At 39.7% G+C, this 57,671-nt stretch carries 64 protein-coding genes and 1 pseudogene (2 of these 65 cut by a window edge); 5 read left to right on the top strand and 60 right to left on the bottom strand.

Annotated elements, in window-relative coordinates:
• The 5 genes in view from AC1ECF_RS11600 to dinG are tightly spaced (at most 29 nt apart) and all read right to left on the bottom strand, a layout consistent with a single transcriptional unit that may run on beyond the window.
• On the bottom strand, positions 1-310 hold the 5' end (the start) of the coding sequence (locus AC1ECF_RS11600) for a DnaD domain protein (protein ID WP_480389579.1). It extends 398 nt beyond the left edge of the window; 310 of the gene's 708 nt are visible here — the first part of the coding sequence; the start codon lies at positions 308-310; its stop codon lies off the left edge, out of view.
• Between the two features lie 29 nt (positions 311-339).
• A complete protein-coding gene (gene asnS / locus AC1ECF_RS11595) occupies positions 340-1,635 on the bottom strand; it encodes an asparagine--tRNA ligase (RefSeq protein WP_480389578.1) in 1,296 nt (431 codons plus the stop codon).
• A gap of 20 nt (positions 1,636-1,655) precedes the next feature.
• Positions 1,656-2,144: a cell wall elongation regulator TseB-like domain-containing protein gene (locus AC1ECF_RS11590; RefSeq protein WP_480389577.1), complete on the bottom strand. Its 489-nt coding sequence runs from the start codon at positions 2,142-2,144 to the stop codon at positions 1,656-1,658.
• Between the two features lie 2 nt (positions 2,145-2,146).
• A complete protein-coding gene (locus tag AC1ECF_RS11585; RefSeq protein ID WP_480389576.1) occupies positions 2,147-2,317 on the bottom strand; it encodes a YpmA family protein in 171 nt (56 codons plus the stop codon).
• A gap of 27 nt (positions 2,318-2,344) precedes the next feature.
• The gene (dinG, locus tag AC1ECF_RS11580) at positions 2,345-5,095 is read right to left on the bottom strand and encodes an ATP-dependent DNA helicase DinG (RefSeq protein WP_480389575.1); all 2,751 of its coding nucleotides are present in this window, start codon (positions 5,093-5,095) and stop codon (positions 2,345-2,347) included.
• A gap of 468 nt (positions 5,096-5,563) precedes the next feature.
• Here dinG and AC1ECF_RS11575 point away from each other — a divergent pair, with 468 nt between their 5' ends.
• Entirely contained in the window at positions 5,564-6,031 is a 468-nt protein-coding gene (locus AC1ECF_RS11575) for a hypothetical protein (RefSeq protein WP_480389574.1), read from the top strand.
• On the opposite strand, the gene panD is transcribed toward AC1ECF_RS11575, so the two are convergent.
• The 9 genes from panD to AC1ECF_RS11530 all read right to left on the bottom strand — a co-directional run bounded on the left by panD (position 6,018) and on the right by AC1ECF_RS11530 (position 13,126).
• Positions 6,018-6,401: an aspartate 1-decarboxylase gene (gene panD, locus AC1ECF_RS11570; protein WP_480389573.1), complete on the bottom strand. Its 384-nt coding sequence runs from the start codon at positions 6,399-6,401 to the stop codon at positions 6,018-6,020. The genes AC1ECF_RS11575 and panD overlap by 14 nt on opposite strands.
• Positions 6,402-6,403: 2 nt before the next feature.
• The gene (panC, locus tag AC1ECF_RS11565; RefSeq protein ID WP_480389572.1) at positions 6,404-7,249 is read right to left on the bottom strand and encodes a pantoate--beta-alanine ligase; all 846 of its coding nucleotides are present in this window, start codon (positions 7,247-7,249) and stop codon (positions 6,404-6,406) included.
• Complete coding sequence (gene panB / locus AC1ECF_RS11560; protein ID WP_480389571.1) at positions 7,227-8,081, bottom strand: 3-methyl-2-oxobutanoate hydroxymethyltransferase; 855 nt, start codon at positions 8,079-8,081, stop codon at positions 7,227-7,229. The genes panC and panB overlap by 23 nt, the downstream gene beginning before the upstream one ends.
• Before the next feature lie 226 nt (positions 8,082-8,307).
• On the bottom strand, positions 8,308-9,294 hold the full coding sequence (locus tag AC1ECF_RS11555; RefSeq protein WP_480389570.1) for a biotin--[acetyl-CoA-carboxylase] ligase: 987 nt from the start codon (positions 9,292-9,294) through the stop codon (positions 8,308-8,310).
• Positions 9,260-10,444: a CCA tRNA nucleotidyltransferase gene (locus tag AC1ECF_RS11550; protein WP_480389569.1), complete on the bottom strand. Its 1,185-nt coding sequence runs from the start codon at positions 10,442-10,444 to the stop codon at positions 9,260-9,262. Before AC1ECF_RS11550 ends, AC1ECF_RS11555 begins: the two co-directional genes overlap by 35 nt.
• Before the next feature lie 4 nt (positions 10,445-10,448).
• Positions 10,449-11,579: an N-acetyl-alpha-D-glucosaminyl L-malate synthase BshA gene (gene bshA / locus AC1ECF_RS11545; RefSeq protein WP_480389568.1), complete on the bottom strand. Its 1,131-nt coding sequence runs from the start codon at positions 11,577-11,579 to the stop codon at positions 10,449-10,451.
• An 18-nt stretch (positions 11,580-11,597) separates the two neighbouring features.
• The gene (gene mgsA, locus AC1ECF_RS11540; RefSeq protein WP_480389567.1) at positions 11,598-12,005 is read right to left on the bottom strand and encodes a methylglyoxal synthase; all 408 of its coding nucleotides are present in this window, start codon (positions 12,003-12,005) and stop codon (positions 11,598-11,600) included.
• A 12-nt stretch (positions 12,006-12,017) separates the two neighbouring features.
• Positions 12,018-12,791 carry a 4-hydroxy-tetrahydrodipicolinate reductase gene (dapB, locus tag AC1ECF_RS11535; protein WP_480389566.1) on the bottom strand — a complete coding sequence of 258 codons (774 nt, stop codon included), beginning with the start codon at positions 12,789-12,791 and terminating at the stop codon, positions 12,018-12,020.
• Between the two features lie 2 nt (positions 12,792-12,793).
• Positions 12,794-13,126 (bottom strand): nucleotide pyrophosphohydrolase, encoded by a 333-nt coding sequence (locus tag AC1ECF_RS11530; protein WP_480389565.1) that lies wholly within the window; start codon positions 13,124-13,126, stop codon positions 12,794-12,796.
• A 102-nt stretch (positions 13,127-13,228) separates the two neighbouring features.
• Here AC1ECF_RS11530 and AC1ECF_RS11525 point away from each other — a divergent pair, with 102 nt between their 5' ends.
• The gene (locus AC1ECF_RS11525; RefSeq protein WP_480389564.1) at positions 13,229-14,098 is read left to right on the top strand and encodes a YitT family protein; all 870 of its coding nucleotides are present in this window, start codon (positions 13,229-13,231) and stop codon (positions 14,096-14,098) included.
• 257 nt (positions 14,099-14,355) lie between these two features.
• Positions 14,356-14,787: a hypothetical protein gene (locus tag AC1ECF_RS11520; protein ID WP_480389563.1), complete on the top strand. Its 432-nt coding sequence runs from the start codon at positions 14,356-14,358 to the stop codon at positions 14,785-14,787.
• Between the two features lie 49 nt (positions 14,788-14,836).
• Here AC1ECF_RS11520 and AC1ECF_RS11515 read toward each other — a convergent pair whose 3' ends face one another.
• From AC1ECF_RS11515 to prsW, 35 genes are all read right to left on the bottom strand, one after another.
• On the bottom strand, positions 14,837-15,523 hold the full coding sequence (locus AC1ECF_RS11515; RefSeq protein ID WP_480389562.1) for a zinc metallopeptidase: 687 nt from the start codon (positions 15,521-15,523) through the stop codon (positions 14,837-14,839).
• Positions 15,524-15,562: 39 nt separating this feature from the next.
• The gene (gene lhaT, locus AC1ECF_RS11510; RefSeq protein ID WP_480389561.1) at positions 15,563-16,171 is read right to left on the bottom strand and encodes a lipoprotein heptaprenylglyceryl N-acetyltransferase LhaT; all 609 of its coding nucleotides are present in this window, start codon (positions 16,169-16,171) and stop codon (positions 15,563-15,565) included.
• Between the two features lie 106 nt (positions 16,172-16,277).
• A complete protein-coding gene (locus AC1ECF_RS11505; protein WP_480389560.1) occupies positions 16,278-17,060 on the bottom strand; it encodes a c-type cytochrome in 783 nt (260 codons plus the stop codon).
• A gap of 41 nt (positions 17,061-17,101) precedes the next feature.
• Complete coding sequence (gene qcrB / locus AC1ECF_RS11500) at positions 17,102-17,776, bottom strand: menaquinol-cytochrome c reductase cytochrome b subunit (RefSeq protein ID WP_480389559.1); 675 nt, start codon at positions 17,774-17,776, stop codon at positions 17,102-17,104.
• Between the two features lie 19 nt (positions 17,777-17,795).
• Positions 17,796-18,299, bottom strand: coding sequence for a QcrA and Rieske domain-containing protein (locus AC1ECF_RS11495; protein WP_480389558.1), 504 nt, complete (start codon positions 18,297-18,299; stop codon positions 17,796-17,798).
• A gap of 153 nt (positions 18,300-18,452) precedes the next feature.
• Positions 18,453-18,899, bottom strand: coding sequence for a DUF2487 family protein (locus AC1ECF_RS11490; protein ID WP_480389557.1), 447 nt, complete (start codon positions 18,897-18,899; stop codon positions 18,453-18,455).
• Positions 18,900-18,910: 11 nt separating this feature from the next.
• Complete coding sequence (locus AC1ECF_RS11485) at positions 18,911-19,462, bottom strand: ReoY family proteolytic degradation factor (RefSeq protein ID WP_480389556.1); 552 nt, start codon at positions 19,460-19,462, stop codon at positions 18,911-18,913.
• A 78-nt stretch (positions 19,463-19,540) separates the two neighbouring features.
• Positions 19,541-20,755 carry a tetratricopeptide repeat protein gene (locus AC1ECF_RS11480; protein ID WP_480389632.1) on the bottom strand — a complete coding sequence of 405 codons (1,215 nt, stop codon included), beginning with the start codon at positions 20,753-20,755 and terminating at the stop codon, positions 19,541-19,543.
• 131 nt (positions 20,756-20,886) lie between these two features.
• Complete coding sequence (aroA, locus tag AC1ECF_RS11475; RefSeq protein ID WP_480389555.1) at positions 20,887-22,185, bottom strand: 3-phosphoshikimate 1-carboxyvinyltransferase; 1,299 nt, start codon at positions 22,183-22,185, stop codon at positions 20,887-20,889.
• Between the two features lie 12 nt (positions 22,186-22,197).
• A complete protein-coding gene (locus AC1ECF_RS11470) occupies positions 22,198-23,298 on the bottom strand; it encodes a prephenate dehydrogenase (RefSeq protein ID WP_480389554.1) in 1,101 nt (366 codons plus the stop codon).
• Positions 23,299-24,399 (bottom strand): histidinol-phosphate transaminase, encoded by a 1,101-nt coding sequence (hisC, locus tag AC1ECF_RS11465; protein ID WP_480389553.1) that lies wholly within the window; start codon positions 24,397-24,399, stop codon positions 23,299-23,301. It abuts the gene before it with no gap.
• Positions 24,400-24,413: 14 nt separating this feature from the next.
• On the bottom strand, positions 24,414-24,779 hold the full coding sequence (gene aroH, locus AC1ECF_RS11460) for a chorismate mutase (protein ID WP_480389552.1): 366 nt from the start codon (positions 24,777-24,779) through the stop codon (positions 24,414-24,416).
• Positions 24,772-25,866 (bottom strand): 3-dehydroquinate synthase, encoded by a 1,095-nt coding sequence (gene aroB / locus AC1ECF_RS11455; RefSeq protein ID WP_480389551.1) that lies wholly within the window; start codon positions 25,864-25,866, stop codon positions 24,772-24,774. The genes aroH and aroB overlap by 8 nt, the downstream gene beginning before the upstream one ends.
• Position 25,867: 1 nt before the next feature.
• Positions 25,868-27,046, bottom strand: coding sequence for a chorismate synthase (aroC, locus tag AC1ECF_RS11450; protein ID WP_480389550.1), 1,179 nt, complete (start codon positions 27,044-27,046; stop codon positions 25,868-25,870).
• A 92-nt stretch (positions 27,047-27,138) separates the two neighbouring features.
• The gene (locus AC1ECF_RS11445) at positions 27,139-27,912 is read right to left on the bottom strand and encodes a CheR family methyltransferase (RefSeq protein WP_480389549.1); all 774 of its coding nucleotides are present in this window, start codon (positions 27,910-27,912) and stop codon (positions 27,139-27,141) included.
• A gap of 1,127 nt (positions 27,913-29,039) precedes the next feature.
• Positions 29,040-29,486, bottom strand: a complete 447-nt coding sequence (ndk, locus tag AC1ECF_RS11440) for a nucleoside-diphosphate kinase (RefSeq protein WP_480389548.1) — start codon at positions 29,484-29,486, stop codon at positions 29,040-29,042.
• An 80-nt stretch (positions 29,487-29,566) separates the two neighbouring features.
• Positions 29,567-30,541, bottom strand: coding sequence for a heptaprenyl diphosphate synthase component II (gene hepT / locus AC1ECF_RS11435; protein WP_480389547.1), 975 nt, complete (start codon positions 30,539-30,541; stop codon positions 29,567-29,569).
• A gap of 21 nt (positions 30,542-30,562) precedes the next feature.
• Entirely contained in the window at positions 30,563-31,267 is a 705-nt protein-coding gene (locus AC1ECF_RS11430; RefSeq protein ID WP_480389546.1) for a demethylmenaquinone methyltransferase, read from the bottom strand.
• 1 nt (position 31,268) lies between these two features.
• Positions 31,269-32,030 carry a heptaprenyl diphosphate synthase component 1 gene (locus tag AC1ECF_RS11425; protein ID WP_480389545.1) on the bottom strand — a complete coding sequence of 254 codons (762 nt, stop codon included), beginning with the start codon at positions 32,028-32,030 and terminating at the stop codon, positions 31,269-31,271.
• A gap of 58 nt (positions 32,031-32,088) precedes the next feature.
• Entirely contained in the window at positions 32,089-32,310 is a 222-nt protein-coding gene (gene mtrB / locus AC1ECF_RS11420) for a trp RNA-binding attenuation protein MtrB (RefSeq protein WP_480389544.1), read from the bottom strand.
• A 70-nt stretch (positions 32,311-32,380) separates the two neighbouring features.
• The gene (gene folE / locus AC1ECF_RS11415; RefSeq protein ID WP_480389543.1) at positions 32,381-32,950 is read right to left on the bottom strand and encodes a GTP cyclohydrolase I FolE; all 570 of its coding nucleotides are present in this window, start codon (positions 32,948-32,950) and stop codon (positions 32,381-32,383) included.
• A 169-nt stretch (positions 32,951-33,119) separates the two neighbouring features.
• Positions 33,120-33,392, bottom strand: coding sequence for an HU family DNA-binding protein (locus AC1ECF_RS11410; protein ID WP_480389542.1), 273 nt, complete (start codon positions 33,390-33,392; stop codon positions 33,120-33,122).
• A gap of 419 nt (positions 33,393-33,811) precedes the next feature.
• Positions 33,812-34,210, bottom strand: coding sequence for a hypothetical protein (locus tag AC1ECF_RS11405; protein ID WP_480389541.1), 399 nt, complete (start codon positions 34,208-34,210; stop codon positions 33,812-33,814).
• Between the two features lie 98 nt (positions 34,211-34,308).
• The gene (gene spoIVA / locus AC1ECF_RS11400) at positions 34,309-35,787 is read right to left on the bottom strand and encodes a stage IV sporulation protein A (protein WP_480389540.1); all 1,479 of its coding nucleotides are present in this window, start codon (positions 35,785-35,787) and stop codon (positions 34,309-34,311) included.
• A 76-nt stretch (positions 35,788-35,863) separates the two neighbouring features.
• Positions 35,864-36,571 carry a hypothetical protein gene (locus tag AC1ECF_RS11395; protein ID WP_480389539.1) on the bottom strand — a complete coding sequence of 236 codons (708 nt, stop codon included), beginning with the start codon at positions 36,569-36,571 and terminating at the stop codon, positions 35,864-35,866.
• 13 nt (positions 36,572-36,584) lie between these two features.
• Positions 36,585-36,791: a DUF2768 domain-containing protein gene (locus AC1ECF_RS11390; protein WP_480389538.1), complete on the bottom strand. Its 207-nt coding sequence runs from the start codon at positions 36,789-36,791 to the stop codon at positions 36,585-36,587.
• Positions 36,792-36,871: 80 nt separating this feature from the next.
• Positions 36,872-37,891: an NAD(P)H-dependent glycerol-3-phosphate dehydrogenase gene (locus AC1ECF_RS11385; protein WP_480389537.1), complete on the bottom strand. Its 1,020-nt coding sequence runs from the start codon at positions 37,889-37,891 to the stop codon at positions 36,872-36,874.
• 47 nt (positions 37,892-37,938) lie between these two features.
• Positions 37,939-39,249, bottom strand: a complete 1,311-nt coding sequence (der, locus tag AC1ECF_RS11380; RefSeq protein ID WP_480389536.1) for a ribosome biogenesis GTPase Der — start codon at positions 39,247-39,249, stop codon at positions 37,939-37,941.
• Between the two features lie 594 nt (positions 39,250-39,843).
• Entirely contained in the window at positions 39,844-40,986 is a 1,143-nt protein-coding gene (gene rpsA, locus AC1ECF_RS11375; RefSeq protein ID WP_480389535.1) for a 30S ribosomal protein S1, read from the bottom strand.
• An 88-nt stretch (positions 40,987-41,074) separates the two neighbouring features.
• On the bottom strand, positions 41,075-41,665 hold the full coding sequence (locus AC1ECF_RS11370; RefSeq protein WP_480389534.1) for a lysophospholipid acyltransferase family protein: 591 nt from the start codon (positions 41,663-41,665) through the stop codon (positions 41,075-41,077).
• A 1-nt stretch (position 41,666) separates the two neighbouring features.
• A complete protein-coding gene (gene cmk, locus AC1ECF_RS11365) occupies positions 41,667-42,341 on the bottom strand; it encodes a (d)CMP kinase (protein WP_480389533.1) in 675 nt (224 codons plus the stop codon).
• A 78-nt stretch (positions 42,342-42,419) separates the two neighbouring features.
• Positions 42,420-43,067, bottom strand: a complete 648-nt coding sequence (locus tag AC1ECF_RS11360) for a flagellar brake protein (RefSeq protein WP_480389532.1) — start codon at positions 43,065-43,067, stop codon at positions 42,420-42,422.
• 148 nt (positions 43,068-43,215) lie between these two features.
• A complete protein-coding gene (locus tag AC1ECF_RS11355) occupies positions 43,216-44,499 on the bottom strand; it encodes a PepSY1/2 domain-containing protein (RefSeq protein WP_480389531.1) in 1,284 nt (427 codons plus the stop codon).
• Between the two features lie 9 nt (positions 44,500-44,508).
• Positions 44,509-45,318 (bottom strand): spore cortex-lytic enzyme, encoded by an 810-nt coding sequence (gene sleB / locus AC1ECF_RS11350; protein WP_480389530.1) that lies wholly within the window; start codon positions 45,316-45,318, stop codon positions 44,509-44,511.
• Positions 45,319-45,389: 71 nt separating this feature from the next.
• Complete coding sequence (prsW, locus tag AC1ECF_RS11345) at positions 45,390-46,082, bottom strand: glutamic-type intramembrane protease PrsW (protein WP_480389529.1); 693 nt, start codon at positions 46,080-46,082, stop codon at positions 45,390-45,392.
• A gap of 76 nt (positions 46,083-46,158) precedes the next feature.
• Here prsW and AC1ECF_RS11340 point away from each other — a divergent pair, with 76 nt between their 5' ends.
• Positions 46,159-47,133 carry an asparaginase gene (locus AC1ECF_RS11340; RefSeq protein WP_480389528.1) on the top strand — a complete coding sequence of 325 codons (975 nt, stop codon included), beginning with the start codon at positions 46,159-46,161 and terminating at the stop codon, positions 47,131-47,133.
• A gap of 528 nt (positions 47,134-47,661) precedes the next feature.
• On the opposite strand, the gene AC1ECF_RS11335 is transcribed toward AC1ECF_RS11340, so the two are convergent.
• The 6 genes from AC1ECF_RS11335 to AC1ECF_RS11310 all read right to left on the bottom strand — a co-directional run bounded on the left by AC1ECF_RS11335 (position 47,662) and on the right by AC1ECF_RS11310 (position 53,467).
• Entirely contained in the window at positions 47,662-48,627 is a 966-nt protein-coding gene (locus AC1ECF_RS11335) for a YpdA family putative bacillithiol disulfide reductase (RefSeq protein WP_480389527.1), read from the bottom strand.
• 177 nt (positions 48,628-48,804) lie between these two features.
• The gene (locus tag AC1ECF_RS11330; protein WP_480389526.1) at positions 48,805-49,560 is read right to left on the bottom strand and encodes a metallophosphoesterase; all 756 of its coding nucleotides are present in this window, start codon (positions 49,558-49,560) and stop codon (positions 48,805-48,807) included.
• A 73-nt stretch (positions 49,561-49,633) separates the two neighbouring features.
• Positions 49,634-50,266 carry a CBS domain-containing protein gene (locus AC1ECF_RS11325; RefSeq protein WP_480389525.1) on the bottom strand — a complete coding sequence of 211 codons (633 nt, stop codon included), beginning with the start codon at positions 50,264-50,266 and terminating at the stop codon, positions 49,634-49,636.
• A 73-nt stretch (positions 50,267-50,339) separates the two neighbouring features.
• Positions 50,340-50,957 carry a LysM peptidoglycan-binding domain-containing protein gene (locus AC1ECF_RS11320; RefSeq protein WP_480389524.1) on the bottom strand — a complete coding sequence of 206 codons (618 nt, stop codon included), beginning with the start codon at positions 50,955-50,957 and terminating at the stop codon, positions 50,340-50,342.
• A 76-nt stretch (positions 50,958-51,033) separates the two neighbouring features.
• Entirely contained in the window at positions 51,034-52,440 is a 1,407-nt protein-coding gene (locus AC1ECF_RS11315; protein WP_480389523.1) for a RecQ family ATP-dependent DNA helicase, read from the bottom strand.
• The gene (locus AC1ECF_RS11310; RefSeq protein WP_480389522.1) at positions 52,433-53,467 is read right to left on the bottom strand and encodes a YpbB family protein; all 1,035 of its coding nucleotides are present in this window, start codon (positions 53,465-53,467) and stop codon (positions 52,433-52,435) included. Before AC1ECF_RS11310 ends, AC1ECF_RS11315 begins: the two co-directional genes overlap by 8 nt.
• 112 nt (positions 53,468-53,579) lie before the next feature.
• Between AC1ECF_RS11310 and AC1ECF_RS11305 the strand changes: the two genes are divergently transcribed.
• Positions 53,580-53,828, top strand: a complete 249-nt coding sequence (locus tag AC1ECF_RS11305; protein ID WP_480389521.1) for a ferredoxin — start codon at positions 53,580-53,582, stop codon at positions 53,826-53,828.
• Positions 53,829-54,463: 635 nt separating this feature from the next.
• Here AC1ECF_RS11305 and AC1ECF_RS11300 read toward each other — a convergent pair.
• From AC1ECF_RS11300 to AC1ECF_RS11280, 5 genes and pseudogenes are all read right to left on the bottom strand, one after another.
• Positions 54,464-54,904 (bottom strand): GNAT family N-acetyltransferase, encoded by a 441-nt coding sequence (locus tag AC1ECF_RS11300; RefSeq protein ID WP_480389520.1) that lies wholly within the window; start codon positions 54,902-54,904, stop codon positions 54,464-54,466.
• Positions 54,905-55,388: 484 nt separating this feature from the next.
• Positions 55,389-56,198: a hypothetical protein gene (locus AC1ECF_RS11295; protein ID WP_480389519.1), complete on the bottom strand. Its 810-nt coding sequence runs from the start codon at positions 56,196-56,198 to the stop codon at positions 55,389-55,391.
• 207 nt (positions 56,199-56,405) lie between these two features.
• Positions 56,406-56,702: a hypothetical protein gene (locus AC1ECF_RS11290; RefSeq protein WP_480389518.1), complete on the bottom strand. Its 297-nt coding sequence runs from the start codon at positions 56,700-56,702 to the stop codon at positions 56,406-56,408.
• 168 nt (positions 56,703-56,870) lie between these two features.
• A pseudogene (locus AC1ECF_RS11285) lies at positions 56,871-57,043 on the bottom strand (IS1595 family transposase); the annotation flags it as partial.
• Positions 57,044-57,158: 115 nt separating this feature from the next.
• Positions 57,159-57,671 carry the 3' portion of a DUF4184 family protein gene (locus tag AC1ECF_RS11280; protein ID WP_480389517.1) on the bottom strand. 249 nt of this gene lie beyond the right edge of the window, so 513 of the gene's 762 nt are visible here — the last part of the coding sequence; the start codon falls outside the window, past its right edge; its stop codon occupies positions 57,159-57,161.

Below are 57,671 nucleotides of genomic sequence, written 5' to 3'. Positions count from 1 at the left end.
ATAGCTGATGGAATGCGTAATATTCATAATGGACACCATTTTCGTCCGTATGCTGCTCTATTTGAATTAAACCCTTTTGTACAAGGCGTTGAAGGATGGAGGTCACCCGGTCCTCTGAAAAATGGGTGCGCTCCACTAAATTTTGTGGGGTCGGAAAATGGTTTCCTGCTTCCCCATATGCTATTAGATGTAGAAGGATAATTGCTTCCTCATCTTTCATATTTATTGCTTTATAATGGCTAAAAAAAAGCTGGGAAATGTTCACATTTCCCTGCTCAATCCAGATACGGAGTCGGTCTTTTTTAGACATAATCGCACTCCCTTTCTAACATCTATCTATTATGGATACAGTCTGTTCAATAGTCTTGGGAATGGGATAGACTCACGAACATGCTCAGCACCGCTGATCCAAGCAACTGTTCTTTCTAGTCCTAAACCAAATCCTGAGTGAGGCACAGATCCTTGTTTACGAAGCTCTAAGTACCATGCATAAGCAGCTTCATCAAGACCGTGTTCTTGAATACGTTGTTTTAGTAGATCATAATCATGGATACGCTCTGAGCCACCAATGATTTCTCCATAGCCTTCTGGAGCTATTAAGTCCGCACATAGCACTACATCGTCGCGCTCTGGGTGTGGCTGCATGTAGAATGGCTTAATGCCTACTGGGTAGTGTGTAATGAATACTGGCTTATCAAAGCTTTCCGCAATAGCCGTTTCATGCGGAGCCCCAAAGTCGTCTCCCCATTGAATATCATCGAAGCCTTTTTCATGCAAGAACTTGATTGCATCATCATATGTAATTCTTGGGAAAGGAGCTTTGATGTTTTCTAGTTTAGATGTGTCACGGTCTAGACGCTCTAACTCCAATTTGCAGTTAGCTAGTACAGATTGAGTAATATGCTCCACATATTGCTCTTGCACTTCTAAGCTCTCTTCAAATTCTACGAATGCCATCTCCGGTTCAATCATCCAGAACTCGATTAAGTGACGACGTGTTTTTGATTTCTCTGCGCGGAATGTTGGTCCAAATGAGAACACTTTTCCAAGAGCCATTGCAGCTGCTTCCATATATAATTGACCAGATTGTGAAAGGAATGCATCCTCGTCAAAATATTTTGTATGGAAAAGCTCAGATGTTCCTTCTGGAGCTGAACCAGTTAGGATTGGTGGATCCATCTTCACAAAGCCTTCTTTATTAAAGAACTCATAAGTTGCACGAATGATTTCGTTTCTGATTTTCATGATGGCATGCTGTTTACGAGAACGAAGCCATAGATGACGGTTGTCCATTAAGAATTCTGTTCCATGCTCTTTTGGTGTGATTGGATAATCAACCGCAGCATGAATGACTTGGATGTCCTTCACTTGTAGCTCATAGCCAAAGGAAGATCTTTCATCCTTCGTTACTTCTCCAATTACATACATAGAAGTTTCTTGTGTTAATCCTTTTGCAGTTTGGAAAACTTCCTCTTCCACATCTGCCTTTACTACGACACCTTGTACGAATCCAGAGCCATCGCGTAATTGTAAGAAAGCAATTTTACCGCTTGAACGCTTATTTGCAAGCCAAGCTCCAAGTTTTACTGTTTCACCGACATGGTTTGCCATGTCTTTAATCATAATTTTTTTCATTGTATCCTCCGTAGCTATTATTATAGGTTTGATATTCTCTTCCACCATTCTCCGTTTTCAAAAAGAAGATAAATGTAGTTTAAGGTATCAGATTGCGTGACAAATGTTATTTCCCATACTGGGCCGACCTCTTCTACCCCTAGCTTTGCATGCAGCAGCTTACCGTTTGGTGCATTCTTCATGACGGCAGAAATGGCATCCTCCTTTGATATTCCATCAGCAAGGTTGATTTCCATGATGGTTTCTTCGCTTCCCTTTTTAGGAATAAAGAATGCTTTTTCTTCACCCTTATCAGTAATTCCAACCACAGTATGATAACTAGTTGTGCTGTTATATGGATAGGATTCCACTACCTCTTCAATCAGGTTATTTTGAATCAAGTAAGATTCAGCAGTCTCACTCGCTTCCTCGAACGGAGATTTTGCTTGAAAATAGATTAGCAGGGTAATGATGACGGCGAGACTCAATGTAAATACAGATAAAAATATTATCCATCTTTTTAGAGCCATGCTTACGTCCTATAGATCGTAAAGACTGCTTTTTCTTGGTCTTCTTTGTCTAATGCCAAGCCAAACATCAAATCCTGCTCTTTAAGAGAACGATTTAATACATCCACAATCTTATAAAGATCTGATTGATACTTAATCGTTACAGTTGAAATAACTTCGATTTTATTTTCCATATTTCTACCTGCTTTCTGAAACTCATCCTAATTATTATACCAATTTTCGAGCTCTAAGACTATATTTTCTAGAGATACTTTCTTAACCGGAATATTAGGTATTGCTCGCAAGAAATTACTTCCATATGATTTCGTTTCAATTCGTCTATCTAGCACAATAAAGACCCCTTTATCCGTCGCTGAGCGAATCAATCGTCCAAAGCCCTGTCTAAAACGTAAAATCGCCTCGGGAAGTGAATATGCGGTAAAAGCATTTTCCCCACTCTTCGTAATCAACTCGGCTCTACGTCTGAAAAGTGGGTCATCTGGGGAAGAAAACGGCAGTCGAACCATGATGACCACTGAAAGGGCTTCTCCCGGAACATCTACCCCTTCCCAAAAGCTATTAGTACCAAATAAAATCGACTTGGAAAATCGTTGGAAGGATTTCAACAGCTTCATCCTACTCCCAGAGGTAATGCCTTGTGCAAATAGCATGTAATCCTCTAAAAGCTCGGTTTCTTGTATCAGCTCTACTGTCCTACGCAACATTTCCTGTGATGTGAATAAAACAAAGCATCTTCCTTCAGTTACAAGGACCGTTTGTACAATTGCCTCCGCAACCGATTGAATGAACTCTCCTTGGGAAACCTGTTGGATATCCGGCATATCGTCTATAATCAGAAGCTCGGCTCCTTGATAAAAATCGGGAGACGAGGAAAACTTGTAAATAGGAATATCCTCTGACAAGCCAAGCTGACTGGTTATAAAGTGCTGATTGGTCGGGACTGTTAGTGTTCCTGAAGTCCATACGATTCCACCATTTTGTCGGAATCCCTCGACTGCATCCTTTATTGTCTGCTGGTAATTCAACGGCTTTTTAATCACGGTGATGCTTCCTGGTATGCTTCTCGTATCCAATTCAAGCCATTTCGCTTCTAAAGGCACATCTACTAGGAATATTTCATCCCATTCGCTCACCTTGATCTCTAGCTCTCGTAACCAAAATTCCCACTCATGCTTCAAGATGCCCACTTCTTTATCGTCTGAAAAGCTGCTATGTGTAGCAAGAATAGACTTCGCCAAGTCAATAAAATCCTGCATACAGACAGAAACCTGCTCGAAAGTCGACTTGTTCAGCATTAACTCTTCTAATGTTAAGGACCTTTTCGTTACTTTATTCGAAGAAGGAATTGCCTGCACAACGTTTAATAAATAAGAAATCGATGAATCAAAGGCCTCTATCACATAGAATAATGCCTTCTCCAGCTTGATCCGATTGGTCAAGGAAACGTTCAACAGAGTTAGTCTGCTTAACAACTGCTCCGTATCCAAGGAGCCAAACTGACCAAGTACATACTTCCAATTCGTATAGGAGAAAATACGTTCATTTTTGGACATACTTGCCGTAATCATTTGATGGGCTTCATCAATAATGGTGCCACAGCCATGAGCAAGCAGCTTATAATCTCTATCCTTGTCAGTCATAATCATCGCATGATTCGTGATAAGCAGGTGACAAGCTCTGCTTTTTTGGATAGCGCGGAGATAGAAGTCTAGCTCTCTTCCCTCTACCGGTAATTGATCAGCCGTTCTTCTAATCTTCTCGAGAAAAAGCTGCCCACCACCTGAGGCATTTAACTCAGATAGGTCCCCCTCTTCCGTAAAAGTCAGCCAAACAAGAATTTGCATGATGGTAAAGGTTTCATCATAAGATTCGTCCTCTCCATGAAGCTGCTCATAGAACCTATTTAAATCGATATAATGCTGGATTCCCTGTAGCTTGGCAACCTGAAGGTCGACCCCCAATATACGCTTAAGCTTTGGAATCTCATCCACGATCAATTGATCAATTAAGTTTGACGTATGCGTACTAATAATGACCGGCTTCTGCTCCTTCAGTGCATGTATGAGTGCGGGTATCAGATAACCAAGCGTCTTGCCAATCCCCGTTTCCGCTTCACATACGATTTCTTCTTTATTGACAAAGGATTGGTACACTCTGTCCATTAGCTCAAACTGTCCTGCTCTCTCTTCAAAGGAGGAGAAGCCTCTTTTCAAAAGCTTCTTCTTTTCTAACATATCAGTTGGATAGCTAATATCCTCATAAGTCACTAGTGGAAGAGAAGGTGCTTTTCTAATGGGAATACCTTTGAATAAATCGTATTCCTTGCTAACTGTCTCTTTTCGCTTTTCATTCAACATATCATAAAAGAGAAGAGATACATTCGATTTCAACTGAAAGGATCGTTTATGCAGTAACTCGAGCGTCTTAAGTGGAAGCTGCCTAGCCCTTTCACAGCATTTTAATAATAAATGAGCAGTTGCAAGAGCATCATCATCCGCTCGATGTGCTGATTCTAACTCGATCCCCAGCTCCACTGCGATATCCTGAAGCTTAAAGCTATAAAGGTTCGGATACATAAGCTTCACAAATTCCACTGTATCTATCGTTTTACAGACCAGCTTTGGCAATCCAACTCTCTTCAGCTCCTTCTGTAAAAAAGAAAGGTCGAACAGCACGTTATGCGCTACAAAAATCGTATCCTGCAGCATATCAAGCACGTTCGGCGCTACCATTTCAAATATAGGAGCATCCGCTACATCCTCATCCTGTATATGGGTTAAATCTTGTATAAAAGCAGGAATTTTTCGCTCTGGATTAATAAATGTTGTGAATGTATTCGTCACTTGTTGATTCTCTATAAACACAATGGCAAGTTGAATAATCCGATCGCCACCAGAAGATGAATGACCTGTTGTTTCAATATCCACAACAGCATATTTGTGATTTTTCAATTTTCTCAACTCACCGTCATAATTTCATTTTTTTACTTCTCAAGGTTAACGGGTGTCCTTCTCTAGCCTAAAGCTAGAGCAACGTAACCCTTCATTTATATAGCTTATTCCTTCACAAAGAAGGTAGATGTACAATTTTGCCTCAAAAAAATTGTACCATATTCTTTCATGGGATAGGAAATGTTGAGAAAGGAAACATGATGATGTTTTTATGTATAGGACTGCTCGTTATTCTGGAGTATTGGGATGGAATTCCGTTAGATAGAGCATGAGCTATATAGCGAAAAGATTCTTGTTGTAGAAATGAGCTCTAGTATCGGGGAAATGTATCCCCAGGCATTTGAAAGTTGGAATGTTGTAAAATGATACTTAATGTTGAAAAAATGGGCTTGTATGTTGTAAAAATTACGCTTAATGTTGTAAAAACAAAGCCGCCGAATAACGGAAACTTGGAATGGTGTAAAAATGATGCTTAATGTTGTAAAAATGGGCTTGTATGTTGTAAAAATTACGCTTAATGTTGTAAAAACTATTCCTAATGACTTAAAAATGACCCTGCTGGACTTGAGAAAAATGATTGTTGCAAAAATGAACTTGATTGTAGCAAAAACCACTTCCATTGTCGCAAAAATAGCGATCATTGTAGCAAAAACGCTCCAGCAGATCTCCCGAGAAATTGATTGTAGCAAAAATGAGCTTGATTGTAGCAAAAACCATGTCCATTGTCGTAAAAATAGCGACCATTGTAGCAAAAGCGCTCCAGCAGAGCACCTAGAAATTCATCGTCGCAAAAACCACCTCAATTACCGCAACTTCTCACTGCCAGTTGTCTTTACTAACCTCAAGCACCTTCACCAACCCCTCCACCTCAAACTAAAAAGACTGTATACAAGCGATAGGACGCTTGTATACAGTCTCTCGTTTACATTACTGTAGCTTCTGGCTCGTAGTGAATGATTTGATTAATTGTATTATCTGGATTCATAATTGCTACTGTTGGTTGGTGGTCATTCGCTTCTTCATTCATGACATAAGCATATGAAATGATGATTACTACGTCTCCACGTTGTACAAGTCGAGCAGCTGCGCCGTTAACGCAGATAACTCCTGAGCCTCTTTCTCCAGCAATGATGTATGTTTCAAAGCGTGCACCATTATTGTTGTTGACGATGTGCACTTTTTCGTTTGGCAGCATGCCTACTGCGTCAAGAATATTTTGATCGATTGTAATGCTTCCCACATAGTTTAGATCCGCTTCTGTTACTACTGCACGGTGAATTTTCCCGTTTAGCATCATACGTAACATCATTACACTTCCTTTACTTCTACTATTATATTATCTATTAAACGAGCTTTTTCAAAAAATACGGCAGTTGCAAATAAAACCTGTGTTGCATATTCAGTGACTGGCTGCAAAGTTGGATAGGTTAGGACTTCAAAGTAGTCGATTTTACCTGAGGTATTTTGGGAGATATACTCCTTACCACTTTCAACCGCTTTATCGATGTCCTTTGTTTCGGACCATACCTGTTCTGCTAGCTGTAATGCTTTATATAAATGTGTAGCCTCTTGTCTTTCCTTATCGCTCAAAAACACATTACGAGAGCTTTTCGCTAGGCCATCTGCTTCTCTCACAGTTGGTACGCCGATAACCTCCACCGGGAAGTTATATGCGACAGAGAATAGCTTCACAATGGCAAGCTGCTGTGCATCCTTTTGACCGAAGTAAGCTCTTGTCGGTTGCACAAGATGGAAAAGCTTGGTGATTACCTTTAGCACGCCATCGAAATGACCGGGTCTGCTTGCACCACACAGCTTGGTGGAAATATCGCCCACGTGAATGCTGATGCCACTTTCAAAGGGATACATTTCCTCCGGAGTCGGAGTGAATAGTACATCAACGCCTGCTGCAGTGGCTATTTTTTTATCACGCTCTAAATCTCTTGGATAACGGTCCAGGTCCTCGTTTGGACCAAACTGAGCCGGATTTACAAAGATGCTGGCAACTACAAGGTCATTTTCCTCGCGTGCCTTGTTCATTAAGGATTGGTGACCCTCATGTAAGTATCCCATGGTTGGGACAAAACCGATAGTTTTTTGCTTATTGGCTTCAATGATTGTACGAAGCTCCTCAATTGTTTTCGCTATTTGCATGACTACCTCCGTAGAGTTGAAGAAGTTGATCTTCCTTCATTGTAAAAGAATGTTCCTTCGCTGGGAATACTTCTGCTTTCACTTCTGCGATATATTGCTCGATGCCTGCTTTGATTGGCTCTCCCACATTGGCAAATTCCTTTACAAATTTCGGAATATGGTGGGAACCGAATTTGACCATGTCATGGAATACAAGTACTTGCCCATCCGCTGTGACACCTGCTCCGATTCCAATGGTTGGAATGGTCAGTCTCTTAGATACTTGCTCTGTCAATTGGAAAGGAATACATTCTAATACCAAGGCAAAAGCTCCCGCTTCTTGACATTTTAAGGCATCTTGGATTAATTTCTCAGCAGCCTCTACTGTTTTACCTTGCACTTTGAAGCCACCAAGCACTCCAGCAGATTGCGGAGTCAAGCCTAGATGAGCAACAACTGGAATTCCAGCACTTGTCAGTTTTTTAATAACAGGAATGACATCATCTGCACCCTCTACCTTTAAAGCCTGTGCTCCTGTCTCTTGCATTAAGCGAACCGCGTGATGCAATGTCTCATTCAGTGAGCCGTGGTATGTTCCAAAAGGCATATCTACCACAAGGAAGGTGTTTGGCGCTCCTCTTCGAACGGCTTTCCCGTGATGAACCATATCGTCCAATGTCACTAGAACCGTAGAATCGTAGCCTAGTACGACCATTCCCAAAGAATCTCCGACTAAAATCATATCGATGCCTGCATATTCGGCAAGCTTCGCAGTCGGATAATCATACGCTGTCATCATCGTAATTTTTTCATTGTTTTGCTTCATTGTTAAAAAGTTGCTAGTTGTTTTCAACTTTTTCCCTCCTTAATTGTTTGAAGAAGAGAAAACCATATAGAAAGCCCTTCATATCCAAATGGACATAAGGGCAGAAAAGTCATAATCAGGTTTTCTCCGTCCCTGTCAATAAAAGATCAAGGCAGAACTATTCATTTATGAATTACTGTTTTCATTGGTGCAGTTCTTTAAAAGATACTACCCATCGCTTACAGAATAACAGAAATTTCTTCTTACGTCCAAATTATCTTTTTCCAAGAAGAGAGATATCTGCAGAAATTATTTCTTTTATTTCCCCAGTGTCGAGCTGAAGTAGTAGAATGCCCTCGTCAGTAATAGCAGTAGCCACTCCTTCAAACGTGTCCCGTATGGTAGTGGCTCTAATACGGGAGCCGATTGTGCAATTATAGCTCTCCCATAACAGTTTGATAGGCTTGAATCCATGTTCTTCGTATAGCTTTGTGTACTTTTCTAGATATTGCATTACTTTAGCTGCGAGAAGAGCACGGTCGACTGTCTTTCCAGTTGAAAGCCTGATAGAGGTCGCTATGGACTGGAGCTCCTCTGGAAAGGCAGCTGCCTCATGGTTTACATTTATCCCTATCCCAATGATGATGCTATGCACTCGGTCCATGTCCGCTTGTAGCTCCGTTAAGATGCCGGTTACCTTTTTCCCGCCTATTAGTAAATCATTTGGCCATTTAATGCGAGGCAAGCCGTCAGTAACCTCTTCTATTGCTTTTGCTACCGCAACGGCAGCGACAAGCGTATAGGCGGAGGCATATTGAGGGCTGATGTCCGGTCTTAGAATCACGCTCATCCAAATTCCTTTGTTTGGAGCAGAACTCCAGCTGCGATCTAGTCGACCTCTCCCTGCTGTTTGCTCATCGGATATGACGACCGTTCCATGAGGTACTCCTTCTCTTGCCTCGATTGCTGCGATTCGTTGGGTAGAATCACATGTTGGATAATAAAGAAGAGTGCATCCAATATGCTCCGTTTGAAGAAGAGGCTCAATTCTTTCCGGGCTTACCAAATCAGGGGTACTTTTTAATAAATAGCCCTTTTTCTTGATTGCCTCAATTTCATAGCCCTCTTCCTCGAGGATTTTTAGATATTTCCAAATCATCGTCCTAGAAATTTGAAGCTCATCGGCTAGCATCTGGCCGGAAATCGGCTCTTTCGCTGAACCCAGCTTATCCAGAATGATTTTCTTTGTTTGGATATTCATGAATGAACCATTCCTTTATGGTAGCAACGTCGTTTGCTACTTGGTTTGTTAGCACCTCTTGGACTAAGTGCTGTAATACTTCCTTAATCCATGGACCTCTTTTCTTTCCAGACCAATTCATCAAGTCATTCCCGTTGACCGCAAGCTCCTTGACCGAACGGATAGGCAGCCCTTCCTTTATTGCACAAAGCTCGTCCATCGTATAGAGCGTACCAGTTTCCGAGCTGTATGCTTGAGCGGCTTGTAAGACCTCTGTGGAATACAGAAAAAAATGATTTACTGTCCATGGTCCCTTCTTTCGCTCTTCTATAGCTTGTAATACCTGTCTTACATGCTTTTTTTCCTCGTTGGAGCATTTGTAATAGGAAAGAAGTTGTTCGACATTTTCTTTTTCTTGGCATGAAAAGAAGTATGCCCAACCATTTTTCTTTATTCCAAAGCTATGAAACTCGTTCCAAACAGTTTCTGTCCATTTTCCTTGAAAGCAGTTAGCTAGTCCGGTTTCCACAAAAAGTTGCATCCCTTGAGTTGGATAGGGACTCATCCAGATTTTCTCGAGCTCTACCTTTACCCGTTCCATGGATACGTGAGATAACAAGGGAGCAAGCTCTTTTATCGCCTCATAAGTAGCCGCATCCAGCTGGTAGCCAAGCTGAGAGGAGAACCGAACTGCTCGGAGCATACGAAGGGCGTCCTCAGAGAAACGCTTAAGAGGCTCTCCGACCGCTCGGATGATTTGCGCATCTATATCTTTTCTTCCGCCAAAGAAATCAATAAGCTCATCCTGTTTAGAAAGTGCCATAGCGTTCATCGTAAAATCGCGCCTCATTAAATCCTCTTGGAGAGAGCGTACAAAGGTCACCTCATCGGGTCTCCTATGATCGGTATAGGTAGACTCGCTTCGATAAGTGGTTACTTCGATTGGCGTGTCCAAGACCACTATGACCGTTCCATGCTCAATTCCCACGTCAATCGTATTGGGGAAAAGCGACTGAATTTCATGAGGGAGAGCATTGGTCGTGATATCCACGTCATTTGCTGCCACTCCCCGCACATAATCTCGAACAGCACCACCAACCACATATGCTTCAAAGCCCGCTTCTTCTAGTACCTCGATGATTTTGTAAGCATCTGGCCAGCGTGTTCTCATCATTTTACCTTTTCGCCACTCTTTCATATAGCGCTTCATACTGCTGAACAATTTTTGCAGAATTAAATTTTTCTTGCACTGTTTTTAATGCATTTTCCTTTAAGGTGTTATGTAAGTGATCATCCATTAGAATTTGGATTCCATAATCCGATACTCTTCCTATATCACCAAGGGGAACAAGGAAACCATTCTCTCCATGGGTAATTACCTCTGGAATCCCACCTACTTCAGTACCTATGCATGGTACTCCACAAGCCATCGCCTCCAGTAGCACGAGACCGAATGATTCTTTCTCCGACAATAAAAGCATTAAATCAGCTATAGAGTACAGCTCTGAAACATTCTCTTGCTTTCCAAGGAAAAGGATGTCCTGCTCAAAGGGAGATCCCTTGATATATTCCATAATCGGGTGCTTTTCTGGACCATCTCCTACGAGCAAAAGCTTGGCAGGAAGCGATTTTCGAATTAGCTCGAAGCTCTTTACCACATCTGGTACATGCTTTACCTTCCGGAAATTAGAAACATGGATAACAACCTTTTCATCCGGTTTAATCCCGAGCATTTCCTTTAGATGACTACTATCCTTTTTATGATATTCTCGTTCATCTAAGAAATTATAAACAGTTTCTATCTGCTTGTCCGTATCGATCAATTCCTTCGTCTGGTCTACTAAGGATTGAGAAACAGCAGTAACCACGTCTGATTTCTCTATTCCATAACGGATGGCGCCGGTTAAGGAAGAATCATATCCAAGAACGGTAATATCAGTACCATGAAGGGTGGTGACAATCCCTACATCTGTTCCGGCAATGTCTCTTGCTAATATGGCACAAACTGCATGTGGAATCGCATAGTGAACATGCAGTACATCCAGCTTTTGGTCAATGATTACCTCTGCCATTTTGTTTGCCAATGCAATATCGTAAGGAGCATATTGGAATACAGAATAGCTATTCACCTCTACTTGGTGAAATGTAATAGTAGGATAAACTTTATTCAACCGAAAAGGAATGCTGGACGTAATAAAATGTATTTCATGTCCCTTTTCAGCAAGCATCTTTCCTAGCTCGGTTGCAATAACACCTGAGCCTCCTACTGTTGGATAACAGGTAATCCCTATTTTCAACTTTCTCATTTTATGCTCCTTTCCCTCTTAGAGGGCTCGTCTTTCTGCTAGCTTTCTCCAATCTAAGAAGCCGCTTTCGATTCCTTTAAGCAAAACCTCCGCAGTTCCCATGTTTGTTGCTAATGGAATTTGGTATACATCACAAAGTCGAATTAATGCAGTAACATCAGGCTCATGAGGCTGTGCAGTTAACGGATCTCGGAAAAAGATGACCATATCCATTTCATTGTTTGCAATGGCTGATCCAATTTGTTGATCTCCTCCAAGAGGACCTGATTTATAACGGAATACCCTTAAGCCAACCTCGTTGATAATGCGTGTACCAGTTGTTCCAGTAGCGAACAAATCATGCTGGTCTAAAATAGGCTTATAAGCGGTAACAAATTGAATTAAATCATCTTTTTTCTTATCATGTGCTACTAATGCTATCTTCAAAATAACTTCCTCCTACAGGATTATTTCTTCTAAACCATAAATTAATTTATTTTGCTTCATCACTTCTTCTATGGAAAGGACAATACCAGACATATAAGATGAACGATGGAAGGAATCATGCTTCAACGTTAACAATTGCCCTTCTCCGCCTAGTAAGACCTGCTGATGGGCGACCAAGCCTGGAAGTCGAACACTATGGATACGCATCCCATCAAGCTCAGCTCCACGTGCACTTTCCATTAGCTCCTCTTCCTTTTCGTTCCCTTGTGTTTTACTGTTTCTTACTTGTTGAATCATTTGGGCCGTCTTTAGAGCAGTTCCTGATGGTGCGTCAAGCTTTTGATCATGATGCATTTCAATAATCTCTACATCCGGTAAGTATTTTGCTGCTGTTTGTGCAAATTTCATCATTAAGACAGCTCCAATAGAAAAGTTAGGTGCAATTATACAGCCAATTCCTTTCTCCTCCACCATGTTGCTGATTATTTCCAGCTGCTCCTCAGAAAAGCCCGTTGTACCGATTACTGGTCTAACCCCATATTCCAGTGCAGTAATGGCATGCTCATAAACAGAGGAAGGAACCGTTAAATCCACTAATACATCCGGCTCTGTTTCCTTGATCAGCTCCTTTAAGGAAGTAAAAATAGGAATATCCCCTAAAGAAGTTTCTACTTTTTTGTTATCTAATAAACCAACCAATAAAAATTCTTCATTTTTAATGATCGTTCCTACAGTCTCTTTTCCCATCTTGCCTCTTGGTCCAGCAATTGCTACTTTAATCACCATGCTTAGTCCTCCTTTCTCGTCCAACGGTCTTTATCTCGCGTATTAAACTTGTGCAGGACTTTTTCTAAAGACTGCTGCAAGTCAATTCCTTCTGAATTCGCCAAGCAGATTAAGACAAAAAAGATATCGCCCATCTCTTCTGCCAATTCTTTTTCAACCTCTGTATTTTTCTTCTTTTTCGTTCCATATTTATGTTGAACTTCTCTAGAAAGCTCACCAAGCTCCTCTGTTAATCTTGCAATCAGCTCCATAGGCGGAAAATAGCCCTCTTTGAATTGACTTATGTATGCGTCCACTTCTTTTTGTAAATTATGTAACGTTTTGTTTTCTGGCATAATTTCACTCTCCTACACACATCGTAATAAAAATGTACTGCAGTTGTCAAAATGTATAAAATAATATAGATTAAAGTATGGACGAACGAAAGAGGTGGTTCAATGGGATTGGGACTAAAATTTAAAAATATACTCATGATAATAATTGGTGCAGCCATCTTTAGTTTTGGCTTTGTTCATTTTAATATGCAAAATGCTTTAGGAGAAGGAGGATTTTCAGGAATCACACTAATCCTTTATTTTGCATTCAACTGGGATGTTTCACTAATGAATTTATTATTAAATATCCCCATATTTTTTATTGGTTGGAAGCTGCTGGGGCGGAAAGTATTCTACTATACTATTATAGGAACAATCTCAGTGTCTGTCTTCCTGAAAATATTTCAAATGTATGAACAACAGATGGGACTTCAAGATGATTTATTTTTGGCATCTCTATTTGCGGGGGTATTTGTAGGAGTAGGCTTAGGAATTATATTCAGAGCAGGCGGGACTACTGGTGGTGTAGATATAATTGCAAGGCTTGTACAAAAATACTTCGGATGGAGTATCGGTAAAACAATGTTTGTATTCGATGCAGTTATTATTCTGATATCTTGGATCACCTTCTTAGATATGCGCTCGATGATGTATACGTTGGTTGCCGTGTTTGTAGGAGCGAGAGTAATCGACTTTGTACAAGAAGGTGGATATGCTGCTAGGGGTGCATTTATTATATCAGATCATCAAGACGCCATTGCCAACCGGATTATTTCGGAAATGGGTCGTGGGGTTACAGTACTTAAAGGCTATGGTCACTATACAAAAAAAGACCGGGAGATTCTCTACTGTGTCATTTCTAAAAATGAAATTATCCGTTTAAAAAATATTATCACCTCCGTAGATCCTCATGCCTTTGTTTCTGTTACCGAAACAAACGATGTCATGGGTGAAGGGTTTACATTAGATGAAGAAAAGAAACCAATCCATTAAAGACAAAAACCTTCTATCTTTTCCCCTTGAAAAGACAGAAGGTTTTTTTTATTGCTATTTGTTAGGTAACTGGTTAATTCCATTGACTAGCAGTTTTACGTTGTTTCCCTTTTCTTTCCGTTCATTTTGCTACTCCTAAGGAGAGCATTCAAGACCCTCTTCCACAAGAGGTAGCACAACAAATCTTTGAATATACTAAAAAATACCATATAATAACAGATAAGATAGTTTGGTTTTCTAAAGAAAGGAATGAGAAGTTGAGTAGAAAAAAGTACTTCATGATCACAACAGTTATCTTAATAGGTAGCATTTTATTCTTTTATTTCATAAGCGAATCAAGCACAAAATCCTTAGTAGATGACATTTTGACCGAAAAAAATAAGCATCTAGAGAAAATCAATGCTGCGACCGTGATAACTTTAGATGAAGAGGTTAATATGCAGGATTTATCTGAAGAAGAGGTTACTCAACTAAAGGAAATATTAAAAAATGTAGAACTAAAAAAAGCTTGGCTTTCTAAAAATGACCCTGCTGACTATATTCTTACGGTTAGAGGAAGTAATATATCTTTCCATATCGATATCTCAAAAGACGGTTATCTATCCATTTTTGATGAAGAGAAAAAAGAAATTTATCAAATCATTGATCCAAAAATTCAAGAGGATTTCTTTGAAATAGTTGGAGATTAACAAATAAAAAAGGATTGTGCGCATAGTTGCTCCACAATCCTTTTGCTTATTATTCGTCTCTTGTCATACCAGTATAGATTAACACTAAACGCAATAACTCAAGTACTGCAACTGCTGCTGCTGCAACATATGTTAACGCAGCTGCGTTTAATACCTTTTTGGCATGCGGCTCTTCTTCGTTTCGGATAATGCCTAAGGATACCATTTGATTCATGGCTCTATTAGATGCATTGAACTCTACAGGTAATGTAACCAGTTGGAAAACAACTCCAGCTGCCATAAGCACAATACCTAAAAGTAATAACTCGCTTATCGTTGAAAAAATACCTATCATGATGAAAATCCATGATGCATTAGAAGAGATGTTCGCAATCGGAACTAGTTTGTGGCGGAAAGTTAAGAAAGAATACGCCTCTTTATGTTGAATTGCGTGTCCCACCTCATGCGCTGCAATCGCTGCTCCTGCAACAGAAGCTTCATGATAGTTATGAGAAGACAGTGCTACTATTTTGGTCATCGGGTTGTAATGATCACTTAGAAAACCTGAGCTCTCTACTACTTTTACATCATATAGACCATTTGCATCTAGAATCTTTCTTGCAACTTCTGCACCAGACATCCCTGATGTAGAACGAACTTTTGAATATTTTTTGTATGCACCTTTGACTTTCATCTGTGCATAAATAGGTAACAAAATTATTATCCCGAAGTAAATAATCATCGACGTCATTGACATTTTTTACAGATATCCCCCTCTCGTTCTATATATAACATTTTAATAGATATGTGGCTTCAAATCAACTTTCTCGCTCTCCACTTTTTTTGTTACAATGATTGCCAGAGCAATACATGCGATTGATAACCAAAAAGTAAAATACCCGACATTTTCCGTATATTTATTTATAATACTGTATACCGGCATTTGACCAAATAAATAGTCTATGACGTCATTATGCAATGTCCAAATCGCAGCTATAAGCACATGGATCCAACGAAAGCGGTAGAATGGAATATAAAGTACGGCCTGTAAAGCCATCGCAAAATGAGATCCTACTAACATCCATCCGGTCCAATGTAGATAGTCATTCTCAAAATACGTCCAAATATTCATCACGACAGCCCACAAACCATACTTTACTAATGTAATCAAAGCCAAAGCCTCTATCAACTTCCAGTTTTTCTTCATTAGCCAGCCAAACAATGCAATCGTAAAAAATAAGCTTGCTGTTGGACTGTCAGGTACAAAAATATAATATATTGGTTCTGTCACGGATAGCTGGTTTCCATACCATAAGTACCCATAGATGGTGCCGAATAGATTAATAATGACTAACAACCACATAAATGTCTTATTAAACAAGATTAACTGTAGATAATTCTTCACTTAGCTAGACTCTCCCGTATGCAAGGTAGACATAAATTTGAAAATATAAATAAACATTCCTATTTTCAGAAAAAGAGAGTCAGAATCTGACTCTCTTACAAATAAATTATTCTTCTGGTTGAAGCGTTGTGATAAATTCAGCAAGCTCTTGTAACTCTTCTTCTGTTCCAGAAGTCCACTGATTACCAGGCATTGATCCAATACCTTCATGAGCTATTTCAACGATTTCTTCAGCAGTGTAGGTTAAACCAATAAGTGGCTTACCTATACCTCCCTCAAATGCGTTACCGTGACAGCCTATACAAGTAGAACCTTGGTAGATTTCGTAACCTGGAGCTGTTTCATCGATTTCAATCGCAACTTCTTCTCTAATTTCACCTTGAGCTTTTGCAGCTTCCCAGTCGTGGTTTGCTACTGATTCCCAAGTTAAATAGATAATAGATGCAACTGCTAATAACATGAAGCCTGTTGGTAATGGACGTTTCCATGGACTTCTTTCTTTGCTTGTATCTAAGAATGGTACTAATAATAATGCACCAAACGCTAATCCTGGCATAATAATTGCACCGATAATATTATACTGACCAGCAGCGAATTCATATTTTAATAATTGGTATAAGAATAAAAAGTACCAGTCTGGTAAAGGTATATACGCTGTATCAGTTGGATCAGCTGGTCGTTCTAATGGTGAAGGATGTGAAACAGTCAGTACTAGATAACCGATTAAGAAAACCGCTCCTACTAACCATTCTTTCAATAGGAAGTCAGGCCAGAAAGCTTCTGTTTTCCCAGGATATTCTGAATAATCTTTAGGCATTTTCTTTTTTCGGCTAGAAGGATCTGTTACACGTGAGTCACCTACAAATTTTAAACCTTTTCCGCGATGCATATTGTCCCCTCCTTTTACGAATTATCAGAACCACTTACCCATTATAGTGGTCCAGAAACACCTTGACGACGAATCATGATAAAGTGTGCTGCTAAAAGCGCAAACAACGCGGCTGGCAGGAAGAACACATGAATCGCAAAGAATCTTGTTAATGTTTGAGCACCGAGAATCGCTTCGTCACCAGCGAGCAATGTCTTAATTACTCCACCAATAACTGGCACAGATGCTGCAATTTCAATACCTACTTTTGTAGCGAACAATGCTTTCATGTCCCAAGGAAGTAGGTAACCTGTAAATCCTAAACCTAACATAACAGCGAAGATTAATACTCCGACCATCCAGTTTAGTTCACGAGGCTTTTTATAAGAACCAGTAAAGAATACACGTAATGTATGTAAGAACATCATAACAATTACTAGAGATGCTCCCCAGTGATGCATTCCTCGCACGATTTCACCAAACGCTACCTCATTTTGAAGGTAGTATACGGATTCCCAAGCATTTTCTATATCTGGAACATAGTACATTGTTAAGAACATACCAGATAAAATTTGAATTACTGTAATAAAGAACGTTAATCCTCCGAAACAATATACAAATGCAGAGAAATGGTGTGCAGGGTTTACGTGTTCTGGCACTTCATGGTCTGCAATATCACGCCAAATCGGTGTAATATCCAGACGTTCATCCACCCAATCATAGATTTTATTAAGCACTGATGTCGTACCCCCTTACTTATGCTATTGTGTTAGGTATAGCTTTTCCAATTTCCAGGAAGCCATCTTTTTCACGAACTTCAAATTGATCCAACGGACCTAGAGGTGGTGTTCCAGGAACATTTTTACCACTCTTTTCGTAACGGCCTGCGTGACACGGACAGAAGAACTGACTTGGTTGTTTTGGATCTCCTCCCCAGTTAACTGTACAGCCTAAGTGTTTACAGATAGGTGAAAGCGCAATAATTTGATCGCCTTCTCTGTACACCCATGCAGCGTTTGTAACATCAGAAGTATACCAAGCATCTACTTGCTCAAAAGTAAAGTCAACTCGTTCTGGTGTTTCCGTAATATCTGCAATTTTCTTTTCAGTAGTGACGAAATCTCCGTCCTCTTTCTTTTGCAGAATTGGATCAGCTGCAAAACGAACCATTGGCATTAAAGCACCTGCTGCCATGAATCCACCAACACCGGTTAGTGTGTAACTTAGAAATTGGCGTCTTGAAACTTTATTGTTACTCATCCTTTTCCCCCCTCTAACTTAAAGGTCAGTCCAATGGACATACTTGCTTGAAATGACAATACTAGGACATATCCATGATATATCAATAAAAATCCAAGGTCAATAATCCTTTGCCAAATTATACACTTTGTGAACAATTTATGAAAGATATTGTCACTGATTTGCCCAATTTTTCGCAAAAGTAGGAACAAGCTGTCTAAGTTGATCCTCCAAGATTGATAGTTTCATTTTTTGATCCATCGATTCAAGCGGGACGGATGGTATCCAAATTATGCTATCTTCTGCTATTGTACTCCACTCTCTATCAGAAGTAACGAAAAAAGTATGCTTAAACCCTGCTTTTCTTAGTTCACCCTTCCAAGCCTCTAGTAAAGAAGGCTTGTCCTGTGATGGTGTATAAGAAAAGGAAGGAAATAAAACAACCCTTCCCTTAAATTGATTTTCAATTACATTTGCTAGCGACAAAGTAAAATCCGCAGCAGATGCTGCGAATTGAAATCCTTGCTCTGAGCCATCCACTAAAACTAACGGAACTACTGCTGTGTCAATGTATTCTTTTTGTGTTTGAAATACTGTTACGTCTTTCCCATTCCAATGCATGCTCATCTCTCCTAATTTTCTCTGTTCATTAGCTGCTTCCATAAGGAAGAAAGCTCGAGAAATTTCTCTTTGTTGTTTTCGTCGATTGCCTGGTCAATTTGTTTTTTAATCAGCTCACGCTGAAAGGATTGAAGGCTTTCATTTAAAATGTCCTCTGCGAGCATCTTATCCTTCTCACTAATATGCAAGTATTTTGGCATATAAGGATTTTCCTCTAAGACCGCAAGATATTCCGGACTTGGCGGAAGTGTTTGAAAGTTTAATTGAATGTACATCTCTTCATCTGGATGAAGGCGTAAATCATGGAAAGATTTCTCCGCATCCGCCGTCATGATGCTTCCCTTATAGAAACGGAAAGGGATTCCGGAGGATGTTGTCACCGACATGATCATTGCTCTTGGACAATAGTGCGCCTCTTCCACAAAGTGTACATTGTTTAACATCGTCTCATGGCTGATTAAGTAATTTAAAATCCAAACACATTCTCTTCTTTTCATTTGATATTTCTTCAAAAACCAACGCACAAACTCTTTTTTCTCTCCAACTGAAACAGAAGCAGTCACATAACCTCTCCTTCCTTTTATCTAAGGTATTGGTTCTCTCAGGATAGTACAAATTCGGCTTCCGTATTCATCAACAGGTTATTCCATGATTTCAAACCATTCACTATTTTCAGGCTGAAGGCGTTGAAGCTGCAAAACGATTTCTTTTGCTTCGTCTCTTCTTCCTTCCTCTAATAGGAAATATACGTATTTTTCTAGGAATGCTGGATCCTCTATAAAGTCATTATATGCAAGCTTATAAAATTCGTATGCTTTTTCGTACAATTCTAACCGATTATATGCTTCGGCTAATAAAGGGTATAAAGAGGACCACTCAAACTGCTCCTGCTTCAATAGTTCATAAAGCTCTACAAGCTCTTTATCCATCTCCTCGTTGGAGTAAAGAGTGGATAAAACATAAATCGCTTCCATATATTCTGGATCTAAAGCAATTGCCTCCTGTAAGAATTGCTCTGCTTCCTTCATTTTACTCAATTTCAAGGAAATTTTACCAGCGAATAAATAATATTCTTTCTCGAACTCATCCCGTGAGATTCCTTCCTGAATAATACGCAATGCGTCTTCGTTTCTCTCTACCATCGCATATGCTTCTGCAAGCAGCATATAACCAGAAAAATAATCCGGATCTATTTCCAAAAGTCTTTCTAAGTGCTTGATCGCTGTTTCATAATGGCGGACCTGAAAAAAAGCATAGGCTGCATGGAACAGCACATCTGGTGCTACCTCTTTTTTTAATGCTTCTGTATAGTAGGAAATGGCTTCCTCATATGCAGCGCCAGCACTGTAGATTTCCGCTATTTTAAGAGGGAGATTTACCCCTTGGATAGAATCCTTTAACGGCAACAGTTCTTCCATTAAACGTGCAGCCTCTAAATATCGACCCGTTTGCAACAACAGCTCACCTTTTGCGTATTGCAGAAGCGGCTCATTCGGCATTAGTTTAATGGCCTCATTAATCTTTTGTTCTGCCACCTCGTATAAGCCAATCATTTGATAATAATCTGCTAAAGTTAATAAGGCTTGAGGATACGATTCACTTGCTTGACTAACAGAAGAAAGTAATTCAAGCGCCTCATCTTCCTTATCTAGCTCTAAATACAGCTGGGCTTGATCTATTTTCAGCTGCTCTTCCTCTGGGAATAGATAATGCAAATGCTCTAAAATTATTAGTGCTTCCTGCAAAAATCCGTACTCGGTTAATTGATCAGCAAGCTGATACTGCTCATCAGGGTCTCCCTCCAAAAGAAAAGTATCAAGCATTTTTCTCAGCTTTTCTATATTTCCTTCTTCCATTACCTTTAAAAATGGAATTATTTTTTCCACATCTATCACCAATCTTTCTATCTTCTAATCGTACAAGAACATCCGTTTTTGAACAAGAAAAAAACTCTCCAAAAAAGGAGAGCGCTAAAGAAAATGTCCTATCACTTCTTTGAACGGATAACCCCGTCCAAATGCTCAAAAAAAGCTGGGTAGGAAACTGAAATACAGCCAGCATCGTCAAGCGTGACTGGTTCGCTTGTTAGTAGGGAAGCGATTGCACCCATCATCCCAATCCGGTGGTCTCCATAGGTTTTTAGATTGCCTCCGGAGAGTGGAGTTGGTCCTTCTATAATCATGCCGTCGTCCGTTGCGACAATATTGGCACCAAGCTTCTTCAGCTCGTTTACTACCGCATCTATGCGATTCGTTTCTTTCACCTTTAGCTCCTCAGCATCTCGTATGACCGTTTTTCCTTTGGCCTGCGTGGCTAGTAATGCGATAATAGGAATTTCATCAATTAATCTTGGAATTACATCTCCGCCGATTTCAATCCCTTGGAGTGTAGAGCTTTCTATTGTTACAGTACCTGTTTCTTCATGGCTTACATTCTCGTCCCTTTGAATGGTCAAAGATGCTCCCATTCTCTCCAGAACTTCGATAATACCAATCCGAGTTGGATTAAGCCCAACATTCTTCAGGACAAGCTTACTATCTGGAACGATTGCACCAGCAACCAAGAAAAATGCAGCGGAAGAGATATCTCCAGGCACAATCACATGTGTTGGCGAAAGCGTCTGTCCCCCGTCGAAAGAAATAGTTGTCCCGTCTACCTGAATGTCTGCCCCAAAATGGCGGAGCATTTTTTCTGTATGGTCGCGGGTGACTTCCATTTCCTCTACAATCGTTTTTCCCTCCGCATGTAAAGCGGCTAGGAGAATTGCAGATTTTACCTGTGCACTAGCGACAGGCATCTGATAATGGATCCCCTTTAAAGAGCTCCCTTGAACAGCAATCGGCGTATACTGTCCATTTTCTCGTCCGATGAGCATGGCGCCCATTTGTTTTAAAGGCTCAGTCACACGTTTCATTGGTCTCTTTTGAATAGACTCGTCACCAAACAATACTGCCGAAACATTTGATCCCGCTAGAATACCAAGCATTAAGCGAGTAGTTGTCCCGGAGTTGCCAGTATAAAGTATTTCTTTTGGTTCCTGCCAATTCGCAATACCAGGGCTAGTAATTTGAACCTTCTCTCCAGATACCTGAATGTCTACACCCAGCTTAGAAAAGCAGTCGATCGTGCTAAGGCAGTCATCACTTTGTAGAAAGCCTTCTACTGTTGTCGTTCCTTTTGCAATAGCTCCAAACATGATGGACCGATGAGAAATCGATTTGTCACCTGGAGTATGTATGTTGCCTTGTAAAGAAGGCTGTTGATAATCTAACACCTTTTTCCCCAAATCAATCCCACCTTATGAAATATAAGTTTCGTAATCTGTATGTGCTGCCAAGCAATGAACAGCCTTTTCGCGATCCTCGGCCGTCTGGAAGCTGATCACGAGGATCCCATACACATCATCTCTTGTTTCTACGATACGTAAATTCGTAATGCTTATCAATTCCTCCGCCAAATAACCAGTTATCTCCGAGATGATACCAGGATAGTCCGGAATATCAACATGCAAATCATAAACGGTGTACAATGCACCTTGCGTAGTAATAGGTAGATTATCTCGAATCATTTTTGCACTTTCAAAATAAGACTCGATATCCTGAGAGGTCCCCTCACCTAGTAGCTCCTGAAGCTTTTCCATTTCTCTCATCCATACAGCAAGCTGTCCCTGAAGCTCTTCTCTGTTTTGGAGAGTTATATCCCTCCACATAACAGGACTCGAGGAGGCTATTCTAGTAATATCTCGGAATCCTCCTGCGGCAAGCTGTCTTGTAAACGGGAAAGCTCTATTTTCTGCTGATAACTGATGGACAAGAGAGGCTGCGATTAAATGAGGAAAATGACTAACAACAGCGGTCATATGGTCATGTTCCTCTGCATTTAATTCCACCACTTTTGCCTTTGTAGGCTTCAGCAAGTCCATCAGTCTTTGTACATGTTGTGGATTGTCGTTTGGAAAAGGAGTAAGTACATAATAGGCATTTTCAAATAAGTATGCCTTTGCTGCCTCGACTCCACTCTTATGGGAGCCGGCCATCGGGTGACCTCCTACGAAGTTGGCTCCTTTAGCGACCAGTTCAGCAGCTGCCACCATTATTTCCTTTTTCGTGCTCCCTGTATCCGTAATGATCGCAGTGGGCTTTACCCGGTCAAGCGGCAATTCTTTTATTAAACGAATCGTCTCCTTTACAGGTGTCGCAAAGACGATTACATCTGCATCTTCAAGTCCATCCCAAACAGAAGCTACCTCTTCATCAATCACTCCAAGCTTTTTAGCGGTAAGCAATGAACGAGCATTGGCATCATACCCAATTACTCTATTAAACTCGTTCCTCTTCAGACCTAAGGCCAAGGATCCACCTATTAAGCCTAGGCCTATGATGAATATGGTGTTTTTCATTTATAAAACCCCTGCCTCTTTTAAAACCTCATCCATTTTTTCTAGTAAACCAGTATTTTGCTCCTTTGTCCCGATTGTCACACGAACATATCCAGGCTTGCCAAGTGCGTTGCCGCTTCGGATAATATATCCTCGCTTCATCAGCTCTTGGAATACAGTATCACTGTCCGTCTTAACCTCCATTAATACGAAGTTCGTTTGAGAAGGATAGAAATGTAGATTACGAGCTTTACAATATTCCTCATATTGCTTTCTGCCAGCATTGTTCTTTTCCTTACACTCTGCAATAAAATGCTGGTCCTCTAATCCTAAAATTGCTACCTCTTGGCTCAGAACGGTATTATTGAATGGCTCTCTAGTAGGCTCCAGCTGACGAATCACTTCCTCCGATCCAATGGCATAGCCAACACGGAAGCTCGCCAAGCCATATGCCTTCGAGAAGGTTCTCATAATTAGCACATTAGGATGATCCTTTAGAAGATGGATAGAGTCCTCATAATTCGGATCCGTAATATACTCTGTATAAGCCTCATCCAGAATAATTAATACATCCTTAGGCGCTTTTTCTACAAATGCTTTTATTTCATCGCTTGGTGTTAGCGTGCCAGTTGGGTTGTTCGGGTTACAAATCCATACAATGGCTGTATGTTCATCAATCGCCTCTAACATCTTCGGAAGATCATGTCCTCCGTCCTCAGTTAAGGGAATAGCACGAACCTCTGCTCCCTCTACTACAGCATTATGCTTGTATTGTCCAAATGTGCAATCAGCCATAACAGTATTTAACCCTGGCTGAAGGATGGCCCTAGAAACGATTAATATATTCTCGTCTGAGCCATTCCCGAATAACAGTTGATTTTCATTAACCCCTAAATGCTTTGCTACAGCAGAACGAAGCTTTGTTGCATAGCCATCTGGATACATGGCAAATTCAATTTGGGCATTCGCCAAATACTCTTTTATCTTCGGAGAGGCACCATAAGGATTTTCATTAGATGCAAGCTTTGTCACGCTATCTAAATTGAATGCCTTTTTTACCTCCTCCGTAGATTTTCCTGGTTGATAAGCCTTTAACCCAGCAATTTGTTTTTTGAACTTCATACGACATCCCCCAATTATTTATTTACTAAGTCTGGTCTAAGCTGAACTGCATCATTTAAATAGATATGTACGATGTCCTGCTGCTCTCTATCTGTATTAACATGCATTAGTAGTCGTATACACTTTTCCAAAGACCCTGGTACATCCATCTCATGTGTGCACATCACCGGAACATATGTCCATCCCTCTAGACTCCTGACTGCCTTCGCCGGAAACGCAGATGAAATATCCTTCGTCGTGCTGATTATAACAGAGGCGATGGATGAGGGAGAAATATCGTTTTTCTTTGCCATCTCCAGTGCAAGCCTTGCTGTCTCCGCTAAAACCAACTCGTTCCGATCCTCTGGGACAGTTGTTGCTCCTCTTACTCCTCTAATCATCCAAATCCCCTCCTATCCATTTTTTTAGTAGTCGATCTGCATCCTGTATATCCTCCATCGATATTCGTTTTACAAAGGGGTTGCCGATGGATTCTAATAAAACAAAATGAAGCTCTTTGTTTGTAGTCTTTTTATCCTTTAACATATATTCTGCTAACAGTTCAAAGGAAATATCCTTTATTTTTGAAAAATCATACCCTACTTGGCTAGCCCAGTCAAAAAGACGTGCCGCTTCTCCTTGCTTGAGTGCGCCATGCTTCTCACTAAGCAAAAGTGCCGGAATCATTCCGATCATGACCGCTTCACCGTGCGTAATCTTCCCATAACCGATCGACGCCTCGACAGCATGCCCATATGTGTGACCAAAGTTCAAGAATTTCCGAACGGAGCTTTCCTTTTCATCCTGAGAAACAATCTTAGCTTTGACCTGTATGCCTTTCCCAAGCCATTCAAGAAGTTTTGGGCTGTCTAGCTTTGGCATACGATCAAGCAGAAGAAAATCTTCCACCCACGACTCGTCACTTATATATGCATGCTTGATCACCTCTGCCATACCTGACATCACCTCGTGAGGCGGTAGGGTTTGAAGAAAATGAACGTCATACACTACCTCTTTTGGCTGATAGAAGGCTCCAATCATATTTTTCCCTAGCGGATGGTTAATAGCCGTCTTTCCACCGACCGCACTATCATGCGCAAGTATCGTAGTAGGAAGCTGATAAAACGGAATTCCTCTCATAAATGTTGCGGCAACAAAGCCTGTTAAATCTCCAATAGCTCCTCCGCCAAGTGCCAGTAAAGCGGAGTTTCGCGAGCAGCCCTCTTGTAAAAGGAACGATTGTACCGCAAAAAAGGATTCAAAGGTCTTGCAAGCCTCTCCATTTGGTGCGATAAACAGCTTGTAAGGCAAATGAAAGCAAGCATCAAAATATGCCTGGTGACCGCTCCAAACATGCTCATCTGTTACCACAATTAGCTGATCATAGCTCCCAAGCGTTTCTTGGTTTCTATCACTGAAGTCCTTCAAGACATTCTTCCCTAAATGAACAGAATAAGTGGATTCTTTTGTGTGTACAGGGATGATCATATTAAAACCCCTTTGTATATGCTCTATGTTCTGCGACTTCTTTTTTCAGCTGATCCATTCGGTCTGCGTGGAACGTATCTAATAAAGCTGCAGCAATTTCCCACGCAATCACATTCTCCGCTACAACAGATGCTGCCGGTACAGCACAGCTATCGGACCGTTCGATGCTTGCTTTAAACGGCTCCTTAGTTTCAATGTCTACACTTTGAAGTGGCTTATATAATGTAGGGATTGGCTTCATTACCCCTTTAATCACAATCGGCATACCAGTAGACATGCCACCTTCAATTCCTCCAAGTCGATTTGTATCTCTAACATACCCGTCTTCTTCATTCCAAGAAATTTGGTCGTGTACTTGGCTGCCAAATAAGTTTGCCATTTCGAAGCCCAGTCCAACCTCGACACCCTTAAACGCATTAATACTCATCATAGCCATTGCAAGCTTTCCGTCTAGCTTACGATCGTAGTGAACATAGCTTCCCACACCTGCTGGCATACCAGTAATCACTACCTCTACTACACCACCAATCGTATCGCCAGCCTTCTTCGCTGCATCAATAGCTTCAACCATTTTTTCTGAAGCTTCAGAATCCAAGCAATAGACAGGATCCTTTTCTACAATTTCTTTTATTTGTTCAGGTGAAAGTGTCGATGCGATATCCTTCGCTTGTATGCCACCGATTTTCGTGACATGGCCTACCACGGTAATCCCTAATTCCTTTAATAGCTGCTTGGCAACAGCTCCCGCTGCCACTCGAATCGTCGTTTCCCTTGCAGAGGATCTTTCTAAAACGTTACGTAAATCGCGATGTCCATACTTCATTCCACCTACTAAGTCAGCATGCCCTGGACGTGGTCTTGTAATCTGGCGTTTTATTTCCTCTGGATTTTCATCCTCCCCAAGAGGTTCGATGCCCATAATTTTCGTCCAATGCTTCCAGTCGTCGTTCGTAACTGTCAAACATACCGGGGAACCCAGCGTCTTCCCATGTCGAACACCTGCAGTAATAGAAACGGTATCCTTTTCAATCTGCATCCTTCTGCCTCGTCCATGTCCACCCTGCCTACGTTTTAATTCTTTATTAATCTCTTCTGCGGTTATCTCTAATTGTGCCGGCAACCCTTCGATAATTGCTGTAAGTTGAGGGCCATGTGACTCTCCTGCTGTTAAATATCGCAAAACGCTTTCCTCCTTCAACTCGCTAAAGTGTTTGTTTTTTACTATATCATATTAATGTATAGAAGAAAACTGCCCTTCTGAAGCGGCAGTCGTTAATTTTCTTTTCTATAGAAAAACGTATCCTCTGTTACAAAGCCATACTTCGCAGGGTTAAAAATTTGCTCTGTGCTTCCCACAAACAAAATACCTCCTGGACGAAGAGCCTCACTAAACTTTCGATAAATTTCATCCTTTGCTTGCTCAGTGAAATAAATCATCACATTTCGGCAAATAATGAGGTCATAATTTTTATCATATGTATCTTTTAAAAGATTATGTTTTTGAAAGGTCACCGTTTGCTTGATCCCCTCATCCACCTGATAAAAGGTGTTCTGCTGCTCAAAAAACTTCTTCTTCATTTCCTCCGGCACCTCAGCTAAGGACCGCTCCGGATAAATTCCTACCTTTGCCCGATCCATCGCCTTTTCATCCAAATCGGTTGCCTTAATGGAAACTTGGGATAAAGGAACATGCTTCGACAAAACCATCGCTGTCGTATACGGCTCCTCCCCTGTAGAACAAGCAGCACTCCAAATCTTCAGTCGGCGATTTGTCGACAAGAGCTTAGGAAAAATCTTTGTATCTAGCACTTCCCACCGTTTGAGATTCCGAAAAAACTCCGAAACGTTGATCGTCATTCTATCCAGAAACTCATTCATCAAATCCCGGTCTTTCTCCATTGCCTGAAAGAACGCTTGGAAATTCTCAAATCCTTTCTTCTCATACAAGGACGTCAGCCGCCTTTTCATCTGCGCTTCCTTATAGGCACCTAAGTCAATTCCCGTCCTCCGCTTCACACTTTCTATAAATCGAAGATAATCATCCATCGTACCCTTTCCTTTCAAATCCTTCTATTTCAAGTATATCGTATACCGAATGTTTCGAACATATCAAAATAAAAGAGAAATATGTTGAATGGTGATGGCTTCCTGATGGAGATGAGATGGTCAGGCAGGGAATGGTGTTTAAATAAGGGTTGAGGGTAGCGCTGTTGACAATCGCAAGTAAAATGGAGGAAATCGCAAGTAATGGAGTGCGGACCACAAGTAACCAAATGCCGAGCGCAAGTAACGTTTGGCTAATCGCACGTAACATTTGGCTAATCGTAAGTATTACCATAAACTGGATAATACGAGTTTATAAATTCCTAATAAATTCCGTTAAGTGACTAAATGGGTGATGAGAGTGACTTAACTTGTTGCGAACGTGACTAAATGTTGATGGAGAGTGACTAAAGGGCAAGTGAACATTACTAAACTAATCATGAACGCGACTAATCAAAGATAAGAGGAACTACTATTTCCAAGCAAGCGCAACTAATATAGCTGAAATCGCAAGTAATGGAGCGAGGACTGCAAGTAAGTCACTGCCGAGCGCAAATAACATTTGGATAATGTAAGTATTACTAAATAATTGGATAATCTAAGTTCACGAGTTTCCAGTAAATTCCGTTAAGTGACTAAATAGGGCAAGAAAGCGACTAAATCGGCTGCGAACGTTACTAAATGGGGACGGAGAGCGACTAAATTGGAAGTGAACGTGACTAAACTCATCATGAGAGTGACTACTTTTAAGCTAGCATAGGTGAGAAGTTTGGATATACGCACACATCACCATCCCCCCATTTGACTAGGAGAGCAACCATACATGTTTTGCAACTAAATCAGGAGTGAGCGCAACTTACATCTACTAGAAGTGCAACTAAATTAAGACTTTGTACAACTAAATCTCCTGCTAAACCCTTTCTCCAATCCAGTCTGCTTTACAGCTAAATATCAAAAGCATCCTATAAGGAGAATCCTCTCAAATCGGCATTTTGCAGCTAAATCTATTAAAAATACCGGAAGATGTTTTAGACTGCAATTAAGTAAATTAGCTAGCAACCTAGAAAATATCCTCCCTTCTAAATAATCAAAAAATACCGCAGACACGGGGGTCTGCGGTATGTTTCTTATTAGTTGATCCAGTTGTTAGCGTCTTTTGCGTAAGATACTAGCTCTTCTTCTTTGAAGAATAGGCCGATTTCACGAACAGCGCTTTCAGGTGAATCTGAACCGTGAATGATATTTTTTCCAACTGTCACAGCGAAGTCACCGCGAACAGTTCCAGGTGCTGATTCTTTTGGATTTGTAGCACCCATCATTAAACGTGCTGTTGAGATTACATTTTCCCCTTCCCAAACCATTGCGAAAACTGGTCCAGAAGTGATGAAATCTACTAATTCGCCGAAGAATGGGCGTTCTTTGTGCTCTCCGTAGTGTTGTTCAGCTAATTCAGTAGGAATTTGCATTAATTTCGCTCCAACTAGTTGGAATCCTTTTTTCTCGAAACGACCTACGATTTCACCAATAAGATTACGTTGTACACCGTCAGGTTTTACCATTAAAAATGTTCTTTCCATGCATGACACTCCTTCAAATATAAATTGGATAATATTTCTCCACCGTTAAAAATACTATCATTGTAATCTTCTAATTTCAATTAAAAGTTACGTTTCCCCATAAATAATGCGATATTTTGCAGTGATTTTTTCGCAGAGCTTGCGGGTAGCTGCTTTAATTCATGTAAAGCTTTCTCTAAATATCGATTACTAAGTTGCTTTGCACGTTTAATTCCTTCGGAGGAACGAAGCTCATTTAATAGAATTTGAAGTTTTTCATCCGAAATGTCCCCTTCAAATGCCTCCAGCAGAAGTGGTGCAATGGTTGGATCATTTTTTGCATAGAGTACCGGTAAGGTAATGTTCCCTTGTAGTAGATCACTTCCGGCTGGTTTACCAAGCTCTTTGTCAGAGGCTGTGATATCTAGGATATCGTCGATGATTTGGAAGGACATGCCCACATAATAACCAAATCTCTTTAACCTTTTGATTGTTTGCTCATCTGCACCGGATGCGATGGCTCCTAGCTCGCAGCTTGCAGAGATTAAGATTGCGGTTTTTCTTTTAATTCTTTTTAGATAATCTCGGACAGATTGCTCGAGGAAACGCTTGTCCTCTATTTGAATAATCTCTCCAATACAGAGTTCGACCATTGTATTGGATAAGACTTGATGAGCATATGTATTATTTATTGCTGTTATGTATTTAATTGCTTTCGCAAATAGAAAATCGCCCGTGTACATTGCGACACGGTTGTTCCACTGGGACTTTACAGTTTCTCTACCTCTTCTCGTTTCTGCGTCGTCAATCACATCGTCATGCACTAGAGAGGCCATGTGAATCAATTCCACTGTGACCGCTACGCGCTTAATAGATTCTATGGTGTAATTGCCAAACTTCGCAGATAGAAGGACGAAAACAGGACGGATTCGTTTCCCCCCTGCTTGTAGTAGATGTAAGGAAGCATCGTTTAATAAGTGAGAGGAGGAATTCACAGCTGTTGCCAGTTCGTTTTCAATGACTTCTAAATCTGATTTTAAGTCAGAATATAGCATTCTTAATTTCATTTTATCCACAAAAACCAAACCTTCTCCCACTTATTGTTCTTTTTTGTACCCGATATGCCTTGCAGCAGCTCCACCACTATATGGCTTACTAGAAACGTTGACCATCCCAACCTCTTCAAACAACTTAGATAGCGCGGCTCTGTTTGGAAAATCCTTTTGAGATTCTTGCAACCAAGAGTATTCTTTATAGCTCTTCGCAAATAGCTTTCCAAATATCGGCATGATAAATCGGAAATAAAACCGGAAGGCTGCATTAAATAGCTTGGAATCCGGCTGGGAGGTTTCTAAGCAAACAATCATTCCACCTGGTTTCGCTACTCTCGTCATTTCCCTGAGGACCTGAGCGTAGTCCGGAACATTTCGTAGTCCAAAACCAATTGTCACGTAGTCAAATGTATTATCTTCAAAGGGAAGCTCCATTGCATTTCCATGGACAAGCTCTACTTGCGGAAGATCCTTCACCTTTTCTTTTCCTACGTTTAACATGTTTTGACTAAAATCTAATCCTTTTACCATCCCTGTTGGACCTACATCGCTTGCAAGCGCTATCGTCCAGTCTGCTGTACCACAGCATACATCTAGCGCTGTACTGCCCTCTTTTACCTGCATCGCTTTCATCGTATCGCTTCTCCACTGCTTATGCTGCTGAAAGCTGATGACAGAGTTCATAGAATCATAATTAGTAGAGATTTTCTCAAAGACCTCATGTACATGTTGCTCTTTTGATTTTCCCACTTTAAAACCTTCTCTCAGCTACGCTTGAGCGCACATGCGGAAACCGCTCTAGAATAGCATTCTTTACGTTTTCATTTAATAATTTGGAATTTCTGATATCTCGCAAGAGATTCTGTTCTTTTATTTCCACCTCAGCGTGCATAAGTCCAATTTTGGCTGCTAGCTCCTCTGAATGAGTTAGATAAAAGGAGACTTGCTGATTTTCATAAGCCTCTAGTTCTCTCTTAAGAGCGATGATGAGCAATGCTTCCTTAACGAAAAACACATAATCATGGAAGGAAAAATGCTCCATAAACCGTTCAATTGGATTACTTTCAATCAATTCGATGGAATGTAGAAGCTCATCAAAAGAATACTTCTGCAAATCATAAAATCTCGTCTTATGCTCCGTAATGATGGATACGGCATCAGATAAGGACTGAATCAGCTCGATCTGCCCTGTACGTGCAAGAAGTTGATAGTATTTCCCGCTATAATAATCTCCAGCCAGCACTTGTAGCTGCTGGTCCTTCGTGGTAGCGTTATTTTCTTTTACTAGGTCATGGGCAGCTAATGCTGCAAATATCAAAGAAACTGCAATAGCTGAAGTATGATGAGTATCGGTCCAGTCTTCTTCGTTAAAAAAAGGTAGAAGTGTAAAAAATAAACGATCTTCATCAATAATAGGAGTCCCTGTATAGATTAATAGGGTGCTATATTTAATATAAGAAAAAATATCTTCTCTTGTTTGTTCTAGTTGCTGTGTAATTAAAGATTCATTCATACACTTTTACTCCATTTCCAACTGCAGTTAATCTTAATGCATCCATCCGTTAAAGCTTTTATTTCTTTGAGTCACTTTGTATAATGCCGTTTGTTGAATGGATTGAAGCCTTACCGCGTATTTTCATCGCTGATGTATGCTCTGTAAATTGAGCAATCATCACTTCGCCATTATCGAGCTTCTCTGAGTGATGAAATTTTGTATCAGATCCTCGTGTTAATCCAATAACATGCACTCCATCTTCCTCTGCCTTGATGATGATATAATCTGAATTAGCCATTTTGGATCTGCTCCTTTATTCGACATACTTCTTTAATAATAACACAATATCTATGAATCAGACAAAAGTGTTAGTTCATTTGGATGAAAGAAAGTATTTCTGAACGCTTAATACTATCCTCTTCCAAAATACCTCTCGCAACAGCGGTAACTGTTTTAGCACCTGGCTTCTTTATACCTCGCATTGTCATACACATATGCTCAGCTTCTATTACGACATAGACTCCATGAGGATTTAACATTTCCATTATGTCATCTGCAATAGTAGACGTAATTCTTTCTTGGAGCTGGGGCCTTCTTGCAGTTACTTCAACCGCTCTGGCTAATTTGCTTAAACCAGTCACTACCCCGTCCCTTGGTATGTATGCTACATGTGCCTTCCCGTAAAAGGGCACAAGGTGATGCTCACACATCGAGAAAAATGGTATATCCTTTACTAGCACTAATTCTTCATGGTCCTCATGGAAAATTGTTTTGAAGTGCTCCTTCGGATCTTGATGTAGTCCTTCGAACATTTCTGCATACATTTTAGAAACTCGTTTAGGAGTGTCTAACAAGCCTTCTCTCGCTGGATCCTCTCCAACTGCTTCTAGTATCATTTTTACTGCTTCTTCTATTTTTTTCAGATCGACATTCGTCATCTGCTGACCCCCTGAACTAACTCATATCGTATGTATCTTAGCATACGAGAGCAATATTAGAAATAACTTTTGCCTGTAACTTGGCCACAAAATAATATTATATAGAAAAACGAAAAGAACGGCTACCGTGAAGTATTCTTCACAGTAACCGCCCTATGTACAACATCAATTATTTAACCGCATCTTTAAGTGCTTTACCAGGTTTGAAAGCTGGTACCTTACTAGCAGCGATGTCGATTTCTTTACCAGTTTGTGGGTTACGTCCTTTACGTGCAGCACGCTCGCGAACTTCGAAGTTTCCGAAACCGATTAATTGAACTTTGTCTCCACCTGCAAGAGCAGATTGGATTGCTTCGAATACAGCGTCAACTGCTTTAGAAGCGTCTTTTTTTGATAAATCTGCAGCTTCTGCTACAGAGTTCACTAATTCTGTTTTGTTCATCCCATTCACCTCCTCTCAAGGAAGATAGCTTTAACCTGTAAAAAGAGTATCACAACGTAAAACCCTTCGCAACACTAATTACGCTGGTTTGTGCAAGTTTCCTAAAAAATAGCGGAAATAAAGGCATTATCGGGACTTTTTTCTCATGTCCCTGTCTAGGAAGGAGGGAAGAAAGAGAGTTCGAAGGTCTCTTGAAAGCTGAACGAATAAGGGATAACAAGAATTTTTACAACTATATAAATATTGCCCAACTTTCAATCTTTACGTAACTTTAGCAAAAAAGATTAGCAATGGCGTGTTAGCCTTATTGGTTCATCATTACTGAATTTTTTCCCAAAAAACAAAGCGCAAAGATCGATAATTCATCCTAAATATATTTATTCAGAAACGGACAAAATACTGACATATTTTATCTGGCGTTAATTGTTTTCTGACACTTGTACATCCACAGTAAAGGGGTGAAAGCCGTTGTTCTTTGCAGCCAGATCTACGATTTCTTGTATATCATGTACGACTTTTTCATCCACTTCCTCTATATTTTTCAAATAAACAGCGATCATCTGATTTTCTGGAGATTCTACTAAAAAACCAAGTGAGTCATTGTGGTCATACCCTTTTTGGGTGACGCCCTGTAAAACATCGGAAGTTAAGTTTGTACTTTCTAATTTAACGGAAAATTCATTTGCGTAGGCGTGCCTAAGCTCGTTTTCGGCAGCTTGGTCTGCTAAACGAGCTTCATTTTTTGAAAATAACAGTATCGCCACAACCCCTATTACCCCTAAAAATCCCATCAATAGTTTGTGATTATATATTTTCACCTAATACCTCCTTGGATTTTCCCATAGAAAAAAGCCAAACGGTTATCTAGTTCCCGTTTGGCACAAGTCGTCGGACATATTTTTGCCTACCTCTATTCTTAGATAATAAATGTGACCATGCCTCGATCGCCTTCGTTTACCATCCGCTCAATTGTTTGGCGCATTCTTTTCTTCGCAACCCCAGTTACACTTTCTGTTTTGAAACGGATGCTTTCCTTCATTACCTCCACTAAAGAACTTCCAAATACCTGTGTTTGCCACAGTGCCTCTCTGTCATGTAGGAACCCATGCTTTAAGTCTTTCAGCAGCTGCTGACTATGAAACTCTGAGCCTAGCAAAGGTGCAAACTCTGCCTCCATGTCAATACGGATAATGTGCAAGGAAGGAGCCTTTGCTTTCAAGCTGACTCCATAGAAATTATTTTGCTTAATAATTTCTGGTGCGGACGGCTGGAAGTCTTCAAGAGTCGGAAGCGAAACTCCATAGCCTGTGGACTTGGCTGCCTCCAACGCATCAGCAAATCGATCATACTCTTTACGGGCAGTGGAAGCCCCTTTTACAAATAAAAGCCAATCTTTTTTCGTTTTAATCGGTTCATCCAGCCATTCATCACAAACTTCTTGGAATACCTCTGGCTTTAGATCAATTCGAATGGTTGCCGAGCCTCTTCCGGGATTTGCCTCTACTACTTCCGATGATTGTATAAAGGCAACCTCTTTAAATTTTTCTGCTAGCTCCTTTACATCACGCATTTTGGAAACTATTTGGAGCCATTCTTGTAAAGAGGTATTGATTTGATTGTTCACATAGTGATCCTCTTCCAACACATCTGTCCAGTCAGGCTTCATTAATTCTATATCTGTAATAGGAAATTCAAAGAGTGCTTGTTGGAGTATGTATTGAATTTCCTCTCCGGTCATTCTATCCACTGCTACTGGAATAACTGGAACTCCATGAGCTCTTTGTAATTCATCACTTAACTGTAAGGTTTCCAGGTTCCCAGGTAACTTACAATTTAATACGATAACGAATGGCTTACCAATTTCCTTTAGCTGATCGATTATTTCCTTCTCAGCAGTTTCCGCCGCTTTTCTCGGAATATTATTGACAGAGCCGTCTGTCGTAACCACTACGCCGATGGTGGAATGGTCACGGATTACCTTATCTGTTCCGATTCTTGCAGCATCCTCAAATGGTATAGCCTCGTTATGCCAAGGAGTGTGAACTAACTTCTGCCCTTCCTCTCCAGAATGCGTCTTAATCCCATCAATCATATAGCCGACACAATCTACCAAACGGATTTGCAGCCGTAGCTGTTCCTCACCCAGATATACATTTGTTCCGTGGGCAGGGACAAATTTAGGCTCAGCTGTCATAATCACATTCCCTGGGGAGCTTTGGGGAAGTTCATCTTGTGCTCGGAGTCTTTCTGATTCCTCTAGAATATTTGGAATCACAACCAGTTCCATTACTTTTTTTACAAATGTAGATTTTCCAACCCTCACAGGACCTACAACGCCGATATACACATCACCATTTGTTCTTTCCGCTATTTGTTCATACAGTTTACTCGTCATGGGTACTCTCCTTTCTTCGCACTTCAATATATGCACAAAAAAAACGTTTCATGCACAGTGCATAAAACGTTTCTTTTTACTTATCTAACATAAAGATAGGCTCGTTATTTTCATTAACCGTATATGGCAGGGAATAAGCAGGAACAACAGCAAAATTGTCTGTTAGTAGGTATCGAATATCTTCTCCTGGCTTCGGTTTCTCTTCTGCTTCCTGTAGCATTCGATTTAACTCAATGGAATAATCGACATAAACTTTCCCCTCTCCTGATGCCACGAGTGGAAGCTGGGTATCAGAATAAGGACTTTGAACGGACGGCTCCGTCTTGTATCCCATTTTCTTATAATCTAAGCGATACACGCCCTCCGCAATTTGCTCGGCAATTGGTCCATATTTATTGATGGTAATGCGAGAGTTCAAATCACGTAAAGTATCAGCTAAGCGTAAGTCTACTAGTTTTACAGTTGGATCTTCATCCACATTCATCAAGACGTATTGATAAATACCCCCGGCTTCATAGGAATTGGGAGGAGTTTCTGCCATAAAACTAGGAATAATCTTTTTAAAGTCTATCGGGTATTTAATATATTGATCAGTTTCCATATCTCTCGTCTTAATAGGCAGGAGACCACCATTTGTTTCTTGATAGCTGTCCACCGCTGTTTGAACGGAGTTTATCTGATCCTCATAGGGTAATAGATTTTCTGGTTCATAGCCACTTTTATATGCACAACCACTTAACAATGCCACTATAACTAATAAGACACAAAAGGTACATTTTTTCATTGATATCTCCTAACTAAGCCTTGGTTGGATTAAAGATGATATAAATCATCGTAATAAAACCTATGAACAACAGTATGTATGCAATGAGTCCAAATAAAAACTTCAAAAATCTGTTTTGTATTTTTGTTTTCACAAAAAACATAAATAGCATCGCTAAAAACATGCATCCCATCGACCCGAAGGAGATCCACATTTTATCCATTGAAGATACTAGTAGCAACAGTTCCCCCACCTTTCTTATAGCATTATATCACAGAAAAAAAGAGTTGCATTTTTCCTACAACTCTTTTTTTGACAATTTTAAAACGTTTTATAATCCTCTAGCTCACTCTTTTTCGTTCTATGCATGAGTGTATCAACAGCTTCCTTAGGATGTACTCCTTCAAATAAAACACCATAGAGCGCTTGGGTAATCGGCATATCGACCTGTTGCTTTTCTGCAAGCTGGTAAGCTGCTTTTGTTGTTCGAACACCTTCTACAATCATCCCTATCTCTTCAAGCACCTCATCAAGACTAGCACCCTTCCCTAGCATGTTACCTGCTCGCCAGTTTCTTGAATGAACACTAGTACAAGTAACGATCAAGTCACCCATACCAGTTAATCCTGCAAAGGTAGAAGGCTCGGCACCTAGACTGATACCTAGTCTCGAAATTTCCGCCAAACCTCTTGTAATCAAGGCAGCCTTCGCGTTATCTCCATATCCAAGCCCATCGACAATACCGGCAGCCAAAGCAATGACATTTTTCATTGCTGCTCCTATTTCCACTCCAATAACATCTGCATTTGTATACACTCTAAAGGCTTTATTCATAAAAAGATCCTGAACCTTCTCCGCTGCTTCCATATTGACGCTTGCAGCCGTTACGGTTGTTGGATGCTCCAGTACTACTTCTTCAGCATGGCTCGGTCCTGATAGAACAACAATTGCTTGTACTAGATGTTGTGGAATTTCTTCCTCTATCATTTCTGTAATACGCTTTAATGTGTCAGGCTCAATACCCTTCGAAACATGCACAATTAGCTTTTCTTGATCTGCAGTTTTCGCAACAAGCTGGCAGACCTCACGAATCGCTTTCGTAGGTACTGCAATAACAATCGTAGAAGAATGACTAATCGCTTCTTGAATATCACTAGTCGCTCGCAGATTATCTGGCAGCTTCGTTCCTGGTAAGTACTGCTTGTTCGTTTTATACTCATTTATCTCTTTAGTTTGGTCTTCTCTAATGGACCATATTAGACAATTATGGTTGTTATGGGCTAGCACCATAGCAAGGGCTGTTCCCCAGCTTCCTGCTCCTAATACTGTTACCTTTTCCATTCTATCGCCCCCTCTTTTCTTACCTATTCATCAGCACGTATAATTTTTTATGTTCTTGCTCGAGTAATAATACGAATTGGAGTTCCTTCAAAGTCAAAGGATTCTCGTATACGATTTTCCAAGAAACGCTCATAAGAGAAGTGCATAAGCTCCGGTTCATTTACGAATACAACAAAAGTCGGTGGCTTAATTGCAACCTGTGTTGCATAGTAGATGCGCAAACGTTTCCCTTTATCTGTTGGTGCAGGGTTTCTTGCAACCGCATCCTCGATTACCTCATTAAGAACGGATGATTGAACACGTAATGCGTGATTTTCACTCACTTGATTAATAACTGGGAATAAGGAATGTACTCGTTGCTTCGTTTTTGCAGAAACAAAGACGATTGGTGCATAATCAAGGAATTGAAAATGCTCACGAATCGATTTTGTCATTTCATTCATCGTTTTATCGTTCTTTTCAATAGCATCCCATTTATTCATTACGATAATAACGCCTTTTCCTGCCTCATGTGCGTATCCTGCAATTTTCTTATCCTGCTCCTGAATTCCTTCTTCAGCGTTTAATACGACTAAGACGACATCAGAGCGTTCAATTGCCTTTAATGCACGAAGCACACTGTATTTTTCAGTGGTTTCATACACCTTTCCTTTTTTACGCATACCTGCTGTGTCGATCATGACATATTCTTGATCGTCAAAGGTATACTCTGTATCGATTGCATCCCTAGTAGTTCCTGCAATATCACTTACGATTACTCGCTCATGGCCTAAGAAAGCATTGATTAAAGAAGATTTTCCGACATTTGGTCGTCCGATAAGAGAGAACTTGATAACATCCTCTCCATACTCCGTATCATCTTGTTCAGGAAAGTTCTTTGCAACCTCGTCTAATAAATCCCCTAAGCCTAGACCATGGGCTCCAGAAATCGGGAATGGCTCTCCCATGCCAAGAGAATAGAAATCGTAAATCATCTCTTTCATATCCGGATTATCGATTTTATTCACAGCCAGTACAATCGGCTTTTTCGTTTTATATAAGATTCTCGCCACGTATTCATCGGCATCCGTCACACCTTCTCGTCCATTTGTTAAGAAGATAATAACATCTGCCTCATCCATCGCAATCTCGGCCTGTTGTTTGATTTGCTCTAAAAACGGCTCGTCGCTAAGCTCGATACCACCAGTATCAATAATATTAAATTCATGTGTCAGCCAATCTGCTGAGCTATAGATTCGGTCACGTGTTACACCAGGGATATCTTCCACAATGGATACACGTTCCCCGACTATTCGGTTAAAGATTGTCGACTTCCCTACATTAGGCCTACCGACAATTGCTACTACTGGTTTTGTCATTCTAATTTCATCCTTCCAACTTCATCTAAAATGTATTATACAACATAGAAGCGTTTAAATGTAATGAAAGCTATATTTTCACGGAAGCATGCTTCATATTTGAGTTCGAAAGTACAACATTGTCGGCGAAAATTACAACATAGCGACCCATTTATACAACATCGCTTCGAGGGCCAAGCGTTTTTACAACATTCCTACTGATAATTACAACATTGTTAGTGGAATTTACGACTTTGTGACTCGTTTTTACAACATTAAGGGCCAAGCGTTTTTCCTACATTCCCACTGAAAATTACAACATTGTCATTGAAATTTACGACATTGTGGCTCGTTTTTACAACATAGCGACCCATTTTTACAACATCACTTCGAGGACCAAGCGTTTTTACAACATTCCTACTGATAATTACAACATTGTTAGTGGAAATTACAACATAGTGACCGGTTTTTACAACATTGTGACCCATTTTTACAACATTGATTCGAAGGGCCAAGCTTTTTCAATGCAATAAAGCAATTACGATTGGATTAGCGACTGAATACTTTTTTACTATGTAAAAAAGCAAGCGATTTAGCTATCGCTTGCTTTTCAACTTACTTATTCGTAAAGTTTTTTAGTTTATCCCCAAGGACATCGCTGATAGAGAAGCCTTTTGATTCCTCTGGTGCTTGGTAGTCCTCTAGGTTGTAATCTTCTTCATTTTCCACTAAATCTTTGATGCTTAAGGATAGACGTTTTTCTGCGCTATTAACCTCTAGCACCTTCACTTCGACCTCTTGGCCCTCCTGCAATACTTCATGTGGAGTTCCAATATGCTTATGCGAGATTTGAGAAATGTGTACAAGTCCCTCTACTCCTGGGAACACTTCTACAAAAGCTCCGTATGAAACTAAGCGCTTAACTGTTCCAGTAAGCACTGTTCCCTTAGCAGCCTTCTCCTCAATATCAACCCATGGTCCAGGTAACGTTTCTTTAATAGATAGAGATATTCTTTCAGAATCCAGGTCTACAGATAAAACTTTTACTTTTACCTCTTGTCCTTCTGCTAGAACATCGCTAACGTTGCTTAAGTGTTCATGTGAAATCTGAGAGATATGAACAAGTCCATCTACTCCGCCGATATCTACGAAAGCACCAAAGGAAGCGATTCGTTGTACTGTTCCAGTTAACACATCTCCTGGTTTTAGAGAGCTTAGGGTTTGGCTTTTCGATAAGGATTTTTCGTCCTCCACTACTGCTTTATGAGACAGAATCAGACGGTTTTTATCTTTTTCTAGCTCCACAATCTTGAAGGTTAATGTTTTTCCTTTATAGTCATCAAAGGATTCTACGAAATGATCTTCGATTAAGGATGCTGGTATAAATCCTCGTACGCCAAGATCTACTACTAATCCTCCCTTAACAACCTCTTTTACTTCTGTTTCAATGATTTCTCCAGCTTCAAATTGTCTTTCTAACTGGTCCCATGCTTTTTCAGCATCAACTTTTCTTTTAGATAAAACAAAATTTTCTTCTTCAACCTTCGTAATCATTAATTCTAAAGTATCGCCAACAGAAACGGCGTCGGATGCTTTTTCAATATGCAGGCTAGATAGTTCGCTTATTGGAACAATCCCATCGAAAGGTGCACCTTCAATTGAAACGATTACGGATTTATCATCTACTTGTGCAACCGTTGCTTTCACTAGATCTCCTTCTTTAAACTCTTGCGTGTTTAAGTTCATTTCTTCTGACATATGATATTCCTCCTTCACAGCGTCTCAGTATTATTTTATGCCAACTAGTCCAGAAATACAAAAAGAAGCCCTTTACTTTTAAAAATTTTCAATTATCTCTTTTGTGCTGGTCTAATAATTTTTGGATGTGCTCCATGATAACCTCCGTTACTTCGTCGGCACTTGCCTTTCTTTCACGATAGGGCTCCATATCAATTACATCCCCATAAACGACCTTTAAACGCTTAAATGGCTTGTAAGGTCCAATTATTGCGCAAGGTACCACATTTGCATTTCCTCTTAATGCGAAAAAGCCTGCTCCACTAAAACCCTTTCCAAGCTTTCCATCTTTACTGCGGGTACCTTCAGGGAATAACCCTACTACCTCTCCGTCCTTTAGTAGCTTTAATGCTTTGCGGAGAGCATCACGATCACTCAACCCTCGCTTCACTGGAAAAGCACGAACTCCCGGCAATATAGACTTCAGAATAGGTACATGAAATAGCTCTTCTTTCGCCATAAAATTCACTGGTCGAGGAGCATTAATACCAACCACTGGAGGGTCAAGATTATCTATGTGATTTGCGCAAAGTAAGATTCCACCTTCCTTCGGGAAATTCTCTGCACCGATTACTTCAAAACGATAGATGGGCTTTAATAGTGCATATACCACCGTTTTTGCAAAAGTATAAAGCTCCAAGTTACACCATCCTTTCTTTTGCCAGTTGCATAATCTTTTGAGATACTTCATCGATAGATAAAGATGTGGTATCAATGAAGATCGCATCCTCCGCTTGTACTAAAGGAGAAGCCTCGCGTTCACTATCGAATTTATCTCTTCGCGCAATATCTTCCTTTAATTCTTCAAGACTTATGTCGATTCCTCTTTTTTGATTTTCTAAATATCTTCTTTGTGCTCTTTCTTCCACACTAGCAGACATGAAAATTTTCAGCTCGGCATTGGTAAGTACTTTGGTGCCTATATCTCTTCCGTCCATGACCACTTGTCCATTTTTTCCCATTTCTATTTGTCTTCTAACCATTTCTTCTCGCAAATTTGCGTGGGCTGCCACTAGAGAGACATTAGATGTCACCTCCATGGAACGTATTTCATCCGTAACATCTTGACCATCTAAGAATACTAGCTGTCCGTTTGGTGATGGCTTTAGTTCAATAGCGGTTTCCTTCAGAAGCTTCGTGAGCTCTTCACCATCCTCCAAATCAACAGATAAGGATAAGGCCTTATAAGTGATGGCGCGATACATAGCTCCTGTATCCACGTATGTATATCCTAATAATTCCGCAGTTTTCTTTGCAATCGTGCTTTTTCCAGCCGCTGCTGGCCCGTCAATGGCAATTTGTATATGTTTGTTCATTTCTTATTTCCTCCACTCTATTCGCCTATATTTTATCATAGAACGACATGAAAAAAAAAAGCCTGTATATACAGACTTTTAACTAATTCCTTTTTTTCTTAAAAGGAGCTGTCTTTCAAAGCAAAAACGGACGATGTGCTGTTGATCCGTATCGTCTGCATCTATAAACTCTAGAGAAGCAATCGTAATATCCTGTTTATCCCAGATGCGAATCACTTTTGCATCAGAAAAGACATATTTCATATCACCATTGTTAAAGGCAAGGGGTAATACAATAGACACTCTATCCCCGTCATGAAAGTTAACTTCCTTGTTTAGGATGACCGCAATTCCGCCAGCGCTAAGATCCTCTGTTATAAATTGAAACTTTTCTCCCTCATATTCAATTGCGATGTCTAGGGCATGCTCAATCCTCACATAGTTTCTTCTTTGAATTTTTAAGATTTCCGTTGGGTTCGGTATGGAAAGCTTAATCATCGGAACCTGTCCTAGCTTTCTTCCTAGCACCTCTGTCGGAAAAGCATACACTGCCTTCGTATCGTCCACAAAGGTCACTTTCAGCTGTGTCCCATCTGTTAAAATAACTGATTTGTTGGTAGAAGTGTCCACTGGATAATTAATAAAAATAGAATGATTATCCTGATCAACTACCTTACAACGATACTTTTCAGCTTTTGAGCTAAAAGTAGGCTCTAGAAGTAAATTTGTACCAAGCTTTAAATCCATATTTTCCCCTCTTTAGTCATCATAATTATTTATTATGACATCTAAAGAACTAATTTACCACAATAATTTTTAAGTATTTCGAAAGTTGTTTTAGAACTATTAGGGAAATGCCAAGGTAGTTTCTACCCCGACTTTTTCCCTGCTAGTATTATGGCAGCTTTTCTGTTTGTATAACATCATGAGTTTCTGTGTCAATATACACTTTATAGGTACCAATTCGATCACTTCTTAATAATAACTCATAGGCAAGCCTTTGAATTAGCTGATCATTTTCTACATAAGCGAGTTTTTCTTCCTCAATTTTTAAATCGCCAGAAAATTTATCTTGGAAGTTTAAAGGAACAATTTTTTGATTGCCCAGCTTTTCTTCCTGGATATATTCCATTGCATTTAGACCCAACAGCTCTCCAGTATCCTTTGCAACCTTTAGCTGGATACCGTCTGCATAGACAAGGGCATTTGTTTTTGGATCCTTCCTAGCAAAGGATAGATGCCAAGCTATGTTATTTTCACGAAATTCTACTAGCTCTGTATCACTATAACCTAGTGTTTTCGTGTACTGTATTGCTTTTTCCTTCATTTGCTCTACACTTATGGTCTTATCTTCAAAAGGTCGTTCTAATAAAAACGATAATAAGTGACCGCCTTTTTTAGTAAAATCAGCATAGCCGATACGAATTCCCTCATGGAATTTGACATGATAAAACGGATAGGCAGCGTTTTCAGAGCTTTCTGTGATATGGATTTTTGCATGTTTCAACTCTGGAAACGCTTCTATAAATTTTTTCTTAACCTCTTCCACCGAAATTTCTTTTTCCGTTAAATGAGCCAGATCCCGCTTCTTTTGTCGGTCCGTTTCACTTGCTGTCATTGGAAAATCACTTTCTGTATAGCTTTTAACTGAATTTCCTAGATTGGACCAGTTCTTTTGATGATCTTCACTTACTTTATTGTTTACGAACGAATTCACGATATAATCTTTGTTATATCCCTGGTTATTGGCAAATGACCACTGTTCAGATAGAGACCGAAGATTTTCTCTTGCAGCTGCCATGTTCTTTTGCCACTCTTCCACAGGAATTTTACCTTGTCTAACTTGAGAAGCCCCATTGCCGATTCTCGTTAGATAATTCATCCAAGCTGCTGTTGCCTCATTGTCAATTGGAAGTGCAGCGATGGACGTTCTTATATCGGAAGAGATACGCCAAACATCCTCTAATGACTTGTCTAAGGATGTACGGTCTTGAAATATCAATGTTTCATCAATCGAGTCGCTAAGCTCTGTTAACTTTTCAGAAGCAGAGGTCAACTGATTAGCGTATTGTACTGCCAGCATATTTTCAAGCTTGGTATTTCTCTCTTGTACAGTGAAATGATATACAATAAATACAGCAAGTGCCGCTATTCCTATAATCCATGTAGTTTTTTTCATATGAACTCCTTATGAACAAAATATGTGCTTTCCGATTGTCTTAATCTGAGGTCGTGACCATATCCACTCACTTGTTGCGGTTTCAGGGTTGAAATAGTAGATGGCATTTTCAGTAGGATCCCAACCATTTAGAGCATCTAAGACAGCCTCTTTTGCTCTTTCATTCGGCTCCAGCCAAATTTGTCCATCTGCAACAGCCGTAAAAGCTAGCGGTTGAAAAATTACCTCACTAATTGTATTTGGAAAGTCAGGATGTTCTACTCGGTTTAAAATCACGGCTGCTACGGCAACCTGCCCTTCGTAAGGCTCACCACGAGCTTCTCCGTAGACAGCATTGGCAATCAATTGAAGATCCTTCTCCGAATATTTCGGCGGTAGCTGATAGCTGTTATTTTTATTATTTTTAGCTGGTTTCGCCGTATTTTTATTTTTAACTTGTGACTCTAAGCTTTTGCCTCCATAATGTGTAAAGCTATTTCCTTGGTTTATTTGGTTGTGTACGAATTCTTTGTTATAATCGGATACGCTGACTAGTTTTTGTTTCGTTTTACCGCCCAAAAGGCCGTCAACTGGAAGCCCATATTGCTCTTGGAAGTTTCGCAAAGCCCAATAGGTGCCATATCCAAATTGCCCATCAATTTTTCCATTATAAAAGCCGATGTACTGTAGCCTTGCCTGAAGCTCGATGACATCATCACCAAATGCGCCCCTCTGTAAAACCTGTTCAGAGAATGCTTGAGTGGGCTCATCCTTTACAAAGAAAAAGTAACCGGCAGTACAAACTACCAAGCTTAATAAGATGTATGTTATTCGCTTCATTAGACACCTCTCCTTTTCCCGTAGCTTGCTACTAAAATGGCTAGAATATACAAAAAAAATCTAGCACTTGGCTAGATTTCTTCTCTCATATAATATTCATGCTGTAGGTATCTATTTTTTCTAGATAATATATGTGCTTTCTTCACCTTTGACAATCCAAGTATCCACAAAAACAACATAAACGGAACTAATAGCAGCAGTTCAAGCCCTGCAATAGTCAAAATTCCATTGTAGAATATGTGGAGGGATATTGGAGCAAACAGTGCTAGCACTAGCTGGTATCTCAGCTTGGAGATTGTACTGAATTTCGCTCTTCCAAAGTAATATCCCATTACCACTCCAAAAAGTGCGTGGCTGGATACTGGAAGAAACGCACGGATTAAGGCCTCATCCATTCCATAGGCTATTAAGTATAAGATATTCTCCACTGTGGCAAAGCCTAGAGAAACACTCACTCCGTATAGTATACCGTCATACGGATCATCAAATTCTATATGCTTAAAAATCGCAACCAGCAAAACTAACCATTTAAAAAATTCTTCTAGCACACTACTTACGATGGCATTTCGAAGGAATAAAGACTCAAATAGCTGCTCCTCTGTAAAAACATGCTGAATAAATAAAATTGGAAAGGTCAATATGGCGCCATAAATAAAAGTATGTAACAATAGCCTTGAAGGCTCTTTGGCAATTTCCTTTCGTAAATAAAAATAACTTAAGAGTGCAAGAGCAGGTGCAATTGCACAGGAAAGTAGTACAATCATGATCCTACTCCTTCCATTTCATTACTTTTATTATACAATATTATTACGTACAAATGTCATTTTGGGAGAGATTTTTATGAAAACTATTTTACTAATTCATACTGGTGGAACTATTTCGATGCAAGTGAATAATGAAACAGGTGCAGTGGTTCCATCGTCACAAAATCCATTAGTAATTGAAGCAGATAAACTGAAACAATTTGCGGATATTATAGAAGTAGAAGCATTTAATCTTCCTTCTCCTCATATCACGCCATTTGAAATGCTTAAGCTAAAGCAATTAATTGAACAGTTCGTGGAAAAGGAACAAATTGACGGCGTAGTTATCACACACGGAACGGACACTCTAGAAGAGACTGCCTACTTCTTAGACAGAACAGTGAAAACGAATATTCCTATTGTCTTAACTGGTGCTATGCGCTCTGCCAATGAAATTGGCTCAGACGGTTTATACAACCTTGTGTCTGCTATAAAAGTAGCATCCACTGACCAAGCTTTTGGCAAAGGCGTTCTGGTGGTATTAAATGATGAAATCCACACAGCTGAAAATGTCACAAAAACACATGCCAGTAATGTAAGCACCTTCCAAAGCCCTCAATATGGACCAATTGGCTTTGTCTCCAAATCAATCGTTCACTTTCATCACTCACCAAATCATCGCTCTGTTTTTCCTATACAGACTATTGAAAAACGCGTTGCTTTATTCAAGGTGTATGCAGGAATGGAGCCCGACGTACTTCAGGGAGTCATTCATTTAGGATATGACGGAATCGTGTTAGAGGGTCTTGGACAAGGAAACGTCCCACCTGTCCTCGTTCCCATTATTCAAGACATCATCGAAAAAGGGATACCAATCGTCCTTGTTTCAAGATGCTTTAATGGAATTGCACAAGATGTATACGGATATATGGGTGGCGGAAAAGTGCTAAAAGAAAAAGGAGTCCTCTTCGGTAAAGGACTAAACGGTCAAAAAGCAAGACTGGCTTTATTGATTGCCTTGAACCACGCAAATCCTCAAACAGCATTGGAAGAGCTATTTCCAGAGGAATAAAGGAATTTCCCTGTGAATAAAAAAGTTAAACAAATGACAAGGAAGCACCCGCTCATGAGAGTCGGAGGTGCTCCTTTTTATATTTATGGTGAACGGCTAATTATCTGTTAGATTTGGTCTTTTTAGAGAGTAATACAAAAATCAGTGAACCTAAAACGAACAAACAGGCAACGAAACCCACGAAAAGCAGTAAACCAGTCAACCTATCACCTCCACTTTATATATCCTCTAAAGAACGTCAACCGCTAGCCGCTACGAAGAATCGTCCAAGTGATTTGAACGAATATACTGCTTACAGCTTACAAGTATTTATACATAGGTATGCGTAAAAAGTTTCGTTTTCCCCACATATTTAAACATATAGATTCTTTATGTCACACATAATGGCAATCGATAGTGTCGCATGTCAATGCTTTCAGCGACATAACAGGATTCACATCGTTTTCTTTGCCCCAAAAATATGAACGAGCAAAATACAAAACCCACACACGCGTAGTCCATGCATAAGCGTGTGTGGGTTTTTCAACCTTATTTCCCTTTTGAAACTATAGCTTCTACAATTTGTCCCCCGTGGAATCGACCGTTCTCGATAAAAATTTCGTTTGCATTATTCCCAGCAGCAATAACTCCTGCTATAAAAATACCTTCTACATTCGTTTCCATCGTCTCTGCATCATGAACAGGCCTTCCCGTTTCCTCCTCAATTCCAACTCCCATAGCTTTTAAAAAGGAGTGATCCGGATGATAGCCTGTCATAGCAAAAACAAAATCATTTTCCAAGCGGTATACACCTTCCGGACCTCTTAGTGTAACAAAGCCAGCCTCAATGGATAAGACATTCGTTTCAAACTTCATCGTGATTTCTCCACTTCGAGCAAGTGAGTCAAACTCTGGCAAAATCCATGGCTTGATGCTCTTAGAATATTCGCTGCCACGGTAGACAACTGTTACATAAGCTCCAGCCTTGTGAAGCTCTAGCGCTGCATCGATTGCAGAGTTCTTCCCGCCAATTACCAGCACATGCTGATTAAAGTACGGATGGCCCTCTTTGAAATAATGAAACACCTTTGGAAGATTTTCGCCTGGGATACCCATATAATTTGGATGGTCATAGTAACCAGTCGCAATTACTACATTCTTCGCAAGGTAGGTCTCCTTACTTGTTTCTATTAGGAAATGCTCATCTTGCTTCTCTACTTTTTGAACTAGCTCATATGTATTCACGCGCAGCTGCTTTCTACGTACAACATCACGGTAGTAGACAAGCGCCTGGTTTCTTCTTGGTTTTCTTTCCTCTACAATAAAAGGAACATCCCCAATGGATAGCTTCTCGCTCGTACTAAAAAAGGTTTGATGAGTAGGATAGTTGTAGATGGACTCTACGATATTTCCCTTCTCAATTACTAATGCATTTAGACCTTTCTCTTGAGCTGCAATCGCTACTGACAGTCCACAAGGACCCCCCCCTACAATTAGTACATCTAGTTGCTCCACTTTCAAAACTCCTTTTCTTCTTTGCATCTTATCCCGCATTAAGGGACAGTAAGACTCCCACTTCAAGTTGGCAAAAGAAATGAGACAGCTGCGTGGGAGATTAACTGTCCCTAAAAGCCCGATCGGTTCAACTAATGATTGGTGGGGGATGAAAGAACCCCCCCACCAATCAAAGTTTCACTTTAACGTAATTAAATGACACTCTGCCTTCGCACCTAAGCGAAAAGGGACACCAGTTGTGCCAAAACCGTTACTTATCAATTCCGCATAATCATCCTTTACCCGGTAAGATCCCTTCTCATACAATCCAAGTGGTCCTAAACGAATTTGTCCTCCATGTAAATGACCAGCCAACAATAGATGCGGCTGTATCATGTTTTTTGCTCCTGGAAAATACTGAGGTGCGTGAGAGACAAAGATAATCACATCATCCGCACTGACTTTTGAGAAAGCACGATTCATATCTACGTTACCATTAAAACCATCATTTATTCCAACGATGCGGATGGATGTTTTAAAATCGGGCAATCGGATGGAATCATTTGTTAATATATGTACCCCATGCTCTAATAACAGTTTTCTTAAGGACTCAGCTCCAACTTCCCGATCATTATTCCCATATACATAAAAAACGGTGCCAAGCTTCGATAGCTGCATAATATTATTTGCTGTCCTACTTAACGGTACTCCTTTTTCTGTTAGGTCTCCACCGATGATTACGGCATCTACCTTCCCCGCAAGCCGGTGAATCATTTTTTCCGGAATTGCTCTACGATGTACATCGGAAATAAAAAAGATATGCAGTTCTTCTCCATTTTTCATTCCTTCTATAGCTAACTTATGCTCCACGATATTCACTTGAAAAGCTAATCTCAGCATGAATAGTAACAAGCAGATCCCCGCTATCAAAACGAGCAGAAGTATATATGGCATGTGCTTTCCTCCCAATTCCATACAAAAAGACAGGGAATCATCCCTGCCCATCTATTCCTTAATATTAAGCAACCTATTCATCTTTTTCAATATGTAACACTCTAAATCCGGATTTTTCTAAATCCTGAATAATACGATCAACCTTTTGTGTATTATCAATCTTCACGACAATTCGACGCACAAGCTTATCCGTTTCATCAAAGGTTACTAAGGAAATAACCGACGTATGATACTTATGCAGTACATCGGACATTTTTAAGATTCTACCCTCTGTTTCCACAGAAGTAAACGTAATGCGAGTTCCTTTTGAATTCATACCAAATGCACTCTTAAATTGCGTGATAGTATCATAACGAGTAACCAATCCAAGGAACTTCCCATCCTCTACTACTGCCAGTATCGGAAAGTCATATAGCTTCATAAACGTATCCTCAAATACGTCTCCCAGATGTACATGGACGTCCTCTCGAATCGCTATATCGGACACTTTTGTTTGCTCAAGAAATGTTTGTTTATCTAAATCACTGTAAAAGTAAGCTTTATATAAAAGATATTTGTTAAACATACCTTTATATACTCCGTTTTCAACAATCGGTAAGGCGTCAATCTCCTTTGCTTCCAGTTCATGAATAGCATCTAGGACAGATGCATCTGTATGAATAGTTAAACATTTTTCCTTGGGAATCATCACACTTTTTACAAACATATATAAACACCTCTTCCAGAACTTATATATTTATATATTCTCTAGCAATCTGAAATATCCTTCTACTTTTTTCCTATGGCAAAATTAATTTTTGTCCAGCTGATATTTCATTTGAAGAGAGCCCGTTAGCCGCTTTTATTTTTTCTACAGCACTAGGATTGTCATAATAATTCATTGCAATTCGGAAAAGTGTTTCTCCTGGTTGTACTACATGTGATTTGGTTTCTACTGGTTTTTCTATCTCTTGGGGTTCTTCTTTTGGTTCCTCTTTTGGTTCTTCCTTAGGTTTTTCTGTTGTTTCTGGCTTGTCTACTTCCGCAGGAGGACTTGTCGGCTGCTCTGTTTGAGAAGTATCTGGCTGTTCCGAGTTTTCCACTTTCTCCGTAGACTCCTCTTCTTCTTGCTTACTTTCATCCAGACCATTTGTTATAGGCTTTGTTTCAAGCGTAATTATGCCTACCTCCGTTTGCTCTGGTATTTCCGGACTGTAGAAAAACTGTACATACACAAACATCCCTACAGGAATCATGATGAAGATAAAAAACAAGCTGGGGATAAGAAGATTCTTTGATTTTCTCGCTTTTTTCTTTGCGTTCTTTGTTCTTCTGCTACGTCTCAGCTCTTGCTCTTCATCTGCGCCAATTGACTGTCTATGCTCCTCTATTTTTTTCTGATAGTCTTCTTGATTCATTTTAAATGCTCCATTCTTCCACTATTCTACTAATATTATGCCGAATTCTGTTGAAAAAGTAAACGTACCAAAAATACTAAAGTAGTCTATCCAGCCTGTTTTTCCAGTTTAATTCGACAGAAACAGATTTTGTTGATGAGAAGCCCACGAACATTTCGTCTAGCTGTCCACCACATTTCGAGCAACAAAGCAGAGGCTTATCCTTTAACTGTTGTCCAAAGAAATCGACTAGCTGCTCTCTTATACATCTATCATTTTCCAGTAGCTTGTATAGCCGTTCTATTTCTGTCCACTTTTTTTGGCGAATACTTTGGAAAAGGTCGATTGTTTCTTGCTCAGATAACTGCTCCTTCCAATAGTCGAGTATCCTTTTAGTAGTTTCTGGCAGCTGAATCTCTTCGTTGGAATGAAAAGCCAGGTGGATCAATTCCTTTTCCGGATAATCCTGCGTGGCAACATAATATGCCTGCTCTACATCCGAGGAATGGTATAGGATAGAGGCAATTGATTGCTTCCCATCCCGTGCGGCCCTCCCTATTTCTTGCATATACCCCGCAATGCTAGTCGGGATATGATCATGGATGACCTGTCGAATATTTGCTTTATGTATCCCCATGCCAAATGCGTTCGTTGCACAGATCCATTCCAGCTCTCCCTGCTGGAACTGTTGCTGGATAAGAATCCGATCATCCTGCTCCATTTTCGCGTGATAATAGGCTGCATTTATTCCTCTTTGCCTTAGCTCCTGTGCATACAGCTCCGCTTTCTTTCTAGATTGAGTATAAATAATTCCTGGCCCAGCCGTGGAAGATACTCGGTTAATGATCCACGTTACCTTTTCCTGATGGTTTTCTACTTTTTGTGATTCATAATAAATAGAAGGACGATCCAGTGAATGGATATAATGAAATACATCTTTCATTAACAGTGTCTTTTCAATATCTGTAAGAACCTCTGCAGTCGCTGTTGCAGTTAATGCCAGCACCGGGGTGTTTTCCTGCTCCATCAACCATTTCGAAATCCTCAAATAATCCGGACGGAAATCAAAGCCCCACTGAGAAATACAGTGCGCCTCGTCAGCTACAATAAAGGAAATAGAAATCCGTCTAAGCGCTTGATGGAAGCGCTCATTTTGCAGCATTTCGGGAGAGGTGAAAATATATTTATAGGCAGAGAGTTGCTTGATTGCTCTCTCCTTCTCTTCAAAGGATAGAAAAGAATTTATCGCAATCACTTGTTTTTCCCCCATCATTTTCAGCTGTTCTACTTGGTCCTGCATCAAGGATAATAAGGGCGAAATAATGAACACAGAGCCCTCCGTCAGATAACCTGGGAGCTGATATAACAACGACTTACCCATTCCAGTAGGGAGTATGGCTACCACATCACGTTTTTCTAGAAGCTTCTCAATTACTTCTCGCTGTCCCTCTCGAAAGCTTTCGTAACCAAATTTCTGCTGTAGCACTTGTGTCAGTTTATCCATCTGCCTGCCCTCCTTTTGATAAAGCTAGTCGAATCATAAAATAACTAAGCTCGGGAAGCTGCTCCTTTATGAGTCTCAGCTTTTTCGTATGCAAGCTTTTCGAGACCTCCCAAACTTTGCTCATCTGTTCGCTGCTTATATAGTTTTCTACAGAAAAGGAAGGATTCGCAGAAGCTATCTCAATCAGATGATCCTCAATCGTATTCACCTTTAAGTTCCTAGCCGCAGCAACCTGCTCTAATGTGTAGCCCTTCTCTAATAGCAGGCTCGTTCGATATGCAGAGTCGGTGAGCGGCGTCTTGATGAATATTCCATCAGCTAACGGATAGATATCTGGATGATCCTGTTTATTTAGGAAGCGAAGTAGCACATGCAATACCTCGATAAATTGCAGCTTCACATCATGGACCGAGCTGTTATACTCGGAGGCTAGCTGGTCCCAGGTAAGTCCGCTAGTCTGATAGCCACTCAATCGATAGACAAATAACGTTCTCTGCTCGTCTGTTAAAGGAGATGCTTCCAGTAGATGAAACAGCTGCCCTTTAAAGGCTTCTGCAAATGCAGGAGCTTGATATTCTTTTCCTCTCAGATAGTTTCGGACGAATTGCTGTACCGCGATATCCTTCTGATTCGGGATAAACTTCGATTCTCCAGCATAAAAGTGGGAGATAGTTTGTACAACCAGCTCTAATCTTCTCCAAAAGACAATCTCATTCCCTCTTAACCCCCAGCCATCAAAAGCCGGTGCTTGAAAGCCCTCTATTCGTTCCTTTCCCTTTGCCGTAAGGAATGGGATCCCCTCGTTTATTTCCACTAACCCTTCCGCCTGCAAGGCAAAGATTAGTAAATCGTATTCATCCTTCTTTAAATTTGAATAAATAGCAAAAAAGGAATGTAATTGAAAATACGTCACGTCCTGCATCGTTTGTCCTGACTTCTTCCCTTTTAATAGATAATAAGGAGCTGTGAAAGACCTTTCTCCATTAAACTTTTGGATGATATATAGTAATAGTTGGCTAAAATACAATTGAAATACCTCACAATAATAAAGTATTTTTGTTGAAAAGTGATGCAAACATCTTTAGAATGAATACGATAGCTAATTCGAGGAAGCAGATAATTAAAGGAGAGAATAGATAATGGCAAAATACACGATAGTAGATAAGGATACATGTATCGCATGTGGCGCTTGTGGTGCTGCAGCCCCTGATATATATGACTACGATGATGAAGGCATCGCTTTCGTTATTCTTGATGATAACATGGGTACAGCTGAAGTGCCAGAGGAACTGCTAGAGGATATGGAAGATGCATTCGAAGGCTGCCCAACAGATTCTATTAAAGTAGCAGAGGAATCCTTCGAAGGCGACGCATTAAAATTTGAATAGGTTCAAGCAATTTAGATTGGAGCAAAACATGTTCCAGTCTTTTTTTGTTTGGATCTAAAGCACAAAAGGTTTAATGTTTTAATTAAATCGTTTGTGCTTTCTTACTTTTAAAGTGTTTGGTTATCCGCTGCGTCGGACCATTGATGTTAACTTTTAAAAATAAATTTAGATAAGAGTCTCATAAAAAGAAGGTGTAATAAAACATAAAAAATAGTTTAGTACCATTCTCTTTTATTAAAGGCTCTCTTAAATTTAATTGTTGTTTTTCAAATAAATAATTTTCCCCCGTTTTGGGTATAGTAAGAGAGATTTACAATAATAAGGAATATACACAATTTTATGCAAGATAGAGAACACGCCCCATCAAGAACAAATACAGTTGCATCAACTATTTGAGCCATCTGTATAAAATACGTCATAAAAATATTTACAAGAAAAGGCACGAAACGCTGTTAAATCAACGTTCGTGCCTTTCTAAACTGTCCCCAAACTTGTGTTTGGGAACGTTATTTATGTTTGTTTTGTATACGCTATAAATCGTTATTGCACTAAAGCCCACCGTTAGTGAAACAAGAAGGCTTATGAAACAATCGCGCTCGTTTATAGAGATTAATTCTATTTTTGTATACTCACACCTATTTTTCTGGTATGTACAACCGCATATAAAGATAACCATTCTCTATATCGTCTGTTAGTTCAAAGCCTATGTTACTCCAAAATTTTTGTGCGGTTCTATTTTCTGGATTAACTGGTAATGAAATTCTGCTTGCATTATATTCTTTACACAAATATTCAACGCAAAGCTTCGCCGCTGCTGATCCATAGCCTCTTTTTTGAAAACGGCTATCGATCATAAAATTTATAATTTGGGGGTTATTATCGCCAATATACATTGAAACAAAACCTACCATCACATTATCAGCATAAATTGCAAAAGGGCGTGACTCCTCATAAAATACCCACGCTTCGGCTAATGAAAACGCCACAGGATCTACAAATTCCACACCTGTATCAGTTGTACGCAAGTTTAAACATTCTTCATAATTGTCACTATTAATTTTTCTTAACTCTAGCAAAGCAATCTCACCTTCCAAATATAGTTATGACTGTTTAATATGTATAATTCAACCAACTTTTGAAAAGTGGAATTAGCAAATAAATCATAATACAACTTTGAAATCCTAGAACTTAATGGTCCAATTGATTTTAATTCCGTTCTCCTTGATAATAGTCATTCATAATAGTCGTATTACACCACTTTATTATTATAGCTCTATGCCACATAAATAAAATTTCAACAACAAAGGCTCTACATTGATACTCTATTTTCAAAATTAACTAACCACTTGATTTGTTGAAGAGAAAAAAGCCTTCTAAAGCGTGGGTGGTCGTGGATGCCTAAACTTTCGGAACGTTTTTTGTATGATAATGAATATTTGTTCTTTATATTTCAAGCAATGTTTTGAAATAGATTTTGCTCAAAATATAGATGCTTTTAAAGAATATTTATGCTATCTCAAAACCCGTCACTTTTGAGATAGGTTATCAACCCTCGATTACTTAAAGGCGCATATCAATCACAGAATGATCAACAGTTGGGATTTTATAAATTGTTGAATCATTGAATAGCGTGGCAAAGTCATTCCATTTAGACCGCAGTTCATCCTTATAACGATTTAAAACCTCTTCCGGACTATTTTTTAACTGCAACTGATTTTCTTTAAAATTTGTTAAAATGGCTTCGAATGACTGCACAAAAGTCGATTGATTCGATAAATCTATCCCCTCATATAAAGTAGAAGTAAATGCCTCTTGTTCTTGTAGTGTTTTAATGCCCTCTGTCAAAATCGAATTTTTATTTAGTGACGGATATGTAGCGCGTAGTTTATCCATATTTGCTTGTGCAGCTTCGTAAATTCGAATTTGTAGGTTCTGGCCTTCCTGCTGATAACTTTTAATAGACTTATGCATCTGTTCTTTATGCTTTTCAGGAATCAATTTATTCGCAATTAATTGTAACTGTGCAATTGTCTGAGCACGGTCCATAATGAAATAATCACTTGTTCCACCATTTGGCTTTTTCACACTTTGTTTGATTAATTGGCTAATCTGCTGTTTTTCATCTGCACTTAACCCCTCGATTTCTTTCACAAAATCAAAGTGAGCTATTTCCCCTTGTATACTCACTTTAATATCAGCTGGGTTAATTGATGTAGAGTTGCCCACTTTTTGTGTCGGCTGTTCCTTTAAAATGTCTTTCATTTGTTCTTCCACTTTTTGTATCGTATCAGGCTTAGGAGTAGCTTGATTAGGCAGAGATGTCGCATTTTGTCGATTCAAAATTGTGTGATTTAAATTAGAAATATTCACCGATTCACCATTCCCTTCTATATCCTTATAAGTAACATCGACCTTTCTAACTGTAATTTAAAGGTTTAATATTTGTTATTATTTCTATTTTATAAATGAGCAACATTAAAGTTACAAAAGCAGCTCAGACTACTAATGGTCTGAGCTGCTCTGAGAAGGCTCCTAAACGTAACACTTGGAAATGTTATTTATATGATTTATAAGTCTTTATTTCTGTTCTAAGCCAGCTTGCTTCCACTTTTCCCTCGCAAAAATTGCCACAATTAATAAAATAATTGCATTGGCAATCAAAAGACCACCAAAAGTAAGCCCCGCCACAGCGCCTGCAATTCCATCTCCAACATTACGACCAACGTTATTCATTGTCAGAACTAGAACTATTGGAGAAGAAATAATAAAAAAAACACCCGCTATTATCCATACCAACCAATTCAATCTTGATAAAAAAATCACAAATACATTAAGAATAAAAAGAACTAAAACGAATATAACCAAAGAATTCATAAAACTCCTCCTTAAATATATTTTCAATAAATATACCAATAAATCTCGATATTAGTAACTTGTAAAATCAAAAAGCAAAACGCACCCAAAGCGATGTTTGGTAATTTTATTTCGTTTAACGCTATAAGTCCTCACAATCTGGTGAAAGCCCTAATAGTCAAACGAGTATTACAGATTGAATTTAGATAAACGTAAAGTTAGATAGGTTTCTGTCATTTCAAAAATAAATGATGTTAATAGAAATTCTTTGATATTATGTTTTGTACTTTTATTACTATGGCTATCTACAAATAAGAACCAAGAAAGTAATTATCAAGGTATTTAGAAGCTAACATAGGAAAAGAAGAAAAATTACTAATACGGCAAAAACTAATCTTAGCCATAACTTTTTGGTCAAATGAAATCAGTCCTATACTTTTTAATGGTAAAGTTTATATGCCGTGGAAAAAAGAAAGATTACCCCAAAATAGAGCCTTTTCTTTTCCTACCAAATGAACGATTAACATAGAGAGATACAATAAACAAACTGATAAGTGCTGAATCTATGATTCTTACGACAAGTATGCCATAGGATTCAATCTCAACTCGGTCCATGAGATTCCACAAACAAAACAAGCAGATGGTGAACAAAGCTATTTGAATCCAATACCTCCATTTCTGCTTTGACTCTTTATTTGACTCAGGATACCCTTTGCTCCTAGCCGCTCTGACATACATAAATAGGAAAATGGCAGTTATACCAACAATCGTGCTACCATGCTGAAGAAATTTAAAAATTGGAATATGAAAATCAAAAATGACAACTTTGTATGTAAGTATAGAAAATTTTTCTACGATAAAACCATTAACATGAGTAAAAGCATCCCAGACTACATGAGTCAGCATTCCAATTAACGTCGAGTATAAGAATACAACCCCCCTTAATAGCCTAGTAGAATTTATTTTAGGAGTATAAGTACCCTGTAAACT

It is taken from the genome of Psychrobacillus sp. Z3-81 (assembly GCF_056620325.1).
This window is presented reverse-complemented; position numbering and strand designations above follow the sequence as displayed.

What these genes read in the sequence shown, in the direction of transcription:
- asnS (WP_480389578.1), bottom strand. Translation starts at nt 1,635, where the DNA reads ATGAAAAAAATTATGATTAAAGACATGGCAAACCATGTCGGTGAAACA.
- AC1ECF_RS11590 (WP_480389577.1), bottom strand. Translation starts at nt 2,144, where the DNA reads ATGGCTCTAAAAAGATGGATAATATTTTTATCTGTATTTACATTGAGT.
- AC1ECF_RS11585 (WP_480389576.1), bottom strand. Translation starts at nt 2,317, where the DNA reads ATGGAAAATAAAATCGAAGTTATTTCAACTGTAACGATTAAGTATCAA.
- AC1ECF_RS11575 (WP_480389574.1), top strand. Translation starts at nt 5,564, where the DNA reads ATGCTTAATGTTGTAAAAATGGGCTTGTATGTTGTAAAAATTACGCTT.
- panD (WP_480389573.1), bottom strand. Translation starts at nt 6,401, where the DNA reads ATGTTACGTATGATGCTAAACGGGAAAATTCACCGTGCAGTAGTAACA.
- panC (WP_480389572.1), bottom strand. Translation starts at nt 7,249, where the DNA reads ATGCAAATAGCGAAAACAATTGAGGAGCTTCGTACAATCATTGAAGCC.
- AC1ECF_RS11555 (WP_480389570.1), bottom strand. Translation starts at nt 9,294, where the DNA reads ATGAATATCCAAACAAAGAAAATCATTCTGGATAAGCTGGGTTCAGCG.
- AC1ECF_RS11550 (WP_480389569.1), bottom strand. Translation starts at nt 10,444, where the DNA reads ATGAGAACACGCTGGCCAGATGCTTACAAAATCATCGAGGTACTAGAA.
- bshA (WP_480389568.1), bottom strand. Translation starts at nt 11,579, where the DNA reads ATGAGAAAGTTGAAAATAGGGATTACCTGTTATCCAACAGTAGGAGGC.
- dapB (WP_480389566.1), bottom strand. Translation starts at nt 12,791, where the DNA reads ATGGTGATTAAAGTAGCAATTGCTGGACCAAGAGGCAAGATGGGAAAA.
- AC1ECF_RS11530 (WP_480389565.1), bottom strand. Translation starts at nt 13,126, where the DNA reads ATGCCAGAAAACAAAACGTTACATAATTTACAAAAAGAAGTGGACGCA.
- AC1ECF_RS11525 (WP_480389564.1), top strand. Translation starts at nt 13,229, where the DNA reads ATGGGATTGGGACTAAAATTTAAAAATATACTCATGATAATAATTGGT.
- AC1ECF_RS11515 (WP_480389562.1), bottom strand. Translation starts at nt 15,523, where the DNA reads ATGTCAATGACGTCGATGATTATTTACTTCGGGATAATAATTTTGTTA.
- AC1ECF_RS11505 (WP_480389560.1), bottom strand. Translation starts at nt 17,060, where the DNA reads ATGCATCGCGGAAAAGGTTTAAAATTTGTAGGTGACTCACGTGTAACA.
- AC1ECF_RS11495 (WP_480389558.1), bottom strand. Translation starts at nt 18,299, where the DNA reads ATGAGTAACAATAAAGTTTCAAGACGCCAATTTCTAAGTTACACACTA.
- AC1ECF_RS11490 (WP_480389557.1), bottom strand. Translation starts at nt 18,899, where the DNA reads ATGCATTGGAATGGGAAAGACGTAACAGTATTTCAAACACAAAAAGAA.
- AC1ECF_RS11480 (WP_480389632.1), bottom strand. Translation starts at nt 20,755, where the DNA reads ATGGAAGAAGGAAATATAGAAAAGCTGAGAAAAATGCTTGATACTTTT.
- AC1ECF_RS11470 (WP_480389554.1), bottom strand. Translation starts at nt 23,298, where the DNA reads ATGAAAAACACCATATTCATCATAGGCCTAGGCTTAATAGGTGGATCC.
- hisC (WP_480389553.1), bottom strand. Translation starts at nt 24,399, where the DNA reads ATGAAGTTCAAAAAACAAATTGCTGGGTTAAAGGCTTATCAACCAGGA.
- aroH (WP_480389552.1), bottom strand. Translation starts at nt 24,779, where the DNA reads ATGATTAGAGGAGTAAGAGGAGCAACAACTGTCCCAGAGGATCGGAAC.
- aroB (WP_480389551.1), bottom strand. Translation starts at nt 25,866, where the DNA reads ATGATCATCCCTGTACACACAAAAGAATCCACTTATTCTGTTCATTTA.
- AC1ECF_RS11445 (WP_480389549.1), bottom strand. Translation starts at nt 27,912, where the DNA reads ATGGATGATTATCTTCGATTTATAGAAAGTGTGAAGCGGAGGACGGGA.
- ndk (WP_480389548.1), bottom strand. Translation starts at nt 29,486, where the DNA reads ATGGAAAGAACATTTTTAATGGTAAAACCTGACGGTGTACAACGTAAT.
- AC1ECF_RS11425 (WP_480389545.1), bottom strand. Translation starts at nt 32,030, where the DNA reads ATGAATGAATCTTTAATTACACAGCAACTAGAACAAACAAGAGAAGAT.
- mtrB (WP_480389544.1), bottom strand. Translation starts at nt 32,310, where the DNA reads ATGGCTAATTCAGATTATATCATCATCAAGGCAGAGGAAGATGGAGTG.
- folE (WP_480389543.1), bottom strand. Translation starts at nt 32,950, where the DNA reads ATGACGAATGTCGATCTGAAAAAAATAGAAGAAGCAGTAAAAATGATA.
- AC1ECF_RS11410 (WP_480389542.1), bottom strand. Translation starts at nt 33,392, where the DNA reads ATGAACAAAACAGAATTAGTGAACTCTGTAGCAGAAGCTGCAGATTTA.
- spoIVA (WP_480389540.1), bottom strand. Translation starts at nt 35,787, where the DNA reads ATGACGAGTAAACTGTATGAACAAATAGCGGAAAGAACAAATGGTGAT.
- AC1ECF_RS11395 (WP_480389539.1), bottom strand. Translation starts at nt 36,571, where the DNA reads ATGAAAAAATGTACCTTTTGTGTCTTATTAGTTATAGTGGCATTGTTA.
- AC1ECF_RS11385 (WP_480389537.1), bottom strand. Translation starts at nt 37,891, where the DNA reads ATGGAAAAGGTAACAGTATTAGGAGCAGGAAGCTGGGGAACAGCCCTT.
- der (WP_480389536.1), bottom strand. Translation starts at nt 39,249, where the DNA reads ATGACAAAACCAGTAGTAGCAATTGTCGGTAGGCCTAATGTAGGGAAG.
- rpsA (WP_480389535.1), bottom strand. Translation starts at nt 40,986, where the DNA reads ATGTCAGAAGAAATGAACTTAAACACGCAAGAGTTTAAAGAAGGAGAT.
- cmk (WP_480389533.1), bottom strand. Translation starts at nt 42,341, where the DNA reads ATGAACAAACATATACAAATTGCCATTGACGGGCCAGCAGCGGCTGGA.
- AC1ECF_RS11360 (WP_480389532.1), bottom strand. Translation starts at nt 43,067, where the DNA reads ATGGATTTAAAGCTTGGTACAAATTTACTTCTAGAGCCTACTTTTAGC.
- AC1ECF_RS11355 (WP_480389531.1), bottom strand. Translation starts at nt 44,499, where the DNA reads ATGAAAAAAACTACATGGATTATAGGAATAGCGGCACTTGCTGTATTT.
- sleB (WP_480389530.1), bottom strand. Translation starts at nt 45,318, where the DNA reads ATGAAGCGAATAACATACATCTTATTAAGCTTGGTAGTTTGTACTGCC.
- prsW (WP_480389529.1), bottom strand. Translation starts at nt 46,082, where the DNA reads ATGATTGTACTACTTTCCTGTGCAATTGCACCTGCTCTTGCACTCTTA.
- AC1ECF_RS11340 (WP_480389528.1), top strand. Translation starts at nt 46,159, where the DNA reads ATGAAAACTATTTTACTAATTCATACTGGTGGAACTATTTCGATGCAA.
- AC1ECF_RS11330 (WP_480389526.1), bottom strand. Translation starts at nt 49,560, where the DNA reads ATGCCATATATACTTCTGCTCGTTTTGATAGCGGGGATCTGCTTGTTA.
- AC1ECF_RS11325 (WP_480389525.1), bottom strand. Translation starts at nt 50,266, where the DNA reads ATGTTTGTAAAAAGTGTGATGATTCCCAAGGAAAAATGTTTAACTATT.
- AC1ECF_RS11320 (WP_480389524.1), bottom strand. Translation starts at nt 50,957, where the DNA reads ATGAATCAAGAAGACTATCAGAAAAAAATAGAGGAGCATAGACAGTCA.
- AC1ECF_RS11315 (WP_480389523.1), bottom strand. Translation starts at nt 52,440, where the DNA reads ATGGATAAACTGACACAAGTGCTACAGCAGAAATTTGGTTACGAAAGC.
- AC1ECF_RS11305 (WP_480389521.1), top strand. Translation starts at nt 53,580, where the DNA reads ATGGCAAAATACACGATAGTAGATAAGGATACATGTATCGCATGTGGC.
- AC1ECF_RS11290 (WP_480389518.1), bottom strand. Translation starts at nt 56,702, where the DNA reads ATGAATTCTTTGGTTATATTCGTTTTAGTTCTTTTTATTCTTAATGTA.